A 45,829-nucleotide genomic window follows, 5' to 3' on the forward strand; every position below is an offset into this window, starting at 1 on the left:
TTGGTCCAGCCCACCGCATTACTGACATATTGCAGCTCATCCGAGAAATCGATGTAGAACAGCGTCACTTCGCCACCCCACACGCTGTCGTTGTAGCGCGTTCCCACCTCGTAGGTCTTGGCTTTTTCCGGGTTCAGGCCGCTGGCAGTCTGATCACCCGAACCGCCCTGCCCTAGCTGGAAATATTGCAGGCTGCCGAAGGACGTTTCGTAGTTGGCAAACAGTTTCCACGCGTCGGAGACGTGGTACATCACGCTCAAGGCCGGCAACGGTTCGTTGTTGTGCACCTCGCGGCGTTTTTCCAGGGTACGCGGGCCGGTCAGCGGGATCACCGGGCGATCGTGCCATTCGGTGCGGATGTCTTCGAAGCGAATGCCGGGGGTAATGGTCCACTTGCCGATGTCGATCTTGTTATCGACATAGAACGCATTGGCCTCGGTGCCGCCCGTGCGGTCCTGGTAGACGTGACCATCGCTGCGCCCGCCAGGAGTGGGCACGTTGTTGACCAGGTTGAGGCTGGTGGCCTGCTCGTGCATGCCTTCCTTGAGGTAGCGATAACCGACGCTGACTTCCTGGGTGCTCGGGCCCACGTCAAACACATGGCTCACCCGCGGCTCGATGCCAAAGGTGTAATAAGTACGCGGGTAAGAGCCCAGGGTGAGCAAGTCGCGGTTGGCGATATTGCTGCCACGGAAGCTGTCGGAATAGTACGTCAGCACTTCGGCCTGGGTGCGGTCGTCGATCTGCCGGATGTACTTGAAGGACACATCCTTGCGGCGCCCGGTGAAATTGTCCCAGTCGCGCACCGATTGGTAGGGGTTGGCGTCGAATTGCTTCTGGGTCAGGCCGCCGGGCATGTCGGCGGTGGCGTCGTAATAGTGGAAGTTGAGCGAGAAATCGTCTTGATCGGTCGGCGCCCAGTGGGTCTTGAGGATCACGTCATTGATGTCATTGGAATTGTTGCTGTTGCGATAACCGTCGCCCTTGACCCCGGAGTACAGCAGTGCGGCGCCGATGCCGTTGTCTGCGGTACCGCCGAGAAAGGCGTTGTCCAGATGTTTCCAGCCACCGTGGGCCGAGGTTTGCAGGGTGGTGCCGACTTCACCGGAGAACTTTTCCGGGATGGCGCGGGTCACGAAGTTGATCACGCCGCCGACGTTTTGCGGCCCATAACGTACGGAACCGGCACCGCGTACCACGTCGATGCTGTCCAGGTTGCCAGCGGAAATCGGTGCCATCGACAGCTGCGGCTGGCCATACGGAGCAAACGCCGCCGGTACGCCGTCGATCAATACCGTGGAACGTGGCGACAACCGCGAAGTAAGACCACGCACGCCGACGTTGAGGGAAATATCGCTACCACCGGTGCCGTTGGACTCCTGCACCTGCACGCCCGGCACCCGGCGCAACACGTCGCCGACGTTCATCGCGCCCTGCTCCACCATGGCCTCTCGGCGGATCACCGTACGCGCGCCGGGGTGGTTCTGCACCACTTCGGCATTGGCATCGCCGAGCCAGTCACCGACCACCTTGATGTCGGTGGTGCCCAGTTCCAACGGCGAGCCGGCTTCACCGGTGCCGCTGCTCAGCGGGCGCAACGTCACCGAGCCGGCATCGATCTGGTAGTCCAGGCCGCTGCCTTGCAGCAATTGGCGCAGGGCCTGTTCCGGCGAGAGGTTGCCGTCCACCGCCGGGGCTTGTTTGCCGGCGACCATGTCCGGGCTGAAGAACACTTGCAAGGAGGTTTGCTGGCCCAGCTGGCTCAGCGCCGCACCCAGGGGTTGGGCCTGGATATGGATGGCGTCGGCGGCGTACGCCGCGCTGCTGACGGCAAGTGCCAGGGCCAGCGGCGCCCAGCGGGAGATTTTATTGTTGTGGCGAGCAAGTTTTTTCACGTCGAATCGAGTCCTGTGATCGCAAGCAAGTGCGGCCGTTAATGAAAACCAGTTGCAGTTGCAGGAGAAGACGACGAGCGCAGAAAAAACCTGAATGTCAGCGTGAAATAATTTCCTGGCTGCCGTCCGGCAAGGCGCGTACGGCCACCGGCAGGATGTGTGGCAAGGCCTTGAGCAAGGCGTCGGTGTCATTGGACTTGAATACGCTGGTCAGGCGCAGGTCGCCCACCGCCGCCGAGCCAACCCGCAGCGGCTGCTCGCGGTAGCGTGAGACTTCCCGCGCCACCTCACCCAAGGTGGCGTTGTTGAATACCAGTTTGCCGGTGCGCCAGGCGGTCAGCTCTTCAGCGTTCACCGCGTAGGCTGGCACCACGTTGCCCTGGCCATCGATGTGCGTGCCGCCCCCCGCCGTGAGGGTGACGATGGCATCGCCTGCATGCCCTTGCACCTTGACGGTTCCGGCCTCGACCACCACGCGTGTCTGGTCATCGTCGCGGCGCACGTCAAAACGGGTGCCGGTCACGGTGACTTGCCCGGCCCCGGCGGCGACCACAAACGGTCGGTGGGTGTCATGTTCGACGCTGAACATCGCCTCGCCCCGCTTGAGCACCACGTCACGCCGGCCTTTCTCGAAATGCACCGCGACCACGCTGCGGCTGTTCAACTCCATCATCGAGCCGTCGGGCAAGGTCACTTGGCGATGTTCTCCCAACCGCGTGCTGAACTCGGCACTGTAGGGCTTTGGTTGAATGCTGAACACGCCCAGGCCAATGGCAACGGCCACCACACTGGCAGCCACCGCATAACGCAACACCGCACGGCGCTTGGGACGCTCGGCCGGCGCCTCGCACAGCGCCTGCAGGCGCGCCTTGGGCAGCAGGTCGGCGGCACTCCACATGCCGCGCAGCACATCGAATTCGTATTGGTGGGCGGGATGCTCTTGGCGCCACGCCTCGAACTGCTGGCGCTCGGCGGCGTTCAGTTCGGCGTCTTGCAGGCGCACAAACCATTGCGCGGCCTCGTCTCGGGCACGGTTATCCATCATGGAAGATCCTTGGTTCATGGGGCCAGCGCGTCCAGGCGGTCACGCAGATGCCGCAGGGTGCGGATCATATACTTTTCCACCATGTTCTTGGACAAGCCCAGGCGTTCGGCGATTTCCTGCTGGGTGAGGCCTTCGATTTTCTGCCAGATGAAAATCCTGCGGCAGTTGAGCGGCAGCTCCGCCAGGGCCCGCTCGATGGAATCCGCCAACTGGATCGCGTGCATGAAATGCTCCGGGTCGCCACTGTGGGGCGAACTCTGCTCAAAGGCGTCCAGCCCCAATGCCTCGCGCCGATCTTCGCGGCGATGGGCGTCCACCGCGATATTGCGCGCGGTCTGATGCAGATAGGCGCGCGGTTGCTCAACCTCAGTGGAACGGGCCTCCAGCACCCGCACAAAGGTGTCGTGCGCCAGGTCTTCGGCCTGCTGACGGTTTCTCAGGCGGCGCGTCCAGGTGCCGATCAACTCTTCGTAATACTCGAAAAAGCCTGTTCTGCGGGGCGGCTGGGGAATCATCGCGGAGGCACTGGGGAGGCGGGGCGTGAATAGTAATGCTTCCTATTAAGTCGGGCAATTGCTTCCGGTCGAGTCATTGAGTGTCGTCATTCAAAAAAGATGAGACTTTTTTCAAATAAATGATCCAAACGTGCTCCTAACTGATTGATTTTCTGTAAAGCGTGCGCAGAGGAATGAATCGCCCCGGGTTCTTTATACACCCCCAAGCAATCGATACCTCCCACTTGATCCCCCTATCCAGTGAAGAGATCCAACGTTTCGATCCCTCTGGCTACCCTGGCCCGAGCCGTCGAGTCCCTCATTACATAGATAATTAGCTATAAGTTGGATGAGTGAGACCTTGTAAAAGCGCCTGTTCCTTTTCCAAACCGATGCCTTCCTAGGCTCATCGCCCCTGAAAATCAACGCGAATTGAAGACCTCGGCGATAGCTACTGCACCGACAATATTCTTCGAAGGCAAAATACTTAACCATTCTTTCAGACAACTGTGAATGTCAGTGCCTCCACCGTTACTCCGAATATTCCAATATGTCATTGAATTCCAGGCAGAGGGATGTTCTTGAAAAATCGGCAGAAGCTCAATCGCTACAATAGCGTTTTTATCACGAAGATATGGATCTGCCTCAAGAAATGGGAGATTCTCTTCAAACCAATCAAAAAAACCAACATTCTCAGGGAGATTATTCCTGAAGTCTGAAATTAACTTTTCTGCATACGTAGAAAAGTTTCCGGCAAAATCTCTCCAATTCGGATACGGAGGTTTAACTCTCCAAGTCCGAGACACTTCTATAAGAGTATAGATCGAGGCCAGCTCACAGATAGCCTCTTCAAACCACTGCGTCCGATAGTTACTCATAGCGTGATTCGTGCGAACATGACAATATTCATGCGAAAACTGATATATGTACTGTGACCAAAATCGATCCGTGGCAGTTATATTTATTATATACGCACCACTGGGTGACTTAGCAAACATAGCTTTCGGCGTATCAGCCAAACCTTTGTAGATGTAAATATCGCCAGGAAAACTCCGACCAAAAAAAATATCCATCACCTTTTTTGCAGAATTCAAAACCTTTAGCACATCATTTTTTTGAGCAACACCCCACTCATCCGACTTTAATATAATACTAATTTTTCATTACTCCATTACCCAGCAAAAAAACCCAATTAAAAGCCTCTAAGAGCTAAATACATTGTAAGTAATCGACTTGCTATGCACACACTATCTCCCGCCTACTGCACTATACTTATATCGAACTTATCAGGCTTGAGTTGTATCACTTGCATCTTCGTCTCCAACGCACTCTGTATTCTTCACGCTGAATCAGATCTCGCGCTGGCTCGAGAGCGTTGTTCCACCACTGCATCATATATAAACTACACATCCTCGCTCACACGTTGCTTTAGCTGTTTGAGCGACACCAGAGCTTTACCTTGCGCCAATTCCACCTGATTAAGCGCGGAGATCAGAGAGGTATCAAGATGAAGGTGCCTTCAACGGTAAGTAGTCCTCGAACAATTCCAATGTTCATACTCTCCGCAGCGTCAGATGAAAGCTCCGACCAGACGGCTCAACTTCACCTTATATGCCTTTGCAGCCACAAAATGTCAAACTGACTGCACGCCGGGAACGGATCCGAGCAAAGCCAACTACCTGCATAGTTCGGGTGCAGCTTTCGAGCTATCCAATCGACTCCACCAGAAAGAGAGGATGATAGATCCAGCGCTCCTGCTTGAGGCAAGCCAACGTTTGGAAGAAGCCCCCCTTTCACAGGCTCAATTCATAGCGCTCCCCAACATGGTCAGCTCCGGCGTTGACGTTCAGCATTGCCCCCAGGCCTAAGCAAAAGCGGAGCTCGAAGCGTTACTCAAACACATCCCGGGCATCCAACCCAACCGGCACGCTGAACTTACCGGGTGAGGCAACATAATCGCTGAAATCCGCGCTGAACTTACACCCCACCCCACCAGTCAGCTGACTGAACCCTCCAGCAATGGTGCTTGGCCCATGCTTCTCTCGTTGCAGCAACAAGTCGCCCTGGTCACCGGCGCCAGCTCCGGCATCGGCGCAGGTGCCGCCAAGGCCCTGGCCGACGCCGGCGCGGCCGTGGTGCTCAATTACAACGCCCAGGCGGCCCCCGCCGAAGCCCTCGCCGCACAGATCAACGCCAACGGCGGCCGGGCGATTGCCATCGGTGGCGATGTGTCCAAGGAGGCGGACGTGGAACACCTGTTCGCCCAAACCCTCGACGCCTTTGGCCACCTCGACATTCTCGTCGCCAACTCCGGCCTGCAAAAAGACGCCAACCTGGTGGACATGAGCCTCGACGACTGGAACACCGTGATCGGCGTCAACCTCACTGGCCAGTTCCTCTGTGCCCGCGCGGCCGTGCGTATCTTCAACCGCCAGGGCGTGCGTGAAGGCGTGTCGCGGGCGGCGGGAAAAATCATCCATATGAGTTCGGTACACCAGTTGATCCCTTGGGCCGGGCATGTGAATTACGCCGCGTCCAAAGGCGGCGTCGAGATGTTGATGCGCACCCTTGCCCAGGAAGTCAGCGAGCAGCGCATCCGCATCAACGGCATTGCGCCGGGAGCGATTCGCACGCCGATCAATCGGGCCGCCACCGAGGGCGCAGCAGAAAAAGAACTGCTGAAGCTGATCCCCTACGGTCGCGTCGGCGACGTGGAAGACGTGGCCAACGCCGTGGTCTGGCTGGCCAGCGACGCCTCCGACTATGTAGTCGGCAGCACCCTGTTCATTGATGGCGGCATGAGCCTTTACCCGGAGTTTCGTGGCAATGGTTGAGTTGAACAACGAACCCCAAAGCACCATCGACGCCCACGGCATCATCGGCGACATGCGCAGTGCGGCCCTGGTCAACGACAAAGGCAGCATCGACTTCTTTTGCTGGCCGGAATTCGATAGCCCCTCAATCTTTTGCGCCCTGCTGGACAGCCCCGACGCCGGTATTTTCCAGCTCACGCCGGACCTGCCCGACGCCCGCCGTGAGCAGATCTACCTGCCCGACACCAACGTGCTGCAAACCCGCTGGCTTAGCGATGCAGCGGTGGTAGAAATCACCGACCTGCTGGTTATCAGCGATGAAATCGACGACCTGCCCTTGCTGGTTCGCCGTGTGCGGGTGGTCAGCGGCAAGGCCGATATCCACCTGCGCTGCGCCGTACGCCATGACTACGCGCGCGCGCCGACCCACGTCGCGCTCGATAACGGCACGGTGTGTTTCAACGCCGACGGCCAGCCCGGCCTGCGCTTGGCCGGCAGCCAGCCGCTGCTGATCGACGACGGCGCAGCGGTCGCCCGTTTCACCCTGAACCAGGATGAAGGCGCCGACTTTGTCCTCGGCGGTCTGGATGACGACCGGGTAGACAGCCGCTGCACCGACCTCGCCCTGGCCCACACCTTGAAATACTGGCGCGGCTGGATCGCGCAGTCGAATTACCGTGGGCGCTGGCGCGAAATGGTCAATCGTTCCGCCCTGGCGTTGAAGCTTCTGACCTCACGCAAACACGGCGCAATCATCGCCGCCGCCACCTTCGGTCTGCCGGAAGCACCCGGCGGCGAGCGCAACTGGGATTACCGCTACACCTGGATTCGCGACGCTTCGTTTACCGTCTACGCGTTCATGCGCCTGGGTTTTGTCGAGGAAGCCAACGCCTATATGCGCTGGCTCAAGGGCCGGGTCAGTGACTGCTGCGGCCAGCCGATGAAGATCAACATCCTCTATGGCATCGACGGTCGCCAGGAACTGCCGGAAACCGAACTGGCGCACCTCGCCGGCCATGGCGGTGCCAAGCCCGTGCGCATCGGCAATGGGGCCGTCGGGCAGATCCAGCTGGATATCTATGGCGAACTGATGGACGCGGTGTACCTGGTCAACAAGTATGGCGAAGCCATCTCCCATGACGGCTGGCAACACACGGTGGAAGTCGCCGATCAGGTCTGCGAAATCTGGAACACCCAAGACGTGGGCATCTGGGAGATGCGTGGCGAGCAGCATCACTTCCTGCACTCGCGGCTGATGTGTTGGGTCGCGCTGGACCGCGCGATCCGCCTCGCGTCCAAGCGTTCACTGCCGGCGCCGTTCGCGCGCTGGGACCAGGCACGCCAGGCGATCTACACCGACATCTGGAGCAACTTCTGGAACGAAGAACGCGGGCATTTTGTGCAGCATATCGGCGGCACCGCCCTCGACGGCTCGATGCTGTTGATGCCGCTCGTGCGCTTCGTCGCGGCCACCGATCCGCGCTGGCTGTCGACCCTTGAAGCCATCCAGAAAAGCCTGGTGCGCGACGGCATGGTCTACCGTTACCGCAACGACGACAGCCAGATCGACGGCTTGCAAGGCACCGAAGGCGCGTTTGCCGCGTGCTCATTCTGGTACGTCGAATGCCTCGCGCGCGCCGGGCAAGTGGAAAAAGCCCACCTGGAATTCGAACAACTGCTGCGCTACGCCAACCCGCTGGGCTTGTACGCCGAAGAGTTCGACGGCCAGGCCCGTCACCTGGGCAACACGCCCCAGGCGTTGAGCCATCTGGCGTTGATCAGCGCGGCGACGTTCCTCGACCGCAAGCTCAGCGGGGAGAAGACGACCTGGCAGCCCTGAGGCACAATGAGCAGCCCCTCGGCTACGGACAGGAACCCCATGCGCCAGGTACTGCTGATCATCGACGTGCAACTGTCCTTCAATCCACCGACGTGGCTGGTGGACGGCATCAACGCCCTGCTCGGCCGCCTGCCGTCGGTCGCCACCGTCGAGCGCCACGACGAAAGCGTTACCCCTTTTGCCCGCCAGCTCGGCTGGCAACCGGCACCGGATGACGACAGCCTGATCGCGGCAGATCGCATCTTCATCAAGCACGGCTATGCGCCCACGCCCGAGACGATTGCCTACCTCAAAAGCCTGGCGCCGGCGCGTGTGTTGGTGTGTGGCATACAAACCGACACCTGCGTGCTGGCGGCGGGGTTTGCCCTGTTTGATGCGGGGTTGCAGCCGACGTTGATCAAGGATTTGACGGTGGGCTCGTCGCTGGATCGGTCGGGGCAGTTGGGGGTGGAGTTGTGGCGGCATCACTTCAAGCATGTAGTAAGCAGAACCGACCTTGAATTGGACATGGCCGTCTAAGCACTAGCAGACAAAACAGCAACCTGTGGCGAGGGAGCTTGCTCCCGCTGGGTCGCGCAGCGGCCCCCGCTCTTCCTGTGGAAAAGCTGGGACTGCTGCGCAGTCCAACGGGAGCAAGCTCCCTCGCCACAAACACAACGTCGCTCAATCGGAGGTTTTGCTCAGTTGATCCCCATCATCTCAATCCTCATTCATGTCCCGGACTGGCGCGCAGCAACCGCGTGGTACGCCGCCGCCTTTCCGCAGGCGACACGCATTCGTCATGCCCCTGACGACTTCGGCCATTTGGATGTAGCAGGCGTCGCCCTCGAGATCGTCAACGCCGATGACAAGGTGGCGTCTGGAGCCGCTGGATCAGTGGTGTACTGGGGAGTAGACGACTTGCAGCAGGCATTGCGACGGTTTGAGGAACTGGGTGGGACGTTGTATCGGGGGCCGATGGAGATCGAGGGTGGTCACTGGATTTGCCAGGTCCGCGACCCTTGGGGAAATTGCATCGGGCTTCGACAACCAACCCCTGTGCCACACACGTGCCCTGCTCCCGCCGCGGCAATCGGCTAGAGTTTCTGCACCCTCGCCAGCAGGTAATCAACCACCATGACCCTCACCGCCCCGCTGCACTACGTGCGCACCACCCTGCTCGATGTGGCGTATGAAGCCCACGGCCCCCTCGACGGAGCGCCTGTAATCCTGCTGCATGGTTTCCCCTATGATCCACGCGGCTATGACGCCATTGCACCGGCGCTGGCCGAGTTGGGCTATCGGGTATTGGTGCCGTACCTGCGCGGGTACGGCCCGACGCGGTTTATCAACGAGCAGGTGATGCGCTCCGGGCAGCAGGCGGCGTTGGCCAAGGACTTGCTGGATTTCATGGATGCGCTGTCGATCCCCCAAGCCACCCTCGCTGGGTACGACTGGGGCGGGCGCGCCGCCTGTATCGTCGCGGCGCTGTGGCCCGAGCGCGTGCGCGGGTTGGTAACCGGGGATGGCTACAACATCCAGGACATTGCCAAGTCGCTTACCCCCCGGGCGCCGGAGACGGAGCATCGTTTGTGGTATCAGTACTACTTTCATACCCAACGGGGCGTGGACGGTTTGACCGCCAATCGCCGTGAGCTGTGCCAGTTGTTATGGACGCTGTGGTCACCGTCCTGGGACGAGGGGGCGGGCCTGTTTGAGCAGAGTGCGCCATCGTTCGACAACCCGGATTTCGTCGAGGTGGTGATTCACTCCTATCGCCACCGGTTTATGTACGCGCCGGGCGACCCGGCACTGGAAGCGATCGAACAGGCGTTGGCCCTGCAACCGCCGATTTCGGTGCCGAGCATCTCCCTGTGCGGTGCGGACGACGGGGTGGGGCCGCCGCCCGTGGAGGATGACGACGCGGAGCATTTCAGCGGTTGTTACCGGCGCAGGATCTTGCCCGGCGTCGGCCACAATATTCCTCAGGAAGCGCCTCAGGCCACGCTGGACGCACTGCTGGAATTGCTCGGCGAAAACCGCTCACGGTAGGCCTGCGGCGTTACCGACAAGGCCCTTAAAAAACTGCGGCGCAAGGTTTCCTCACTGCCAAAACCACATTGCACAGCAATGCGCTTGATCGACGCCGTGCTGTCCGCCAATTGCCTGCGCGCGGTTTCGACGCGGATCAGTTCCACCGCCCGCGCCGGGGTCTGGCCGGTTTCGTTGCGGTAGTGGCGCACGAAGCTGCGCTCGCTCATGCCGGCCTGGGCGGCCAGGGTCGGGATGTTCAGGTCGAGGGTGAGGTTTTCGGCCATCCAGGCATGGAGTTCGGTGAAGCGGCTGTCGGCCTTTTGCAGGGACAGGGTCACGCTGAATTGGGATTGCCCGCCCGGGCGCTTGAGGAACACCACCAGGTGCCGCGCCACTTCCAGGGCCACTTCGCTGCCCAGGTCGTCTTCCACCAGCGCCAGGCACAGGTCGATGCCGGCAGTGACGCCCGCGGAGGTCCACACCGCGCCTTGGCGGATGAAGATCGGGTTGGCCTCCACCGTCAGCGCGGGGAATTTGCGCGCCAGTTCTTCGCAGCGCGTCCAGTGGGTGGCCACGCGGCAGCCGTCCAATAAACCACTGGCCGCCAGCAGGAAGGCGCCGGTGCACACCGAGGTCATGCGCCGCGTGTGCCGGGCTTTTTCCCGCACCCAGTCGACCAGTGCCGGGTCTTCGGCGGCGCCGTACACGCCCCAACCGCCAGCGATTACCAGGGTGTCGCACGGCGCGTCGATGGCCGGCAGCGGCTCGGCCACCAGCGCCAGACCGGCGGAGGTCATCACCGGCTCCGCTTGCGCGGCGATCACCGTGACCGCGTAAGGCAACGGCAAGCCGCGCTGGCGCGCCAGGTCATTGGTGGAGGCGAACACCTGCAACGGCCCGGTCACATCGAGCACCTGGGCATTGGCAAAAGCGAGGACATGGATGATTCGCGGCATGATTGGCGTGATCTGTGGGCTGAATGGCGTATGCGCCAAAGCCTAGGCCCCTAAAGTGAAGCCGTCCACCCCTTTCTCGGAGCGCTGTCCATGACCTTGCAGATCGGCTTTGTGTTGTTCCCCGGCATCCAGCAACTGGACCTGACCGGCCCCTATGACGTCCTCGGTTCACTGCCAGACGTGAAGTTGCACCTGGTGTGGAAAGACCTGGCGCCCGTCACCTCCAGCACCGGGCTGGTGTTCACCCCGACCATGACGTACGCCGACTGCCCGCCGTTGGATGTGATCTGTGTACCAGGCGGTTCCGGCGTGGGCGCATTGATGGAAGACCCGCAGACCCTGGATTTCCTCACGGTACAGGCGCAGACCGCGCGGTACGTGACGTCGGTGTGCACCGGTTCGTTGGTGCTGGGCGCGGCGGGCCTGCTGCGCGGACGTAAGGCCACCACGCACTGGGCGTACCACGACATGCTCGCCCCGCTGGGCGCGATCCCCGTGCAGGAACGCGTGGTACGCGACGGCAACCTATTGACGGGGGGCGGTATCACCGCTGGCATCGACTTCGCGCTGACCTTGGCTGCGGAGCTGTACGACGAAGCGACGGCGCAACTGGTGCAGTTGCAGATTGAATATGCGCCGGCGCCGCCGTTTGACTCGGGTCGTCCGGATACGGCGCCCAAGGCTGTGCTGGAGGAAGCGCACAAGCGCACGGCGCAGTCGCGCAAGACCCGTGGCGAGATTGTCGCGCGAGCCGCCGCTTTGCTCGGCTGACAACACAATCCCCCTGTGGAGACTGGCCTATGTGGGAGCGGGCTTGCTCGCGAATACGGAATGTCAGGCACTGAATATGCTGACTGATCCAACGCCTTCGCGAGCAAGCCCGCTCCCACATTCAAGCAGCGTTGTCAGCTGCACGCGGTGAGCGACTTCCCGACGCCATCGTGCACGCGATCCGCGAGTAACTGCGCCAGTTCGATCAACTGCGCAACACCCAACAACTCCTCTCGCTTCGTTCCTTCCAGATTAAACGCAAGTTCACAGCTCAGCGCATTGGCCGAGGCGAGTGTTTCGCAGAGGTTGACCAGCAGGTCTTCGGTACTGATTCCATCCGCTACGGCAAATAGACGGACAGGGGGATTGGGGGTGGGTTTGATCATTGTGAAGCTCCTAAGGAAAGTGGAGCTGCCATTGATCGCCGCGACGCGATGGGGGTGGCAGCTGTACGCAGGTTCGCGGACCGGTCCTTAGGAAACCCGGCATACCCGAAGGTATCCCGCGCACAGCCGCCATAGCGCCGCACAGTAGACGATAAAAAAGCGCCAACTGAAAGCAGACGATGACGCTTAGCGTCCATAGGAAACCGGGCCGCGACGCCCGACCGCTGAGTGTGCAGCGGTGTACGGAGACTAGAGACCGAGTTTCCTAGGGGCAACCGCAAATAGGTGTCGGAAGTTTCTGTTTCTTCGCTTACCTAGCCGAACGGTCAGTTGTTTGGACTTCCTTCATTCAGCAGCATTCTTCTCGCGCCAGTTAGGCGCGATCTTCACCAGCAACGCGATAGCCCGCAAAGGCTGGCGCAGGTGGAGGCTTCTGCAGCCAGGCTTGCACGCGGAGAATGAGGCATGAGGCGTTACAACCTAACCAACGGCGCCAAGACAACGGCCGGTGGCACGGTCTACACCGGGTACACGGGCGGTACCATTAACGGGTTGGGAATGGTCAGACAGGGCGATCTCATCTTCTGCCCCGCCTGCTCCAGCCAAGGTGTCGTCGTATGTGTCGGGCCGCGACTGGGTGAAATATGGGACGGTGCAGAGGCCGCGTTGGACGGCGACGTGTGCCGCTGCAAATGTGACCCGCCACCTAAACTCATCGCCAACCAACTCATGGAGTTTCAGGACATAGACCCTGAAAAGTCGCCGTCTTTTTTGCCACCGCCGGGAACCGCTTCAGCTCGCAGCACGGCCGCCGAGGCTTTCGCGCCGAACGCACAACCTGATGCGCTGAATGTGTGTGTATTCGCAAAATCCTGTGTCTCAGTGCCCGCCGGCTCCACAGCAGCGGGACAAGCGCCCGAACGTGCAGACAATTTCGGCAAAACTGCTCTGATCGCTTCAACCGGCACCGCTGGTACTGTCGGGCGTGTCGCGGGGACGCTCGGCAGTGACCTCGGTACTTGGACAGTACGTGGAGTAGCGGGCGCAAGCGCCGCATTGAACGTAGTGTTGCTGGCCTTTTGGCCGAGAGATATTGGCGATTCGACGCTCTACACCCCAGCGCAATTGGCAAACCTGCAATCGGCAAGCACACGGGTGCGGTTCCAGTTCCGTCAGGATGACGCGGGGGAATTGAGAGCTTATGGCATCCACACCTCGCCGGGCAGTGGTTCGGATCGGGTACCTGTTGCACACGCCCGATGGAACGCCGACAAGAGCGCGATGGTGGCGGTTCTGGATGGCATCAGCATTACTTGGACGCCCAACAACGGGCCGGTGGTCAGTGCGCCAAGTCCTTACCCAGGCACACCGGAGCGGCTGGATAACCTGCTCGTTCATCCGATTGCGGTAGGGCCTGATTCAGCCATCACTCATTATCCAGGCAGGGATGCCGAGGATGTGACCTGGCAGGATACGATCATTACGTTTCCTGTTGATTCGGGTGTGGCGCCGTTGTATTTGGTGTTTGCCAAGCCCGCTGTCAGGCCTTTAGAAGTAGACACTTATGGCGCGTTCAATGGGCGGCTTCGAGAAGAAATGCATTTGGATCACATGCCCTCTCAGGCAGCCCTGGAGCATTACTTGCTTGGGCACTATCCGCATCTGGGAGAAGCTGATCGCAAACAAGCCATGAAAAATGCCGCAAGCATCGCCATACCCGCTCGAGTTCACCAGAAATTCAGCGAGACCTATGGGTGGAGAAATAAGAAAGCCAAGCAACATGCGGATGCTGCAGATTTACGAGATGCGGTAGAACGAAATTTTGATGCAATAAAGCCCTACATGCTCGAAGAGGGATTCAGCAACGCTGACCTTGAAGATGCGCGGGCCAGAATGCACAAAATCAATGAAAAACAGGGGTGGTATTGATGGACGCGCAAACGATTCGATTGTGGGTCACGAGTTTGGGGGCGAATTATGCAGAATTGATAGCCGCCCGGAAGATCCCAAATCAACCACTCACAAAGCCATTTGAGGGCAGTAATTGGCCAGCGATGCACCCAGCTGATGGACTTGAGTTGGTTTTCAATGACGAAACCAAGTGCCTGGAACAGGTCCTGATCACTCTGGTTCCGACGGTCGGTCAGCCGACTTACTCGGGAGATTTGCCGGCTCCATTTTCACTAAAGATGAATCAGCAAAGTGCGCGTAGCTTTCTGGGAGAACCCATGGCATCGAAAGGTCCTGAAAAAATTCCAGGAGGGCTGGGTGTACGAGGTGGGTGGGACGCATATCGGCTGTCAGGCGACATTCATCCGAATGGCAAAGTCATAATTTGTTATCTTGAGGATCTCTCTGTAAACAACATCTGCTTCTCTCTGGTGATTTCAAATAAACGCTGAACACAATACAGCCTACCCATTAATCATCGAGCCAAATGCAGTTCAAATGTGGGAGGGCGCAAGCCCGCTCCCACATTTGATCTCCGTCGATCATGAGGTCGCAGGTGAGTCAATTGGGACGCGACATCACCGCCAACCGCACCGCCAACACCGTCAGCACCGTCGCCAGCCCCCATTTCTGTAGCCAGGCGCTGCTCGGGCGCTTGGCAAAGAAGCGGCTCAGTACACCACCAAACGCGCCCAGCAGTCCGTGAAATACCGCTGCGATCACAGTCAAAACGCCGCCAAGCACCAGCAATTGCACGGCGATCGATCCCGTCTCTGGCCGCACAAACTGCGGCAAAAACACCACAAAAAACAACAATGCCTTGGGGTTGAGCAAACTGTTGAGCATCGCTTGCACACACACCCGCCCCAGGGGTACGCGGTGAGCGTGAGCGGTGTCCAGACGCGGACTTTTCTGCAAGGTCTTGAACACCAGCCACAGCAGGTAGACCACCCCCGCATAACGGATCAGGTCAAACGACGGCGGCCAACTCGCCACCAGCGCCGTCACTCCGCTGGCGGTCAGCGCGGTCAGCAGCAGGTCAGCCACGCCAATGCCCAGGGCGCAGGCGATGCCGCCGCGCCAGCCGTGGCTCACGCCGTGGCTGATGACAAAGGCCATGTTCGGCCCCGGCGATAACAGCAACAACAGCACCGCACCGCAAAAAATCGCCAGGGTCGCCAGGTCGATCATGCTCAAGCCATCCATCGGGAAAACCTGGAGCGTAAACCGCACGCCGTGGGCCAACAATAAATTGTGCTGGATACATTGCGTGCCAGTGATTGCTCATTGCCATAACCAACGACTAGAATGCGAAACATTATCAATTATGACTGCTGTGCCAGGATGCCCATGTCGAGCGATCACCCACTGGACCCTGCCGCCATCGGCCAACTGTACCTGGCCCATCACTCCTGGCTGCACGGCTGGTTGAACCGGCGCACCGGCTGCCGCGAGCATGCCGCCGACCTGGCGCAGGAGACGTTTGTGCGCTTGCTCAACGCGCGCAAGCAGCAGACCTTGCAGCAACCGCGCGCGTACCTGAGCAGCATCGCCCGCAGCCTGATGATCGACCAGTACCGACGCCGCGAGCTGGAACGCGCCTACCTCGAAAGCCTCGCGCATTTCCCACAGGCTGAAGTGCCGTCGGAAGAAACCCGGCGGCTGATCCTCGACAGCCTGGAGCGCATCGACCGTCTGCTCGACCAACTCAAGCCCCGCGTGCGCGAAGCCTTCCTGCTCGCCCAATTGGACGGCCTGACCTGCTCGCAAATTGCCCAACGCCTCGGCGTGTCCAAGGCCACCGTGGAGCGCGACCTGTCCAAGGCGCTGCACGCCTGTTATCGGTTGCGCTATGAGGAATGCTGACCCGCGCCTGGTGGACCAGGCCATCCAGTGGATGATCAAGCTGCGCTTCAATGTCGCCGACGACGCCAGCACCGCGGCGTTTGAACGCTGGCTGCACAGCAGCGCCGAACACCAGCAGGTGTGGCAGCGCGTGGCGACCATGAATGACGATTTCAACCAACTGCCGGCACAGCTCGGGCGCCGCACCCTCAGCGGCGCGCGGCAACGCATCAGTCGCCGTGAAAGCCTCAAGCTGTTGGGCCTGGTGGCCGGTGCGGCCGGGTTGACCTGGTTTGGCCGCGACTACACGCCGCTGCCCGCCCTGGTGGCCGACTACCGCACCGCCACCGGCGAACAGCGACGGGTGACGCTGGACGACGGCAGCCAGGTCCAGCTCAATAGTGCCACCGCGTTCGATAGCACCTTCAATGCAGAACGCCGCAAGGTGCAGTTGCGCCAAGGCGAAATCGTGGTGCAGCCCAGCGGCGACAGTCGCCCGTTCTGGGTCCTGACCCGCAACGCTGACCTGCGTGCCCAAGGCGCACGCTTGCTAGTCCGTGAAGAAGCCCAAGGCACGTTGATCGCGGTGCAGCAGGGCAGCGTGGCGGTGTTTGCCGACCGCCACGACGCCAACGCCCGCCAAGTGATCCCGCCCGGCGCGTCGGTGCTGATCGACCGCCACAGCATCCGCGCACCTATCGCCAACGGCCTCGACCCCTGGGCCTGGAGCGACGGCGTAATCAGCGCCCACAACATGCGCCTGGATGATTTCCTCAGTGAATTGGCGCGCTACCGCAACGGGCTGGTGCGTTGCAGTGAAGCGGTGGCCGGGTTGCGGGTGTCGGGTACCTATCAGTTGAGCGATACCGATCAGGTGCTGACGCTGGTCGCGCAATCGCTCAATGTCGATGTCACCTACCGCAGCCGTTATTGGGTGACCGTCACCCCTCGGGTTTAAACCGTCGAAAAATAAATGAGGTGAATTCGCATTGCCGCTCGACCTGTAAGGAAAGGCCGATCAACAGCCTAATGCCAGTCAGTTAAGCGCTAGTAAGAGCAAAAAATAACCTGTGGCGAGGGAGCTTGCTCCCGCTGGAGTGCGAAGCGCTCCCAAGATTTTTGGGGCCGCTACGCAGCCCAGCGGGAGCAAGCTCCCTCGCCACAGGTGCAGTGCTCACCTTGACTGACTGGCATTGGTTCAACAGGCCAGTCTTTTCCACGTCCTTCAGGAGCAGCCCACGGTCATGCAAGCGTTCCCCTCCCCCCGTTCCCCCCTCAAGCGCGCGGTCCAGGCCGCCCTGCTGGGCGCCTGCCTGAGCGGCGGCGCCCTGCCCCTGGCCGTGCTGGCCGAAACACCGGCCAGTGACAGCCAGGCCCGCGACTGGAACATCGCCGCCGGTTCCCTGGCCAGTGCCCTGGACCAGTTCGCCCGCCAAGCCGGCATCAGCCTGTCGTATGACGCCAACAGCGTCGCCGGCAAGACCAGCGCCGGCCTGAATGGCCGCTTCGACCCCGCGCAGGCCCTCGACCAGCTGTTGCGCGGCCAAGGCCTGCAAGCCCAGCGCCAGGGCAACAGCACCTGGTTGCTGCTGCCGCAGGTGGCGGACAGCGGCGCGCTGAACCTGGGCGCCACCACCATCACCGGCGACCGCCTGGGCGCCACCACCGAGGGTACCGGTTCCTACACCACTGGCGCGGTGACCATCGGCAAAGGCCAACACAGCCTGCGGGAAACGCCGCAATCGGTCAGCGTGATGACCCGCCAATTGATGGACGACCAGAACGTCACCACCATCGACGACGTGATGGAGCGCACACCCGGCATCACCAGCTACGAGTCGCCCATGGGTGGCAAGTATTTCTACTCCCGTGGCTTCAAGATGCTCGGCCAGTACCAGTACGATGGCGTACCGCTGGACATGGGCAAGGACTACGCCCAGGCCGACAGTTTCAGCGCCAACATGGCGATTTATGACCGCGTGGAAGTGCTCAAGGGTGCCGCTGGCATGCTCAAGGGCGCCGGCACCGCCAGCGGCGCGGTGAACTTCGTGCGCAAGCGGCCCCAGGCCAAGCCCACCACCAGCCTGTCGCTGTCCGCCGGCACGTGGGACAACTACCGCGCCGACCTCGACACCGGTGGCCCGCTGAACGACAGCGGCACCGTGCGGGGCCGTGTGGCGATCAGCCAACAGGATCGCGCCTCGTACATGGACATCGCCAAGCGCAAGGACCAGGCGTTCTATGGCGCGCTCGACATCGACCTCAGCCCCGACACCACCCTGGGCATTGGCGCCAGCTACGAAGACGTCGATGCCACTCCGTGCTGGGGCGGCCTGCCGCGTTATGCCGACGGCAAGAGCGCCAACCTCAGCCGCTCGACGTGCCTGGGCCAGTCCTGGAACGACTGGCAAAGCCGCCGCGCCACGTACTTCGTCGACCTCACTCAGCAACTCAACGACGACTGGAAACTCAAGGTCGCGGCCGTGCACAGCCGCAACCTGCAAGACACCAAGTACGCCGCCAGCGAAGGCACTATCCAATACGGCGACCCGGCGCCCACTGCGCTGTCCTACGCCGCGCTGATGGACTACGACCACCGCGACTACGGCCTCGACGCCTACCTGGACGGCAAGTTCGAAGCCTTCGGCCTGGAACACGAACTGATCCTCGGCGCCAACGGCAGCCGTGGCACCCAGGACGATGTGTACGCGATCCAGAACCTGCCCACGCGCCAGGGCATCTACACGCCCAACCACCACTTGCCGGAGCCGGCCGACAACACCTTCTGGCCGAACATGTACCGTGGCAGCACGATCAAGGAAACCGCCACCCAGTACGGCGCCTACGCCACCTTGCGCCTGCGCCTGGCAGAACCGTTGATGTTCATCGTGGGCAGCCGCGTGAGTTGGTACGACAACCGTCGCCAGTCCTACAGCCTGGGCTGGGGCGAGTGGTCGCTGCAGGATGCGCACTCCAAGGAAACCGGCGAAGTCACGCCGTTCGCCGCGCTGATCTATGACCTCAACGAGCACCTGTCGGTGTACGCCAGCTACGCGGATATCTTCCAACCGCAAAGCGCCTACGCCACCGCCGATGGCGCCGCGCTCAAGCCGAAGATCGGCGACAACTACGAGCTGGGCATCAAGGGCGAATGGTTCGACGGCCGCCTCAACAGCTCCCTGGCGCTGTTCCGCGCCATCGAGAAAAACGGCGCCGAAACCGACTACGCCAGCTTCTGTGCAACCTCCGCCGATGGCTACTGCTACACCGACACCGCCCGGGTGCGCGCCCAGGGCGTGGAGGCCGAAGTCAGCGGTGAATTGCTCGAACGCTTGCAGGTTTCTGGCGGCTACACCTACACCCAGACCAAATCCCTGAAGAACATCGACAGCGCCCTCGAAGGCGGCTCATCCAACACCTACGTGCCCAAACATATGCTGCGGATGTGGGGCGACTACCAGCTCGACGGCGCGCTGTCGAAGTGGAGCGTGGGCACTGGCGTCAACGCCCAGAGCAGCAACTACCGCATGCAGACCATCAAGCTGGAACAGGCCGGTTATGCGGTGTGGAACGCACGCGTAGCGTACCGCCTCGACGACACTTGGACCGTGGCCCTCAACGGCAACAATCTGTTCGACAAAAGCTACTACAACACTGTCGGTACAGCGTCGTGGGGCAACTTTTATGGTGAACCGCGCAATTTAACGGTGAGTTTGAAAGGCAACTTCTGATCCCGCGAACGTCCCGGTGGCCGGGCACTTAACGTGCCTTGCCACCCCCTCTTTGTCCCCCTTTCCTACTTCCATTTGAAAAAGCTTTCCCCGTTCGGCAGGAAAATTCTCACATTTGTTCCTACACTCAAAATCACACCCCCAGACCGAGTGTCAAGACAAGGAATGTCAAAAAAATGCCGAAAAACCTGCAAATCAAACGCTCTAAACGGCGCATCCGCATCACGGTCAATTTATTGACAAGGCAGATCAAGGAAACACTCCCTTAAGTCACCACCCCGCAAATCCCGTCAAATGACGCGCCGCATTTGAAGTGGATAGTTGCGTATTACCCAGAGTAGCCGTAGTTCGACTGGCCTCTAAGCAGCCTGCTGCCTTATTGATCAAACAGCCGAACAGAACGTCTGGAGTGCAATGAGGGATGCTGTATGCGAAAGAAGTCGTCCGTTGACAGTTTGTTTTTAACACGTGCCGGTTTTGTTGAATTTTTTGTTGTTTTCGTCAAATTCATTCATGGCTTGAGTGCCATCCTGCCCCCGCTCGTCCTGGTGTATTTCATCGACCCGGTGGCCCCCGAACAGCGTCCTCATTTTCTTGGGCTGCTGCTGTTTTTCGCGGTGCTCACCATCATTCTGTTCCAGGCCCTGGGCATCTATTCCGAAGAATTGTTCAGCAACCGCCTGCGCCTGAAAACCAAGGTCAAGGCCTGGTCTGCGGCGTTTTGCATCCTGCTGTTCATGTACCAGATCCTGCAATCCTTCCCACAGCTGACCCCGCGCAATCTGGTCGCCTGGTACTTCGCCAGCCTGGCGCTGTTCTGCCTGGAACGGCTGCTGATGCTGCGCCTGTATCGCAACCTGATGCGCAAGGGCAAATACCTGCAACGCACGGTGATCCTGGGCTTTACCGACACCGCCGTGCACGTCGCCGACCACCTGCAACGCAACGGCGATATCCGCTCGGGCCTGGTCGGTTTTATCGACGACCGCACCGAGCGCATCCCCAAGGAATTGAGCAACCTGCCCTTGCTGGGCAACTCCCGCGACCTGGAAAAACTGATCCGCTCCGAGGAGGTCAACCAAGTGATGATCTGCCTGCCCTGGGCCGCCGAGCAGCGGATCCACGGGCTGGTCAACCGCCTGCGGCAGATGTCGGTCAACGTGATGCTGGTGCCCGACATGGCCGCCCTGCGCTACGGCCACAGCAAGATCACCGACGTCGGCGGCATCCTCATGTTCAACACCTCGCAGTTGCCGCTGCGGGGTTGGTCGCCGGTGATCAAGCGCCTGGAAGACTTGCTGCTGGCCAGCCTGGCGCTGGTGTGCCTGTCGCCGGTGATGGTGGCGACGGCGATTGCGATCAAGCTCGACTCCAAGGGCCCGGTGCTGTTTCGGCAGAACCGCTACGGCTACAACGACAACGAAATCCGCGTGTTCAAGTTCCGCTCGATGTACACCGACCAGAGCGACTTCACCGCCGAACGCCAGACCACCCGCCAGGACCCGCGCATCACCCGCGTCGGGCGGATCATCCGCAAGACCAGCATCGACGAGCTGCCACAGCTGTTCAACGTGCTGCTGGGCAATATGTCGATGGTCGGCCCACGCCCCCACGCCACCGCGACCAAGGCCGCCGGCGTGCCCTTTGAAGTTGCAGTGAGCGAGTACAGCTCGCGCCACCGGGTCAAGCCAGGGATCACCGGCTGGGCGCAGATCAATGGTTACCGGGGCGAGACCGACACCCTCTACAAGATCCAGAAACGCGTGGAATACGACCTTGAGTACATCTCCAAATGGTCGGTGTGGTTTGACCTGTACATCGTCTTCATGACGGTCCCCGCCGTCCTGTCCACCAAGGAGGTCTATTGATGAACACCCTCAACGGATTGATCCCCTGCATCGTCTCCGGGGGGTCGGGCACGCGGCTGTGGCCAGTGTCGCGACAGAACATGCCCAAGCCCTTCATGCGCATGCGCGACGGCCAGAGCCTGCTGCAAAAAACCTTCCAGCGCGCGGCCAAACTGCCCGGCGTGGAAAGCGTGCTGACGGTGACCAACCGTGACCTGCTGTTTCGCACCCTGGATGACTACCGCAGCGTCAACAAGGCCCACTTGCCCCTCGACCTGCTGCTGGAACCGTTCGGGCGCAACACGGCGGCGGCCATTGCGGTGGCGGCGCTGCATGTGCAGGAGCATTTTGGCGATACCGCGCAGTTGCTGGTAATGCCCGCCGACCACTTGATACTCAACGAAGTGGCGTTCGCCGAAGCCGTCACCCGCGCCCGCAACCTCGCCGAAGCCGGCTACCTGGTGACCTTTGGCATCCAGCCCGATCACCCCGAAACCGGCTTCGGCTACATCGAGCAAGGCGAAGCGCTGGGCAGCGGCTACCGGGTCAAGCGCTTCGTCGAAAAACCCGACCTGGCCACCGCCCAGGGCTACCTCGACGGCGGCAAGCACCTGTGGAACGCGGGCATGTTCTGCTTCAAGGCCGGCACCCTGGTGGACGAGCTCGCCGCCCATGCGCCGGACGTGCTCACCGCCGCCAGAACCGCGCTGGAACACAGCCAGAGCCTGCAAAACAAAACCTCGCGCCAGCGTGAGCTGGACGCGGATGGCTTCGCCAGCGCGCCGGATATTTCCATCGACGTGGCACTGATGGAGAAGTCCCGCCAAGTCGCCGTGGTGCCGTGTGACATCGGCTGGAGCGACATCGGTTCGTGGGAAGCGCTGCGCCAGCTCACCCCCAGCGACGCCCACGGCAACCAGGTCAATGGCGAAGCGATCCTGCATGACGTGCACAACTGCTACATCGACTCGCCCAAGCGCGTCACCGGCGCGGTCGGCGTGCGCGACCTGATCATTGTCGATACTCCCGACGCGCTGCTGATCGCCGACGCCCATCGCAGCCAGGATGTGCGCTACATCGTCGCCGAGCTCAAGCGCCAGAACCATCCGGCGTACAGCCTGCACCGCACCGTCACCCGGCCGTGGGGCACCTACACGGTGCTGGAGGAAAGCAGCCGCTTCAAGATCAAGCGCATCGTGGTCAAGCCCCAGGCGTCGCTGTCGTTGCAGATGCATCACCACCGCAGCGAACACTGGGTAGTGGTCAGCGGCGCGGCGCAGATCACCAATGGCGAGCGCGAGTTCCTGATCAACGCCAACGAGTCCACCTACATCCCGGCCGGGCACAAACACCGGCTGACCAACCCCGGCATCATCGACCTGGTGATGATCGAGGTGCAGAGCGGCGAGTACCTGGGCGAAGACGACATCGTGCGCTTCGACGACATCTACGGGCGCGCCCCGGCCGACGTGAAAAAATGACATGCGCACTTCATTGATCATCCCGACCCGTAACGCTTCCAGCCACCTGGCCCGCCTGCTGCCGGCGCTGGCCATGCAAACCCTGCAACCGGACGAAACGCTGGTGGTCGACAGTGCCTCCAGCGACGACACCGTGGCGCGCTTTCGCGCCTTCGGCGCCAGGGTCGAGGTGATCGATGCCCGCGATTTCAACCACGGCGGCACCCGGCGCTGGGCCAGCGAGCAAGTGGGCGGCGACGCCTTGATCGTGATGACCCAGGACGCCATCCCCGCCAGCCCCGAGACCTTTGCCAACCTGCTCGCCGAGCTGCAGCAAGACCCGCTCAACGGCGTCGCCTACGGCCGCCAATTGCCGCACCCCGGCGCCGGGGTGCTGGGCGCACAGTCGCGGCACTTCAACTACCCGGCGCAGAGCCGCAGCAAAAGCCTGGCCGATGCGCCGGAGCTGGGGATCAAGACCTGTTTCAGCTCCGACTCGTTTTCCGTGTACCGGCGCAGCGCCCTGCACGCGGTGGGCGGTTTTCCCGCCGACGTGATCGGCAGCGAAGACGCCTACGTCGCCGCGCGCCTGCTGCTCGACGGCTACAAGGTGCGCTATGCCGCCAGCGCGCAGGTGTATCACTCCCACGATTACACGCTCATGGATGAGTTTCACCGCTACTTCGACATTGGCGTGTTCTACGGCCGCGAACCGTGGATCCGTGAAGCGTTCGGCGATGCCGGTGGTGAAGGTAAACGCTACGTACTGGCTGAGCTGGCGGCACTGCGCGCAGCCGGTGCGTTGCACCGCGTCCCCGAAGTCCTGGTGCGCAGCGCGTTCAAGTTGTTCGGCTATCGGCTGGGCCATCAGGAACGCCGCCTCCCCCTCGCCCTCAAGCGGCGCATCAGCATGTTTCCCGGTTATTGGAGGTGAGCAGCATGACCCACAGGAAGTCCCCCTTGATGAAACGAACCGTGCTCGTCCTGGCCATGCTGGCCCTGGCCGCCTGCAATACACCCGCGCGCATCGTCGCGCCAGATGGCAAGGCTGTGGAGGACGGCAAGCGCGCCCTCGAACAGTTGGCGCAATTGCCGCCTGCCGTGGAACGCATCCGCGTCGGCGACCAGTTGCGCATCGTCCGTGATGCCGGCGAGATGCCGACGCTGTCGGCGTTCAACGTCAGCACCATCTATGAGCTGACGCTGTACACGGTGCAGACCGACGGCAAGATCAACTACCCGTTCCTCGGGCCGGTCCAGGTCGCTGGGCGCCAGCCTTCGGAACTCGCCGCCGAGCTGACCAACAAGCTCGCGCCGACCTACCGCGAGCCACGGGTGACGGTGAACATCAACCAGGCGCCGGGCAACTCGGTGATCGTCGGCGGCGCGGTGAACAACCCGACGGCGGTGCAGATCGCCACGGCCAACACCCTGGAACAGGCGATTCTCGGCGCGGGCGGGGTGAGCCCGGCAGGCAATGCGAGCATGGTCGCCCTGCTGCGCGAAGACGCCCAGGGCGCCTACCGCGCGTACTTCCTCGACTTCAGCCAGTTGCTCAAGACCGGCCCCAACGGGCGCAAACCGGTGCACCTGCAACGCGGTGACGTGGTGTTCGTGCCCAAATCCAACGTGGGCGAGCGCATCCAGGGGGTGGATACCTACATGAACCAACTGATCCCGTTCACCAAGTCCATTGGGGTTGGCTACAACTACACCCGAACCAGCGGCGGCAATAACTAAAGGAGCGACATCCCATGATCGAGATCCGTTCTTTTCGTGATCTTCTGCGCCTGTTCTTCATCTTCCGCCGTGAGTTCAAACTGGCGGCGGTTGCCGCGCTGGTGATCATCCTGCTCGGTGCGTTCCTGCTGCCGGCCAAGTACGAATCCACCGCGCGCCTGCTGGTCAAGCCGGGGCGCGACTCGACCTTGCCGATCGAGATCAGCAACCGCCAGGCCCTGGTCATGCCCAGCACCCAGCGCGACCCGATTGTCGATGAAGAACGCCTGCTCACCGGGCGCCCCATCGTGCGGGCGGTGGCCGAGCACTACCTGGAAGTCATCGAAAACGCGCCGCCGCCCGAAGGGTTCTGGAAGCGCACCAAGCACTACGTCAAGGAAGGCATCGGCGCCATTTTTGGCGGCGTGCGCGTAGTGCTGGAAACCGTGGGCATCGTCGAAAAAACCACCCCGGTGGAACGCCTCGCCGCCAGCCTGGAAAAGAGCTTTGAAGTAAGCCACGCCGCCGGCTCCACGGTGATGGACATCAGCTTCACCTGGGGCGACCCGGAAATTGCCCAGGCGGTGGTCAAGGATTGGGTCGAGACCTATATCAACGAACGCACCCAAGCCCTGGGGCGCAAGAGCCTCTATGTGTTTTACGAAGGCCAGGTGGCTACCAGCGCCACCGAGATCCAGAGCTACAAGCAGCAGATCCTCAAGCACCTCAACGAGATCGGCGCGGCGAGCATCACCGACCGCCTGGAAGACTTGTCCGAGCGCATCAACGTGCTGCGCGGCGAAACCTTCAACACCACACGCTTGATCGCCTCTTCGGACAGCGCCATCGCCAGCACGCGCACCCAGCTCAAGGGCCAGCCCAAGGAAGTCACCACGGTGCGCCAGATCGCACTGAACCCGCAGCAACAGGACTTGCGTCGCCTGCTTAACCAGAAGCTGCTGGAAAAGGCCGACATGATGCGCACCTACACCGACAACGCACCGCCGGTGAAAGCCCTCGACGCGTCGATCCGTGCGATGCGCGCCGAGGTCGCCAGCGAAAGCAACACCGTGCAAGCCTCGGAAAACCGTGCGCCAAACACCCTGGAAATCCACTTGCAGCGCGTGCTGCTGGATGAGACCAGCAACAACCAGGCGCTGCGCACGCAGCTGGTGCAACAGCAAAAACAACTGCTCAACCTCGAAGACCAGCGCAAGCAAGCGCTGGAGATCGAACCGGAACTGGCGCGCCTGGCCCGCGAGTTGAACACCACCGAGCGCAACTACGCGCTGTACGTGGACAACCTGGAAAAATCGCGCATCGACCGCGAGCTGGACAACAGCCAGATCAGCAACATTGCAGTGATCGAAGAAGCCACCCTGAACCCCGGCCGTATCTTCCCGAAAACCCTGGTGATGCTGGTCCTGGCGATCCCGTTTGCCATCGTCGTCGGCTTGCTGGTGATCTACCTGTGCTACCTGCTGGACCAGCGCATTCACGACGGCGGCCTGGTGGAGCGCAAGTTCGGCCTGCGCCTGTGGACCACCCTGCCGGAGCTGGACACCAGCACCGTGCAAAGCACCAACGCGTTCCACGCCAGCATCTACCGGCTGTACAGCCAGCTCAAACCCGACCGCATTGCGCAGAACGGCCTGACGCTGGGGCTGACCTCGGCGCGACACGGGGAAGGCGTGACCTTTGTCGTCGAACAGCTGCGCCAACTGCTGCAGGAAAACGGCGTCAACGTGCGGGTCGGCGGCCTCGCCCCGGCGGAGCCTGGCGAAGTGGTACTGCTGGATGCCTCGGGCCTGCTGGACAACCGCGACGCGTTTGTCACCCTGCGCCGCGCCGACCTGATTGCGCTGGTGGTGGAAGCGCATAAAAGCACGGTGCCGGTGGTGGAACATGCGCTGTCGATCCTCAATACCGCATTCGGCAAGGTCGACGGCATCATCATCAACCGGCGCAAATTCGAAGTGCCGGCCAAGGTGTTGCGCACCATCGCCAAATACCGGGGGGCCTTCTGATGCGCATCGCCCTGCTCGCGCCTTTGCCGCCAGAAAAGAACGGCATCGCCGACTACGCGAACCATTTCAAGACGGCATTGGAGCAACTGGGCGTGACGGTGGCGACACCGTTGACCGGCGTGGATGGCAACAGCGCAGCGATCCAACAGGCCATCGCCCGGTTCGACTGGCAGCGTATGGACCTGGTCCACGCCGAGCTGGGCGGCGGGCGCCTCGGCGAGTTCCTCGCCCTGGGTGAATTGCGCCGGGCCCACCCCTGCCTGCCGCTGACCGCCACCGTGCATGACCCGGAGCGTATGGTCTGGCGCCGTGAGCACCTGCCCTTCCCGCTGAACCTGTTGGCGCGTTTGCCCAGCCCGTTGCCGCAGGCGGCGGTGGTGCTGGCCGACCCGTTGACCCTGCGCGAAGAACGCCACGTCGCCCAAGGCCTGACGCGGCTGATCACCCTCACCCGCCTCGGCGCCGACTGCCTGAGCCAGCGTATGCAACTGCCGGCCGGCAAAGTGGCTGTGATCAACCACGCCAACCTGGCCATCCCCCCCGCGCCACTGCCGGCGCTGGACACCCTGCACCTGCTGTACTTCGGTTTTATCTACCGCGGCAAAGGCATTGAAGACCTGCTGCAAGCCTTGGCCGATGTGTTCAAGCAAGCCCCCGAATTGCGTGACCGTGTGCGCCTGACCCTGGCCGGTGGCACCGCCGCCGAAATGGCATTTGGCGCGGGCGGCAATTACCTGGAGCAGTTGAACAGCCAGATCGCCGCACTCGGCCTGAGCGGTTCCATCGACTGGCGGCTGAACCTGCCCGCCAGCGAGATTGCCCAGACCATCCAGGCCCACCATGTGATGGTGCTGCCCTATCGCGAATCGAAAAAACTCGGCCTGCTGGGGCGCCAGCGCGGCACCAGTGGCGCGCTGTCCTGGGCCGCCGCGTGCGGGCGCGGGGCGATCACTTCGGATGCGCGGGCGTTTGCCGAAGAAGTCGCCAGCGGCAACGGCGCGATCTATCCCCAGGGCGATGTGGCGGCGCTCGCAGCACAACTGTTGCGCCTGGCGCGCACGCCGTCGCTGGCCCGGGATTGGGCCGAACGCGCTGGGGAAATCGGCCGCGAACGCCTGTGGCCGTTGACCGCGCAAAAATTCAAGCAGCTCTTTGAACAGGCGATTGCCGGAGCCCCTTATGGCGCGTAAACGCACGTACCTCGCGACCCTGGCCGTGGTCGCAGCCTTGGGCCTCACGGCCTTTATGTGGGGGCGCCAGGCCGACGCCGAGAACCATGTGCTCAAGAGCAACAAGGTCGTGGTGTGGAAGGATTTCCTGGGGGTGAACGCGCAGTTCCTGTGGTTCGCCCCTGCGCGCTATCAACTGCAGATCGACCGCCTCAAGGCCCTGGGCCTGCAATGGGTGCGCCTGGATTTGCACTGGGACCAGCTGGAGCCGGTGGAGAACCAATACCAGATCGCGACCCTTGATCAGTTGGTCGGCAAGCTGCAGGACAACCAGCTCAAATCGGTGTTCTACCTGGTGGGTTCGGCACCCTTCGCCACCACCGCACCGGTCGGTGCGCCGTATCAGGACCAGTACCCGCCCAAAGACCCGAACGTGTTCGCCACGCGCATGGCGCTGCTGTCCCAGCGTTACCCCAGCGTGGATGCCTGGCAGGTGTGGAACGAGCCCAATCTGCTCGGCTTCTGGCGCCCGGTGGCCGACCCCGCAGGTTTTGCCGCGCTGTTGACCGCCACGGCTGGGGCCTTGCGCGGGGTCAATCCGAGCAAGCCGGTGGTTGCCGCCGGCATGGCGTTCTTCAGCGAAATGCCCAACGGCCAGACCATGTTCGATGCCCTTGGCGCCCTCGGCGTGGCCAGCCTCAACACGGTGATTTCCTACCACCCGTACACCCAGCTGCCCGAAGGCAACGACCCGGCCAACCTGGATTTCATCGCCAAGACCAGCGCACTCAACACTGCCCTGCGCAACGGCGGTGTGCAGACCCTGTGGAGCACCGAATGGGGCTGGTCCACCTACCCCGGGCCCAAGGATGCGCAAGACCTCATCACCCAACAAGGCCAGGCCGACTACGTGCTGCGCCGCCTGGCGCTGATGAGCGCGATGGATTTCGACAAGATCTTCCTGTTCACCCTCAGCGATCTCGACCAGCGCGCCAGCGTGCGGGACCAGTTCTACGGTTTGCTCGATATCGACGCCAACCCCAAGCCGGTGTACACCGCGCTGAAAAACTTTCTCGACTTCAGCGGGCCCAGCCTGAGCCCCGGCGACCCACCGCTTGCCGACTCACTGCCCGATGGCCTGTTCAGCATCGGCTGGACCCGCGCCGACGGCCACAAGCTGTGGTTCTTCTGGTCGGCCGCGGGCGGCAACGCGCACTTGCCAGGCCTGGCCAACGCCACGCTGTACGACCCGCTGCTCGGTACGCAAACCCCGCTGACCGGCACCAGCGGCCTGACCGTGACGGTCAAGCCGACCCTGCAAATTCTGTTATGGGATTGACGCGGCCATGCGCATTTTATGGATCCTGCCCTACTCACCCTGGCCCGCCACCAGCGGCGGCAAGACGCGCCAGTTTCACCTGCTGCGCAGCCTCGCGGCGCGCGGGCACCAGATCACCTTGCTGCTGCATGACAAACACCCGGTAACGCCGGCCGACCGCCAGGTGCTGGAGGACTTTCTCGAGCAATTGATCGTGCTACCGCGCCGCCCGCTGCGCAGCGTCAAAACGTTGCTGGCCGGGCTGTTCGCGCCCTACCCGCTGCTGGCCAGCGTGAATGGCCTGTCATGGGAGTTGCAGGACACGTTCGAGTGGCTGTTGGGTGAACAATGGGACGTGGTGCAGATCGAACACAGCTACACCTTCCAGCCTTATGAAGACGCCCTGGCGCGTAACGCCCAGCCGTTTGTGCTGACCGAACACAACGTCGAGTCGGCCCTCGGCGCCGCCACCTATGACCGCTTGCCGCGCTGGGCGCTGCCGTTCATTCGCTACGATCAATGGCGCTATGCACGCTGGGAACGCCGCGTGATGCGCCAGGCCACCCAGGTGGTGGCAGTGACCGAAAGCGACGCAGAGGTGCTGGAAAAGATCGTCGGCAAACGGGTGCCGGTGGTGGTCAACGGGGTGGATTGCGATCACTTCGCCAAGGCCCGCCCCGACCCCACCAGCCGCCGCGTGCTGTTCCTCGGCAACTACGAATACGCGCCGAATGTGGACGCCATCGAGTGGGCCCTGGATGAAATCCTGCCCAAGGTCTGGGCGCGCTGCCCCGATGCGCGCATGAGCGTGTGCGGCTTTGGCATGCCCACCAGTTGGCGCACGCGCTGGCCAGACCCGCGCATCGAATGGCAGGGCTTTGTACCGGACCTGCTGGCGCTGCAATCGAGCAGTGCGGTGTTCCTCGCCCCGCTGCGCCATGGCGGCGGCTCCAAGCTCAAGGTCCTCGAAGCCCTGGCCGCCGGCCTGCCGCTGGCAAGCACCGCGCAAGGGGTGTCGGGCCTGGACCTGGTGGAAGGCCTGGACTACCTCGGCGGGCAAACCGCGACCGCCCTGGCCGATGCCGTGGTGCGCCTGCTGCAATTTCCCGAAGCCGCCGCGCCCATGGGCGAAGCCGGCCGTGCTTATGTGCGTCGCGCCCATGACTGGAGCGTCGCCGCCAGCCAATTGGAGCAGGTGTACGCCAGCCTCGCGCCGCTCAAGCACAAGGAGCCCGCATGCGTGTAGGCCTGGATTACCGCACCGTCGGCACCTCGCCGCAATCGGGGATCAGCCGCCAAGTGTATGCCCTGGAAAACGCCCTGCGCACGCTGCCAGACCTTGAGCTGGAGCGCTTCACTGTGGCCCCCCTGGGCGATGAAACCCGTTTGCAGGCGCATTGCCCGCATTGGGGCTGCGCAAAAACCGCGATGCACCAACCGCAGAATCGCCTGCGCTTCGAGGCCGGTTTTCTGCCGCGTGCACTGCGCGAGCAACATATCGACTTGTACATCAGCACCTTCAACATGGGCCTGCCGCTGCCGCCCAAACCCAAGGGTTTGCGCACGGTGGTGCTGTTGCATGACCTGTTCCAGATCACCTTGGACAACTACCACGCCAACCGCCTGAAGGCCCTGGTCTACAAGACCAGCGATCGCCTGTCGATCGCCTATGCCGTGCACAGCGCCGACCGCGTGTGGACGCCGTCGCAGTACAGCGCCGATGAAACCGCGCGGCTGTTTCCAAAGGCGGCGGGCAAGATCCGCGTGCTGCCCAATCAGGTCGATGGCTTCGCCGGGCTGCCCGCCGACCTCAGTGCACGTCAACTGCCCGAGGGTTACTGGCTGCTGGTGGGCACCCGGGAGTTGCGCAAGAACGTGCCGTTCCTGGTGGACGCCTGGCAGCAGGCGCGGCGCCAATCCAGCGAGGTGCCGGAGCTGGTGCTGGTGGGCAGCCTCGAGCATCTGCCCGAGGCCCAGCGCACGCTGCCGGGGATTCGTGCCTTGAGCGGTGTGTCGGATGCCGAACTGCACGCGCTGTACCGCCAGGCCTCGCGCCTGTGGCAACCCTCTTACGCCGAAGGTTTCGGCTTGCCGGTGATCGAAGCCTTGAGTGTCGGCACCCCGGTGGCGGTGGCCAGCGGCACCTCGCTGGATGAAATCACCCCGCCGACGGCGCCGCGTTTTTCGCCCACCGATGGCCCGGCGCTGGTGCAATTGATGCTAGAGCTGGCGCAGCGCCGCGCAGAAGATTCGCCGGAGCAACGCCGCCTGTGGGCTGAGCGTTACAACCCTGGCGCCTATCGCCGCCGCCTGGCCGACCTGATCGAGGAGCTCAAGTGAGAATAAACCTGGCAAGCCTCGTCCCCATCCTCTTCGGCGTGCTGTTCGGCGCGCTGGCCTTGTTGCTGTCACCGGCCAAGGCATTTGTCGCCGTAATCGGCCTGGCGGGCGCGCTGACCATCCTGCGCTTTCCGCTGTGGGGCCTGCTGCTGTTTGCCCTGGTGGCGACGTTCATGCCGTACTCCACGGTGAACCTGGGCATCCGTACCACCGTCAGCGAAGCGATCCTCGCCCTGACCTGGGGCGCGGTGGTGTGGCAGCGATTTTTGTCGCGCATGCCCGAATCACCGCGCTTCACGCAACGCCCCACCGACCAGATGTTGCTGTGGCTGATGCTGTTCAGCGTGTTCCCGTTCATCGTCGGCCAGGTCATCACCCACGCCGACAGCAGCGGCCTGGCCAACTGGCTGCGCTGGTTGCTGAACCTGTCGGGGGTGTTCCTCGCGGCCAAATTGCTGGTGGAACGCAAGCACCGCGAAGCCCTGGTGATCGCCTTGCTGTTGGGCAGCCTGGCGATGCTGGTGCTGTCGATCGCGGTGTTTGTGCGCACGCGCTCGGGGGCCGGGATTGCGCCGATCCTGGGGCTGTTCAACTACGCCAACTTCGACACACTCAAGTTCGGCCTGGAAGCCATGTCCTCGCGCATGGGCTCGCCGTGGACCCACCCGAATGCCATCGGCGGGATCATGGCGCTGCTGCTGCCGTTGGCGTTCTGCTACGGCATGACCGAGCAAGGCTGGAAGCGCGGCCTCGGCCTGAGCGTGGCGTGCCTGGGTGCGGCGGCGCTGCTGTTGGCCAGTAGCCGTGGCGCGATGGTCAGCCTGGCGCTGGTGCTGCTGTGGATGGCCACGCGCCGCGTGCCGTACACCGGGCGCCTGCTGATGATCGGCGCGGCGCTGACCGTGGCGCTGGTGATGGCGTATCCGCCGTTGCAGGACCGCCTGGCGACGATTTTCTCGGCGAGCAACGCCAGTACCGAAGTGCGTTTCGACGAATACCGCATGTTCCCGCAGGCGATGGCGGCGTATCCGCTGGGCATTGGCTTCAAGGTCGATCCACCGGTGCCGGGCACGCAGTTGCTAGGGATTTCCAACCTGTGGCTGAACTACATCTACAAGATCGGCATTGTCGGCATGCTGCTGTTTGTCGCGGTGACGGTGCGCTGGTGGCGGGAAGCGCGCCCGGACAAAGGCCCGATCCGCCTGACCAAGGACAACGCCCTGTGGCTGGGCACCACGGCGGGCATTCTGGCGGCGTTGGTCAGTGGCTTGTTTGACCACTACTTCAGCTTTGCCGTGGTGATGGTGGCGCTGTTCTGGCTGATGGTGGGGATCAATGTGCTGGAGGCACGCCGGTTGTTTCCGGCACGCCTGCCGCAGGTCAAACAGGTTGCGGCGCCTGAGCCGCTGCTTGATGGCGTACACCCCTGATGCTCGGCTCTGCCGCCTGGCTCACCGTGGCGACCTTGCTCGGCTTGTGCCTGGGCTTTGCGCGCGAATGGTTGCTGGTGGCGGCCTGGGGCGCGGGCGAGCGCAGTGATGCGTTCCTGATTGCGCTGTTTTTGCCCGAAGCCTTGCGCATGTCGCTGGCCGGTGGCGTGCTCAGCGCCGCCGCGCTGCCGCTGTACCTGCAACGCCAGGAGGGTGAGCGCCTGAATTGGCTGGCGGTGTTGTTTCCCGCACTGCTGCTGATCGCGCTGGTGACCAGCCTGTTGCTGACGCTGTTGGCGCCGTGGCTGGTGCAACTGCTCGGCCCGGGATTGGCGGCGAGTGCCACGGCGTTGGCGGGCAGCAATCTGCAGATCGTCGCGTGGTGCGTGCCGGGGTTGATGCTGCATGCGCTGTTCAGTATTCCGTTGCAGGCCAGTGAGCGGTTTGTGCTGGCCGGGTTGGGCTCGTTGCTGTTCAACCTGCCGCCGGTGACCTACCTCGCCCTCGCCGGCACCGCCACCCAACCCCACACACTGGCCCTGGCCTGCCTCGCCGGCAGCCTGTTGATGCCGCTGGCGCTGCTGCCGTCGATCTGGCGCCAGGGCTGGCGGCCGTGGCGCTGGCAGCTGTCGCTGGCACCGCTGCGCGAGCTGGGCCAGCGCATCGGCCCGCTGCTGTTGAGCAACGGCGCCAGCCAGGGCTTGGCGCTGATCGAACGGCTGGTGGCGTCGCTGCTGGGGGAAGGCGCGGTGACCTGGGTCAACCTCGCGCGCAAGCTGATGAACCTGCCGCTGATTGCGCTGATGAGCCTCAACCAAGTGCTGCTGGGCATGATGAGCCGCCGCCAGGGCGACGAACGCCTGGCCCTGCTCAAGCGCGGCTTGCAAACCGCCAGCGTGCTGACCCTGCCCGCCGGTGTCGGCCTGGTGGCGGCGGCCCCGAGCCTGGTGGCGCTGCTGCTGCCCAAGCAGTCGGCGGATTCGCCGCTGCCGCTGCTGCTGGCGTGGTTTGCCGTGCCGCTGGTGTTCGGCGCCTGGAACGCGTTGCTCGCACGCTACGCCTACGCCGCTGGCGACACACGCCAGCCGTTGCGTTGCGAACTGCTCGGCAGCCTGGTCAACGTACTGTTGCTTGGCGCGTTGCCGTTTGTGTTTGGCCTGGCGGGCATTCCGCTGGCGGCGCTGGCCGGCGTGCTGTGCACCGCGCTGCTGTTGATGCAGCGCCAGTCCTTGCTCGCCGCCCTGCCCTGGGCGCGGCAATGGCTGCTGAGCACGCTGTTGCTGGGCCTGGCGGCGTTGCTGCTGTTTCGGATTGAAGGCGTATGGCTGCAACTGGGGCTGAGCACCCTGGCCGGCGCCGTGGTGTTGCTGGGCATGGGGCTGTGGCTCAAGCCATGGCGCAAGGCATAAAGGATTGTTGGGAGGTGGTCAGGTGAAACATCGCTGGATTCAAATGGATATCGCCAAAGGCATCGGCATCCTGGTGATCGTGTATGCCCACAGCTGGTTTGTGGCCACGTCCCTGGACCTGCTGTACCCGATCCTGGCGTCGTTCATTCTGCCGCTGTTCTTCTTTTTGTCTGGTGTGCTGTTCAAGCCGGAACAGCCGTTTGGCGAGATGGCCGTGCGCAAGGCCGACGGCCTGCTCAAGCCGTTTTTCTTCACCATGCTGGTCTACGTAATTGTGCGCGATGTGCTGCGCGGGCAACCGCTGCTGCCGGATATCGGCGGCGTGCTGTATGCCTCGGTGGACACCATCCCGTGGCAGGCGCTGTGGTTTCTGCCGCATTTCTGGGTGGCGATCCTGTTCAGCTGGTGCGTGCTGCGCTTGATCCAACGCCTGCCGCTGGCGCTGAGTTGTGTGCTGACCGGACTGATTCTGGTGGTCGGGACCTGGATACTGCCGTGGTTCTGGCAACTGCCGGTGACCGTCGGCGAACACACCTGGGTGCTGCCCGGATTGCCGTTCAGCCTGGACGTCACGCTGATCAGCAGCGCGTTTTTCATCCTCGGCTACCTGCTGCGCGACTGGCTGCGCCGGCATGAGGGCTCACTGCTGACGCTGGTGATATCGGCGGTGCTGTTTGCGGCGGTGTTTCTCTGGCGGGGTGACACCATGGACCTGGCGCAACGGCGCTATGACCACTGGTTGTGGACCAGCCTGCTGGCGGTGATTGGCGTGTACCTATGCTGGGCGTTGGCGCGAGTGCTGATGGTCTCGGCGCTGCTGACGCGGGCGATGACCTACATTGGCCAGTCCACGCTGATCCTGTTGATCTTCCATGGCGAGATCCAGCACAAGACCTTCGACCTGATGGCGCGTGTGGGGCTGCCTCCGTTTGCAGCCGCGTGCGTTGGCCTGGTGGTGGCGGTAGTGGCGCCGTTGCTGATTGGGGAAGTGATCAAGCGGGTGGCGTTCTTGCGGTTTTTCTACTTTCCGTTTCCGGTGCGCAAGAAAACTGAAACGCAAGCGCCAGCACGCAACTGAACCCAAATGTGGGAGCGGGCTTGTGTGGGAGCGGGCTTGCTCGCGAATGCGGTGGTTCAGTTAGAACATCTTTGACTGACACACCGCTTTCGCGAGCAAGCCCGCCCCCACAGGAGGGCGGCGGAGTGGCCAGATTCCCAGCCTGGCGCAAATCCAGATGTGGGAGCTGGCTTGCCTGCGAAGCAACCGGCTCCTGGCGTGGATCAATCGTCCAGTTGTTGCGGCGCAGGCTTGCTGCCGGCCTTGGCCGGTTTGGCACCTTTGGCGGGTGCGGGGGCAGCCGGCTCGGGTTCTGCGGCGGCGGCGGTTTCTTTTTCAGCCATGGGCATCTGGTCGATGGTGCTGAAGAATTCCTTCAGGTCGAGGGTATCCGGTGGCACGGTCTTCTCGAGTTTCTTCTCGCCATCCTTGCCCACCAGGATGACCTTGGTGCCGCTGCCAGCACCCAGTTTGAGGGCGCGGATCAGTGCGTTGGTTTCTGGCGGCGTGAGTTTTTTGTTGTCCTTGGCGTCCTTGGCGAACTTCTCCCCTTCGGCGCCGATGCTGCCGAACTTCACGGTGTAGAACACCATGTTGCGTTCTTCGAACGCTTGCTTGTTGGCAGGCTCGTCGAGTTGCTTCTTGAGCGTGGTCAAAGTGGCGTTACCGGAATCAAGCTCCACCACTACCAGCGGACGGGCTTTGCCCACGTCCTGCTTGAGTGGGTTGGTATCATCAGCGGCCAACAGCGGCCCCGTAAAAACCATCAAGGTAGCCAGGGTCAGCGACCGGATGAGCATGCGCACCTCCTTCTAATTCCATGCAGGGTTCTTGAGTTTCATGTCTGCGACAGTCAAATTCAAGGATGATTCCTACACCACTTTAAGAAAGCGTAGGTCAGGACGCCCGCTACGCAAGGGGTTGAGGCGCTTGCGCGGTGATTGTTTCCACTGATTGCGGAAACATCAGGTGACGTTCCACTGCGGCCAATGCCGGGCAAATACGGGCGCCACCACGGGATCGGCGTCCACCTGCGCCAGGCTCTGAGCAAAGCCCGGGGCCAGGCCGTTCAATGCCTCCCGCGACTCATCCCAGCGCGACACCGCCGCCGCCATCAGGCCCAGTGCATTCGGCGTGTCATTGGGGCCGAACAACTGCCCGGCAAACTGATCGGCAAACACCACCCAGGCCTGATGCAAGTAGCGCCGCGTGCCGGTGACCAGTCGCGCCTGCACGGTTTCATTGACGTTGCCGAGCCAGCGTTGCGGGTAGTCGATGATGCCGATGGCCGAGTAGCAATTGGCGGCGATGTACACCAGGCCGCGGATGATCTGCGCGCGGTTGCCGGCGAGCAATTCAGACGCGGGAAACTCCAGGCCGAGGTGGATCAGGATCGCTGCGCTTTCTGTCAGTACCTGGCCATCGGGCGTCAGCAACGTGGGCACTTGCTTGAGCGGGTTGATGCGCGCCAGTTCGTCACTGCCGGCGCCCTCGGCCCATGACGCGGCGTCGACCCGGCGCCATGGCACCGCGCAACGTTGCAGGGCGATTTCGATCATGCACGAGCCGGATTCGTCGATGCCGTAGAGCGTGTACATGGGCCTGGTCTCCTAGCGTTGCAGTTTGGCCTGCAAGTGCGCCTTCACCTGCGGCCATTCCGAGTCGATGATGCTGAAGCGCACCGAATTGCGCTTGCGCCCGTCGGGCATGATGCGTTCGTGGCGCACAATGCCTTCTTGCACGGCGCCCAGGCGCAGGATCGCGGCGCGGGATTTTTCGTTGAGTTCGTCGGTGGTGAATTGCACGCGCACGCAGTCGAGGACTTCAAAAGCGTAGGTCAGCAGGAGCAGTTTGGCTTCGGTGTTGATCGCGCTTTTTTGCGTGGATTGCGCCAGCCAGGTGTGGCCGATTTCCAGCTTGCGGTTGACCCGATCGACCTTCCAGAACCGCGTGCTGCCGACCACCTGGCCGCTGTCGCGGCGCACGATGGTGAACGGGATCACCGTGCCCGCGTCACGTCCGGCCAGCGCCGTGTCGATGTATTTTTCGACGGTATCGGGGCCGGGCACATTGGTGACCTTGAGGTTCCACAACTCGCCATCGGCGGCGGCGTCGAGCAAGGCGCTGGCATGTTGCGGTTGCAGGGGCTGGAGTTCGACCGTGGTGCCGGTCAGGGTGAGCTGGGTCATGGTGGCTGCGCCGTCGGGTGGTCTTCAGCGGCCAGAGTGCAGGTTCGCAGCGCGTCGAATCAAGCGTTTTAAAACAGGCCCATCTGCCCGCCGACCAGGGTGCCGAAATCGTCATTCACAAACGGCAGGATCGCATCGGCCACCGGCTGCAATTGCCGGGTGACGTAGTGGTCGTAGTCGATGGGCGCCTGGCGGGTTTCCAGGGGTTCCGGGCCGTTGACCGTGATCACGTAGCTGATCCAGCCACCGCGCTGGTACTGGCGCGGGCGCCCGAGGCGGTCGTTGTAGTCGTCCGCCAGGCGCGCGGCGCGCACATGGGGCGGCACGTTGCGTTCGTAGTCGTCCAACTGGCGGCGCAGGCGCTTGCGGTAGATCAGCAACTCGTCGAATTCACCACTCAAGGTGCGCTGCACGTAGTCACGGATGTAATCCTGGTGCGGCTGGCGATGGAAGATGCGCTGGTAGAGTTCCTGCTGGAACTGGCGGGCCAGGGGCGACCAGTCGCTGCGCACGGTTTCCAGGCCTTTGTAGACCATTTCTTCGCGACCATCGCTGTGCGTGACCAGGCCGGCGTAGCGTTTTTTGCTGCCCTCCTCCGCGCCGCGAATGGTCGGCATGAGGAAGCGGCTGAAGTGGGTTTCGTATTGCAGTTCCAGCGCGCTTTGCAGGCCGAACTCGCTGCGCAGGTGCTCGCGCCACCAGTCGTTGACGTGCTGCACCAAGGCGCGGCCGATGCGCCCCGCGTCTTCCTGGGAATGCTTGCTGCCGAGCCAGACGAAGGTGGAGTCGGTGTCGCCGTAGATCACCTCATAACCCTGGGCTTCGACCAGGGCGCGGGTCTGGCGCATGATCTGGTGACCGCGCATGGTGATGGACGACGCCAGCCGCGTGTCGAAGAAGCGGCAACCGCTGGAGCCGAGCACGCCGTAGAAGGCGTTCATGATGATTTTCAGCGCCTGGGACAACGGCGCGTTGTGTTCGCGCTTGGCTTCTTCGCGGCCCTCGGACACCCGCGCGACGATGGCTGGCAAGCAATGCCGGGTGCGCGAGAAACGCGCACCGCGAAAGCCTTCGACCGACTGGCTGTCGTCGGGGTACTTGAGGCCTTCGATCAGGCCCACTGGGTCGATCAGGAAGCTGCGGATGATCGACGGGTAGAGGCTTTTGTAGTCGAGCACCAGCACCGATTCGTAGAGGCCGGGGCGCGAGTCCATGACAAATCCGCCGGGGCTGGCCTGGGGCGGTTTGTCCCCCAGGTTCGGCGCGACAAAGCCCTGGCGGTGCATCAGCGGCATGTACAGATGGGTGAACGCGGCGACTGAGCCGCCATTGCGGTCCGCCGGCAAGCCGGTGACGCTGGCGCGTTCCAGCAGGAAGGTGAGCAGTTCGGTCTTGGCGAAAATCCGCGTGACCAGTTCACAGTCCTTGAGGTTGTAGCGCGCCAGGGCGGGTTTGTCCTCGGCGAACATGCGGTTGATTTCGTCCATGCGCTGGTATGGCGTGGAGATGTCCTTGCCTTCGCCGAGCAGGGTTTGCGCGACGTTTTCCAGGCTGAAGGATTCAAAGCTCCATGTCGCCGAACGCAGGCCCTCGATACCGTCGATGATCAAGCGCCCCGCCGCTGCGGCGAAGTAGTGGTTGCGGCTGCCGTGTTCGCGCCAGGTCATGGCTTCGCCGCCACGCCCGAGCAGCAGCGGCACGTTGAGGCGCTGGGCGTGTTCGTGGAGCACGCGCAGGTCGAACTGCACCACGTTCCAGCCGATGATCGCATCGGGATCAAAGGTGGCCAGCCAGTGGTTGAGGCGTTCGAGCAGTTGGGCGCGGGTGTCGCAGTAGTCGAGCTTGAAGTCCACCGCCGTGGTTTGGTTCGGCGGGCCGAGCATGTACACCTGGCGCTCGCCGCAGCCTTCGAGGGCGATGGAATAGAGCTCGCCCTTGGCGGTGGTCTCGATGTCCAGGGACACCAGTTTGAGCGCTGGGCGGTAGTCGGGCGCGGGTTTCATCTGCGCATCCATCAACACACCGTTGGCATCGGGCGTACCGCCAAACCACACGGGCGCGGTGATGAAGCGTTCCATCATGTAGCGCTCGGGCGGGCGCACGTCGCCTTCGTAGACGTCGACACCGGCGGCGCGCAGGCGTTTTTCCACGTCCATCGCCTGGCGGTGCTGGCGGGTGTAGAGGCCCAGGACCTTGCGGTGATGGAAGTCCAACAGTTCCAGCGGGCGCAGTTCGATCTCGCGCTCGCCCTTGAGCAGCCAGTCGAGCGGCTTGCGATGGGCTTCGGGGATGAACATCACCGAGGTCTGCACGGGGAGGCGCACAAGCCTGGGGCCTTGGTCGGTGGCCAGCCAGAAGCTGACCTCCGTGCCCGCCGGGGTGTCGCGCCAATGCCGGGTCAGGACAAAACCCTGCTGTAAATCCACCGTACCGCACCTCAGGAATCGCTATCAGGGCGTGATTCTACTCGGCTACGTGCGCACGCAGACCGCGAAAGTAAATATTTGTTGCGCGACGTTAATAACAATCACTATCATTCGCACCGGAGTCGTATCCGCGCAGCGAGGACGCGCAACATTTGTTGCCCTTTTCCTCACTGGATCGCCCATGCCCTTCCCTATTCCGTTTCGTCCGACCCTGCTCGCCCTGTGCTGCTCCCTGAGCATCACTGCTCATGCCGCCACCCCAGCCACCCCGCAGGATGCGAACAACCGTCAGGACGGCAATACCCTGGAATTGGGCGCCACCAACATCAGCGCCGACGCACCCGCGCCAAGCGCCCTGCCCCCGGTGTACGCCGGCGGCCAGGTGGCACGCGGTGGCCAGTTGGGGGTGCTGGGCAACCAGGACATCATGGACGTGCCGTTCAGCATGTCCTCCTATACCGAGAAACTGATTCGCGACCAGCAGGCCGAAACCGTCGGCGATGTGCTGCTCAATGACTCATCCGTGCGCCAGGCGTCGGGGTATGCCAATCAGGCGCAGACCTTCATGATTCGCGGCTTGCCCCTGAACGGCGACGATATGTCCTACAACGGTCTGTACGGCATCCTGCCGCGCCAGATCATCTCCACCGACGCCCTTGAACGGGTTGAAGTGTTCAAGGGCCCGAATGCCTTTATCAACGGCGTGAGCCCCACCGGTTCGGGGATTGGCGGCGGCGTGAACCTGCAACCCAAGCGCGCCGATGATCTGCCGTTGCGCCGTTTCAGCACCGACATCAGCAGCGATGGTCGGGTGGGCGAGCACTTGGACATTGGCCAGCGTTTTGGTGAAGACCATCAGTTTGGCGCACGGGTGAACCTGTCCCAGCGCGAAGGCGATACCGGCATCGATGATGAAAACCAGCGTTCGAAGCTGTTTGCGGTTGGCCTGGACTACCGTGGCGATGCGCTGCGTTTGTCCGGCGACTTTGTGTACCAGAAGGAGCATATCAACGGCGGGCGCAACTCGGTGTTCACCGGCACCGCCACCCACATCCCGGATGCGCCTTCGGCCGACACCAACTACGCGCCGAGCTGGAGCAGTACCAACCTGGAAGACACCCTGGGCATGCTGCGTGCCGAGTACGACCTGAGCGACAACTGGACGGCGTACGCGGCAGGCGGGGTCAAGCACACCCGCGAGATGGGGCGTTACTCGTCGGTGACCCTGACCGACAACCTCGGCAACGCCACCGCCAGCGGCTCGACCATTGCCCACGAAGAAGACAACAGCAGCCTGATGACGGGCCTCAATGGCAAGTTCCAGACCGGCGCGGTGAGCCATCGTCTCAACTTCGGCCTGGCCGGGACCTGGACCCAGGCGCGCAACGCCTATGTGTTTGCCAGCGGCAAGACCACCACCAATATCTACAACCCGGTGACCGGCGCGCCACCGGCCTTGAACAACCCACGCAACACCCCGGGCACCGACTTCAGCGACCCGGAAATCACCGCCAAGACCTTTGTGCGCAGCGCGGCCGTTTCGGACACCTTTGGCTTCTTCGATGACCGCCTGTTACTGACCGTTGGCGCACGTCGCCAGCAGATGGTGGTGCAGGGTTACAACTACGCGAGCGGCACCCGCACGGCGAACTATGACGAGTCGATCACCACGCCGGTCTACGGCCTGGTGTTCAAGCCGTGGGAGCATGTGTCGGTGTACGCCAACCGCATCGAAGGCTTGGCGCAGGGGCCGACGTCGCCGCTGAAATTGGGTGAACGGACGATCATCGGCGGCGGCCAAGCCTATGCGCCGGCACGCTCCAAGCAGATTGAAGCGGGCGTCAAGGTCGATATGGGCACCTACGGTGCCACGCTGGGTGTTTACCGTATCGAACAGCCTGGGGCCGGTTACTCCGAAGTCGTCGATGCAACCACGGCGCGCTACGTGCGCGAAGGCCTGCAAATCAACAAGGGCGTGGAGCTCAACGTGTTCGGCGAACCGGTCAGCGGCCTGCGTTTGCTCGGCGGTGTGACAGTGATGAAGACCGAGCTCAAGGACACGCAAAATGGCGCCAATGACGGCAACCGTGCGATCGGCGTGCCTTCGTTCCAGCTCAACGCTGGGGTGGATTGGGATGTACCGGGCCTGCAAGGCGTAAGCCTCAACGGGCGCATGCTGCGCACCGGCGGGCAGTACGCTGATGCGGCCAACAACCTCAGCCTGCCGGCGTGGAACCGCTTCGATGTGGGTGCGCGCTACAACTTCAAGGTGGCGCAGCGTGATGTCACCGTCGGCGCCACGGTGGAAAACGTCGCCAATGCCAAGTACTGGGAATCGGCGCAAGGCGGCTTCCTGAGCCAGGGTGATCCGCGGGTGGCCAAGTTGTCTGCGTCGGTGGATTTCTAGAAAAGTAAAAAGCAACCTGTGGCGAGGGCGCTTGCTCCCTCGCCACAACAAGCCCCATGCCGCCCAGGCTGAAAACCCCAAGTGCGGGCATCAGGCGCGACGGGCTTGGCCGAGATAGTTTTCGATATTGCCCATTTGCTCGTCCCAGCCCCGGGAGTTCATCTTGAAGGCTTTTTGGCGGCGGGCTTCTGGAATGCCGTCAAAACCCGACTCAACCACCCGTAGCAAAATACCCGGTGCGCGATCCTCGATAGTGAATTCCACAAGGGTCGGTGTTTCCTTGTCGTAATCGACCCCCTCCTCCACCGCATACGGGTGCCACCAGAAAGAGAACAACGTTTGCGGCAGGATGCGTTCGATCCTCGCCTTCCAGATCACATGCTCGTAACCGGGATAAGTGATCGGCGCCTTGATGGTTTCACCCGCGACAAAGCTCTGGCCCTTGAGGGCAATGCCAAACCAGCAGCCGAATTGCTCGGCATCGACAAGGGCTTCCCACACCTGTTTACGTGAAGCATTGAGCAGGACTTTTCGTTCTATTCGATCCAGTACGTGCATAAGTCACCTCCTCCATTGAAGGTAGGCGACATCAACCAATGCGCAACCTTTTCGGTCACGCATTGGTGTTGCGACTTATCTCAGAACGTCCATTTGGTGTTGACCAGCGCATTAATTCGCATCACTTATGATGCGCAGCGCGGCGGCGAACGGTAGATTGCTCCCCTCCCCTTTGAGGTGAAGCACCATGACTCAACAACTCCATGGAAGTTGTGCCTGCAAGGCCGTGCAGTATCAGTTGGACAGCCTGGACATGCCCATCAGCCACTGTCATTGCCAAAGCTGTCGCAAGGTCCACGCGGCGGCGTTCGTTGCGACTGCCGGTGTGATGCGCGAGCACTTCCGCTGGACCCAGGGTGAGGCACTGTTATCGTCGTATGAATCTTCGCCGGGTAAGTTCAGGCATTTCTGCACGCGTTGCGGCTCACATCTGATGGCCGAGCGTGGGCATCAGCCCCATGTGATTGTGCGGGTAGCAACGTTGGATGATGACCCGGGCATGCGCCCTACTTCGCACATCTGGACCGCCCACGATGTGCCATGGCTGGCACATGAGGACGTGGAGCAGTGGCCCGAATGGAAGGCGTGACTCAGACGTGTGGGTCACCAGGCGCTTTGGCCGGCGTCGCGTATTGAGGTTTCAGGTGACCATCCTGGTCGAGTAGCCAGGCGTCCATGATCTGTCGCACCACAGGGCCGGCAACCCGGCCACCCGCCTCGCCGTTTTCGATCATCACCGAGATCACGATTTTCGGGTGCTCGGCAGGCGCGAAGCCGACGAACAAAGCGTTGTCGCGATGGCGTTCCAGGGTCTTGTTACGGTTGTAACGCTCGCCCTGCTTGATCGCCACCACTTGCGCCGTACCACTCTTGCCGGCAATCCGGTATTGCGCGCCTTGTGCGGCGGCGCGGGCGATACCGCGCGGGTCGTGCATCACCAGTTGCATGCCGTGGTTGACCTGCTCCCAGTCACGCGGGTCCTTGAGGACCACGTTGGGCATCGGGTTTTCGTCCACTGGCGCCACGCCGTTGATGGTCTTGGCCAGGTGCGGACGATTCCACACACCCTTGTTGGCAATCAACGCGGTGGCCTGGGCCAGTTGCAGTGGGGTGACCTGCATATAACCCTGGCCAATGCCGAGGATCACGGTTTCGCCAGGGAACCAGGGTTGGCGACGTGTGGCGCGTTTCCAGGATTGGGATGGCATCAGGCCGGCAGATTCCTCGAACATGTCGAGGGAGACTTTCTGGCCAAGACCGAATTCGGCCAGGTAATCGTGCAGGCGGTCGATACCGAGCTTGTGCGCCAGGTCGTAGAAGTAGGTGTCGTTGGAACGCATGATGGCAGCGTCCATGTCCACCCAACCGTCGCCGCTGTGGTTCCAGTTGCGGTACTTGTGGTCGAAGTCAGGCAGTTGGTAGTAGCCGGGGTCGAACACGCGGGTCTGGGCGGTGACAACACCGCTGTCGAGGCCGGCGATGGCCACCTCGGGCTTGATCGTCGAGCCGGGCGCATAGAGCCCGCGCAGTACGCGATTGAAGAGCGGCCGGTCGATGGAATCGTGCAGTGCGGCGTATTCCTTGAAGCTGATGCCGGTGACGAACATGTTCGGGTCAAAGCTCGGCTTGCTGACCATGGCCAGTACTTCGCCGGTCTGTGGGTCGAGGGCGACCACCGAACCACGACGATCACCCAAGGCTTCCTCAGCGGCTTCCTGGAGGTGGACATCGAGGCTGAGCACGATGTTTTTACCGGGGATTGGGTCGGTGTGCTTGAGCACGCGCAGAACACGGCCCTGGGCGTTGGTCTCGACTTCCTCGTAACCGACGTGGCCATGCAGTTCGGATTCGTAGAAACGCTCGATACCGGTCTTGCCAATGGACTGTGTGCCGCGGTACTCCACCGAGTCGAGAGACTTGGATTCTTTTTCGTTGATCCGGCCAACGTAGCCGATGGAGTGGGCGAAGTGTGCGCCTAATGGATAGTGGCGAACGAATTGCGGCTCGACGTCCACGCCGGGCAAACGGAATTCGTTCACGGCCAACACGGCAATCTGCTCTTCGGTCAACTCGTAGAACAACGTGACGGGTACGAACGGGTGGCGTGCCTGCTTCAGCGCTTTGTCGAACACGGCGCGGTCTTCGGCCGGCAAATGCAGCAGGTTGACGATTGCGTCCAGCTCACCCTTGAGATCAGTGGTGCGCTCGCGGGTGATGGTCAGGTTGTAGCTGGGGCGGTTGTCGGCCAGCACCACGCCGTTGCGGTCATAGATCAAGCCGCGCGTCGGCGTGATGGGGAGGACGTGCACGCGGTTGTTTTCAGAAATAGTGGAGTGATAGTCGAACTGTACGACCTGCAGGAAATACATGCGGCCTACCAAGGCGCACGTGATGCCAATCACCAACAGCGCGCAGGCGAGCAGGCGCTTGTTGACCAGGCGGTTTTCTTTTTCGTGATCTTTGATCGGTATGGCTTCAGGCATTTCTACAGCATCTCGTTGAAGAAGGGCGACGCCGCGTCCTGCGGGTGAAAGATCAGTCCTTGTGAAAATGTGCTGCACCATACCAAAAATGCAGAAACACTTTGTATTGATTTCCCCAACGGTAGGCTCAAGGAGCCTGTCGATGCTTGGCTGGCTTTTCTCGCGCCCAAAACAAAACCCCATCTGCTTTCGCAAATGGGGTTTCGGAATTTAATCTTGACGATGACCTACTCTCACATGGGGAAACCCCA

38 protein-coding genes (1 of these 38 cut by a window edge) are annotated in these 45,829 nt (G+C 62.2%); 25 read left to right on the forward strand and 13 right to left on the reverse strand.

All coding sequences use genetic code 11. The features are described from left to right. The 4 genes from ACZRMO_RS21335 to ACZRMO_RS21350 form a co-directional block, all read right to left on the reverse strand. A protein-coding gene (locus ACZRMO_RS21335; RefSeq protein ID WP_463974119.1) for a TonB-dependent siderophore receptor crosses the window boundary here: on the reverse strand, window positions 1–1,895 show its 5' portion. Its footprint begins 502 nt before the window's first position; only the first 1,895 of its 2,397 coding nucleotides appear in the window; it begins with the start codon at window positions 1,893–1,895; the stop codon falls past the left edge of the window. A 97-nt stretch (window positions 1,896–1,992) separates the two neighbouring features. Beyond that, complete coding sequence (locus ACZRMO_RS21340) at window positions 1,993–2,940, reverse strand: FecR family protein (protein ID WP_463974120.1); 948 nt, start codon at window positions 2,938–2,940, stop codon at window positions 1,993–1,995. A gap of 14 nt (window positions 2,941–2,954) precedes the next feature. Next, window positions 2,955–3,455, reverse strand: coding sequence for a sigma-70 family RNA polymerase sigma factor (locus ACZRMO_RS21345; protein ID WP_124525216.1), 501 nt, complete (start codon window positions 3,453–3,455; stop codon window positions 2,955–2,957). A gap of 401 nt (window positions 3,456–3,856) precedes the next feature. Then, complete coding sequence (locus ACZRMO_RS21350) at window positions 3,857–4,528, reverse strand: hypothetical protein (RefSeq protein ID WP_463974121.1); 672 nt, start codon at window positions 4,526–4,528, stop codon at window positions 3,857–3,859. 939 nt (window positions 4,529–5,467) lie between these two features. On the opposite strand from ACZRMO_RS21350, the gene ACZRMO_RS21355 reads away from it, so the two are divergent. The 4 genes from ACZRMO_RS21355 (at window position 5,468) to ACZRMO_RS21370 (ending at window position 10,118) form a co-directional block, all read left to right on the forward strand. After that, on the forward strand, window positions 5,468–6,268 hold the full coding sequence (locus tag ACZRMO_RS21355) for a glucose 1-dehydrogenase (protein WP_463974122.1): 801 nt from the start codon (window positions 5,468–5,470) through the stop codon (window positions 6,266–6,268). Then, window positions 6,261–8,087: a glycoside hydrolase family 15 protein gene (locus tag ACZRMO_RS21360; protein WP_463974123.1), complete on the forward strand. Its 1,827-nt coding sequence runs from the start codon at window positions 6,261–6,263 to the stop codon at window positions 8,085–8,087. Before ACZRMO_RS21355 ends, ACZRMO_RS21360 begins: the two co-directional genes overlap by 8 nt. A 39-nt stretch (window positions 8,088–8,126) precedes the next feature. Continuing rightward, the gene (locus ACZRMO_RS21365; protein ID WP_463974124.1) at window positions 8,127–8,606 is read left to right on the forward strand and encodes an isochorismatase family protein; all 480 of its coding nucleotides are present in this window, start codon (window positions 8,127–8,129) and stop codon (window positions 8,604–8,606) included. A 597-nt stretch (window positions 8,607–9,203) separates the two neighbouring features. After that, the gene (locus ACZRMO_RS21370; protein WP_463974125.1) at window positions 9,204–10,118 is read left to right on the forward strand and encodes an alpha/beta fold hydrolase; all 915 of its coding nucleotides are present in this window, start codon (window positions 9,204–9,206) and stop codon (window positions 10,116–10,118) included. Here ACZRMO_RS21370 and ACZRMO_RS21375 read toward each other — a convergent pair. Beyond that, the gene (locus ACZRMO_RS21375) at window positions 10,064–11,056 is read right to left on the reverse strand and encodes a GlxA family transcriptional regulator (protein ID WP_463974126.1); all 993 of its coding nucleotides are present in this window, start codon (window positions 11,054–11,056) and stop codon (window positions 10,064–10,066) included. The genes ACZRMO_RS21370 and ACZRMO_RS21375 overlap by 55 nt on opposite strands. 90 nt (window positions 11,057–11,146) lie before the next feature. On the opposite strand from ACZRMO_RS21375, the gene inhA reads away from it, so the two are divergent. Further along, window positions 11,147–11,827 (forward strand): isonitrile hydratase, encoded by a 681-nt coding sequence (inhA, locus tag ACZRMO_RS21380; protein WP_463974127.1) that lies wholly within the window; start codon window positions 11,147–11,149, stop codon window positions 11,825–11,827. Between the two features lie 134 nt (window positions 11,828–11,961). Here inhA and ACZRMO_RS21385 read toward each other — a convergent pair whose 3' ends face one another. Then, a complete protein-coding gene (locus ACZRMO_RS21385) occupies window positions 11,962–12,213 on the reverse strand; it encodes a DUF6124 family protein (RefSeq protein WP_463974128.1) in 252 nt (83 codons plus the stop codon). A 465-nt stretch (window positions 12,214–12,678) separates the two neighbouring features. Here ACZRMO_RS21385 and ACZRMO_RS21390 point away from each other — a divergent pair, with 465 nt between their 5' ends. Then, window positions 12,679–14,142 (forward strand): S-type pyocin domain-containing protein, encoded by a 1,464-nt coding sequence (locus ACZRMO_RS21390; RefSeq protein ID WP_463974129.1) that lies wholly within the window; start codon window positions 12,679–12,681, stop codon window positions 14,140–14,142. Beyond that, complete coding sequence (locus ACZRMO_RS21395; RefSeq protein WP_177414132.1) at window positions 14,142–14,615, forward strand: DUF6392 family protein; 474 nt, start codon at window positions 14,142–14,144, stop codon at window positions 14,613–14,615. The genes ACZRMO_RS21390 and ACZRMO_RS21395 overlap by 1 nt, the downstream gene beginning before the upstream one ends. A 109-nt stretch (window positions 14,616–14,724) precedes the next feature. On the opposite strand, the gene ACZRMO_RS21400 is transcribed toward ACZRMO_RS21395, so the two are convergent. Beyond that, window positions 14,725–15,354 carry a LysE family translocator gene (locus tag ACZRMO_RS21400; RefSeq protein WP_463974156.1) on the reverse strand — a complete coding sequence of 210 codons (630 nt, stop codon included), beginning with the start codon at window positions 15,352–15,354 and terminating at the stop codon, window positions 14,725–14,727. A 159-nt stretch (window positions 15,355–15,513) separates the two neighbouring features. Between ACZRMO_RS21400 and ACZRMO_RS21405 the strand changes: the two genes are divergently transcribed. The 15 genes from ACZRMO_RS21405 (at window position 15,514) to ACZRMO_RS21475 (ending at window position 35,536) form a co-directional block, all read left to right on the forward strand. Next, window positions 15,514–16,029 carry a sigma-70 family RNA polymerase sigma factor gene (locus ACZRMO_RS21405; protein ID WP_463974130.1) on the forward strand — a complete coding sequence of 172 codons (516 nt, stop codon included), beginning with the start codon at window positions 15,514–15,516 and terminating at the stop codon, window positions 16,027–16,029. Then, window positions 16,016–16,966, forward strand: coding sequence for a FecR domain-containing protein (locus ACZRMO_RS21410; RefSeq protein ID WP_463974131.1), 951 nt, complete (start codon window positions 16,016–16,018; stop codon window positions 16,964–16,966). Before ACZRMO_RS21405 ends, ACZRMO_RS21410 begins: the two co-directional genes overlap by 14 nt. Window positions 16,967–17,252: 286 nt before the next feature. Continuing rightward, window positions 17,253–19,739 carry a TonB-dependent siderophore receptor gene (locus ACZRMO_RS21415; protein ID WP_463974132.1) on the forward strand — a complete coding sequence of 829 codons (2,487 nt, stop codon included), beginning with the start codon at window positions 17,253–17,255 and terminating at the stop codon, window positions 19,737–19,739. Between the two features lie 428 nt (window positions 19,740–20,167). Beyond that, window positions 20,168–21,607 (forward strand): undecaprenyl-phosphate glucose phosphotransferase, encoded by a 1,440-nt coding sequence (locus ACZRMO_RS21420; protein ID WP_463974133.1) that lies wholly within the window; start codon window positions 20,168–20,170, stop codon window positions 21,605–21,607. Beyond that, window positions 21,607–23,067, forward strand: a complete 1,461-nt coding sequence (locus ACZRMO_RS21425; protein WP_463974134.1) for a mannose-1-phosphate guanylyltransferase/mannose-6-phosphate isomerase — start codon at window positions 21,607–21,609, stop codon at window positions 23,065–23,067. Before ACZRMO_RS21420 ends, ACZRMO_RS21425 begins: the two co-directional genes overlap by 1 nt. A 1-nt stretch (window position 23,068) precedes the next feature. Then, window positions 23,069–23,980, forward strand: coding sequence for a glycosyltransferase family 2 protein (locus tag ACZRMO_RS21430; RefSeq protein ID WP_463974135.1), 912 nt, complete (start codon window positions 23,069–23,071; stop codon window positions 23,978–23,980). Window positions 23,981–24,009: 29 nt separating this feature from the next. Continuing rightward, window positions 24,010–24,786: a polysaccharide biosynthesis/export family protein gene (locus tag ACZRMO_RS21435; protein WP_124529210.1), complete on the forward strand. Its 777-nt coding sequence runs from the start codon at window positions 24,010–24,012 to the stop codon at window positions 24,784–24,786. A gap of 14 nt (window positions 24,787–24,800) precedes the next feature. Next, a complete protein-coding gene (locus ACZRMO_RS21440; protein ID WP_463974136.1) occupies window positions 24,801–26,792 on the forward strand; it encodes a GumC family protein in 1,992 nt (663 codons plus the stop codon). Further along, a complete protein-coding gene (locus ACZRMO_RS21445; RefSeq protein WP_463974137.1) occupies window positions 26,792–27,982 on the forward strand; it encodes a glycosyltransferase in 1,191 nt (396 codons plus the stop codon). The genes ACZRMO_RS21440 and ACZRMO_RS21445 overlap by 1 nt, the downstream gene beginning before the upstream one ends. After that, window positions 27,972–29,300, forward strand: a complete 1,329-nt coding sequence (locus ACZRMO_RS21450) for a glycoside hydrolase family protein (RefSeq protein ID WP_463974138.1) — start codon at window positions 27,972–27,974, stop codon at window positions 29,298–29,300. The genes ACZRMO_RS21445 and ACZRMO_RS21450 overlap by 11 nt, the downstream gene beginning before the upstream one ends. Before the next feature lie 7 nt (window positions 29,301–29,307). Continuing rightward, window positions 29,308–30,525 (forward strand): glycosyltransferase family 4 protein, encoded by a 1,218-nt coding sequence (locus ACZRMO_RS21455; RefSeq protein ID WP_463974139.1) that lies wholly within the window; start codon window positions 29,308–29,310, stop codon window positions 30,523–30,525. Further along, window positions 30,516–31,619, forward strand: a complete 1,104-nt coding sequence (locus ACZRMO_RS21460; protein WP_463974140.1) for a glycosyltransferase family 4 protein — start codon at window positions 30,516–30,518, stop codon at window positions 31,617–31,619. Before ACZRMO_RS21455 ends, ACZRMO_RS21460 begins: the two co-directional genes overlap by 10 nt. A 2-nt stretch (window positions 31,620–31,621) precedes the next feature. Continuing rightward, a complete protein-coding gene (locus ACZRMO_RS21465) occupies window positions 31,622–33,049 on the forward strand; it encodes an O-antigen ligase family protein (RefSeq protein WP_463974157.1) in 1,428 nt (475 codons plus the stop codon). Further along, complete coding sequence (locus ACZRMO_RS21470; protein WP_463974141.1) at window positions 33,049–34,458, forward strand: lipid II flippase MurJ; 1,410 nt, start codon at window positions 33,049–33,051, stop codon at window positions 34,456–34,458. Before ACZRMO_RS21465 ends, ACZRMO_RS21470 begins: the two co-directional genes overlap by 1 nt. A gap of 43 nt (window positions 34,459–34,501) precedes the next feature. Then, a complete protein-coding gene (locus ACZRMO_RS21475; RefSeq protein WP_463974142.1) occupies window positions 34,502–35,536 on the forward strand; it encodes an acyltransferase family protein in 1,035 nt (344 codons plus the stop codon). 203 nt (window positions 35,537–35,739) lie between these two features. Here ACZRMO_RS21475 and ACZRMO_RS21480 read toward each other — a convergent pair whose 3' ends face one another. The 4 genes from ACZRMO_RS21480 to ACZRMO_RS21495 form a co-directional block, all read right to left on the reverse strand. Next, window positions 35,740–36,315: a DUF4174 domain-containing protein gene (locus ACZRMO_RS21480; RefSeq protein WP_124529230.1), complete on the reverse strand. Its 576-nt coding sequence runs from the start codon at window positions 36,313–36,315 to the stop codon at window positions 35,740–35,742. A gap of 165 nt (window positions 36,316–36,480) precedes the next feature. Beyond that, window positions 36,481–37,113, reverse strand: a complete 633-nt coding sequence (locus ACZRMO_RS21485) for a glutathione S-transferase N-terminal domain-containing protein (RefSeq protein ID WP_463974143.1) — start codon at window positions 37,111–37,113, stop codon at window positions 36,481–36,483. A 12-nt stretch (window positions 37,114–37,125) separates the two neighbouring features. Continuing rightward, a complete protein-coding gene (locus ACZRMO_RS21490; protein WP_463974144.1) occupies window positions 37,126–37,704 on the reverse strand; it encodes a GNAT family N-acetyltransferase in 579 nt (192 codons plus the stop codon). Between the two features lie 68 nt (window positions 37,705–37,772). Continuing rightward, window positions 37,773–40,130 (reverse strand): DNA polymerase II, encoded by a 2,358-nt coding sequence (locus ACZRMO_RS21495; RefSeq protein WP_463974145.1) that lies wholly within the window; start codon window positions 40,128–40,130, stop codon window positions 37,773–37,775. A 181-nt stretch (window positions 40,131–40,311) separates the two neighbouring features. On the opposite strand from ACZRMO_RS21495, the gene ACZRMO_RS21500 reads away from it, so the two are divergent. Beyond that, window positions 40,312–42,537 carry a TonB-dependent receptor gene (locus ACZRMO_RS21500; protein WP_463974146.1) on the forward strand — a complete coding sequence of 742 codons (2,226 nt, stop codon included), beginning with the start codon at window positions 40,312–40,314 and terminating at the stop codon, window positions 42,535–42,537. A gap of 90 nt (window positions 42,538–42,627) precedes the next feature. Here ACZRMO_RS21500 and ACZRMO_RS21505 read toward each other — a convergent pair whose 3' ends face one another. Next, complete coding sequence (locus tag ACZRMO_RS21505; RefSeq protein ID WP_463974147.1) at window positions 42,628–43,095, reverse strand: SRPBCC family protein; 468 nt, start codon at window positions 43,093–43,095, stop codon at window positions 42,628–42,630. A 187-nt stretch (window positions 43,096–43,282) separates the two neighbouring features. On the opposite strand from ACZRMO_RS21505, the gene ACZRMO_RS21510 reads away from it, so the two are divergent. Beyond that, window positions 43,283–43,684, forward strand: a complete 402-nt coding sequence (locus ACZRMO_RS21510) for a GFA family protein (RefSeq protein ID WP_463974148.1) — start codon at window positions 43,283–43,285, stop codon at window positions 43,682–43,684. Between the two features lies 1 nt (window position 43,685). On the opposite strand, the gene mrdA is transcribed toward ACZRMO_RS21510, so the two are convergent. After that, window positions 43,686–45,578: a penicillin-binding protein 2 gene (gene mrdA, locus ACZRMO_RS21515; RefSeq protein ID WP_463974149.1), complete on the reverse strand. Its 1,893-nt coding sequence runs from the start codon at window positions 45,576–45,578 to the stop codon at window positions 43,686–43,688. Between the two features lie 69 nt (window positions 45,579–45,647). On the opposite strand from mrdA, the gene ACZRMO_RS21520 reads away from it, so the two are divergent. Continuing rightward, window positions 45,648–45,829, forward strand: a 182-nt coding sequence (locus ACZRMO_RS21520) for a hypothetical protein (RefSeq protein WP_463974150.1), incomplete at its 3' end; no start/stop codon positions are given.

It is taken from the genome of Pseudomonas sp. B611 (assembly GCF_055407965.1).

Excerpts from the sequence above, each read along its gene's own strand:
- ACZRMO_RS21500 (WP_463974146.1), top strand. The coding sequence starts at position 40,312 with ATGCCCTTCCCTATTCCGTTTCGTCCGACCCTGCTCGCCCTGTGCTGC.
- ACZRMO_RS21455 (WP_463974139.1), top strand. The coding sequence starts at position 29,308 with ATGCGCATTTTATGGATCCTGCCCTACTCACCCTGGCCCGCCACCAGC.
- inhA (WP_463974127.1), top strand. The coding sequence starts at position 11,147 with ATGACCTTGCAGATCGGCTTTGTGTTGTTCCCCGGCATCCAGCAACTG.
- ACZRMO_RS21425 (WP_463974134.1), top strand. The coding sequence starts at position 21,607 with ATGAACACCCTCAACGGATTGATCCCCTGCATCGTCTCCGGGGGGTCG.
- mrdA (WP_463974149.1), bottom strand. The coding sequence starts at position 45,578 with ATGCCTGAAGCCATACCGATCAAAGATCACGAAAAAGAAAACCGCCTG.
- ACZRMO_RS21365 (WP_463974124.1), top strand. The coding sequence starts at position 8,127 with ATGCGCCAGGTACTGCTGATCATCGACGTGCAACTGTCCTTCAATCCA.
- ACZRMO_RS21480 (WP_124529230.1), bottom strand. The coding sequence starts at position 36,315 with ATGCTCATCCGGTCGCTGACCCTGGCTACCTTGATGGTTTTTACGGGG.
- ACZRMO_RS21340 (WP_463974120.1), bottom strand. The coding sequence starts at position 2,940 with ATGATGGATAACCGTGCCCGAGACGAGGCCGCGCAATGGTTTGTGCGC.
- ACZRMO_RS21410 (WP_463974131.1), top strand. The coding sequence starts at position 16,016 with ATGAGGAATGCTGACCCGCGCCTGGTGGACCAGGCCATCCAGTGGATG.
- ACZRMO_RS21490 (WP_463974144.1), bottom strand. The coding sequence starts at position 37,704 with ATGACCCAGCTCACCCTGACCGGCACCACGGTCGAACTCCAGCCCCTG.
- ACZRMO_RS21345 (WP_124525216.1), bottom strand. The coding sequence starts at position 3,455 with ATGATTCCCCAGCCGCCCCGCAGAACAGGCTTTTTCGAGTATTACGAA.
- ACZRMO_RS21360 (WP_463974123.1), top strand. The coding sequence starts at position 6,261 with ATGGTTGAGTTGAACAACGAACCCCAAAGCACCATCGACGCCCACGGC.
- ACZRMO_RS21510 (WP_463974148.1), top strand. The coding sequence starts at position 43,283 with ATGACTCAACAACTCCATGGAAGTTGTGCCTGCAAGGCCGTGCAGTAT.
- ACZRMO_RS21440 (WP_463974136.1), top strand. The coding sequence starts at position 24,801 with ATGATCGAGATCCGTTCTTTTCGTGATCTTCTGCGCCTGTTCTTCATC.
- ACZRMO_RS21445 (WP_463974137.1), top strand. The coding sequence starts at position 26,792 with ATGCGCATCGCCCTGCTCGCGCCTTTGCCGCCAGAAAAGAACGGCATC.
- ACZRMO_RS21415 (WP_463974132.1), top strand. The coding sequence starts at position 17,253 with ATGCAAGCGTTCCCCTCCCCCCGTTCCCCCCTCAAGCGCGCGGTCCAG.
- ACZRMO_RS21400 (WP_463974156.1), bottom strand. The coding sequence starts at position 15,354 with ATGATCGACCTGGCGACCCTGGCGATTTTTTGCGGTGCGGTGCTGTTG.
- ACZRMO_RS21355 (WP_463974122.1), top strand. The coding sequence starts at position 5,468 with ATGCTTCTCTCGTTGCAGCAACAAGTCGCCCTGGTCACCGGCGCCAGC.
- ACZRMO_RS21505 (WP_463974147.1), bottom strand. The coding sequence starts at position 43,095 with ATGCACGTACTGGATCGAATAGAACGAAAAGTCCTGCTCAATGCTTCA.
- ACZRMO_RS21395 (WP_177414132.1), top strand. The coding sequence starts at position 14,142 with ATGGACGCGCAAACGATTCGATTGTGGGTCACGAGTTTGGGGGCGAAT.
- ACZRMO_RS21460 (WP_463974140.1), top strand. The coding sequence starts at position 30,516 with ATGCGTGTAGGCCTGGATTACCGCACCGTCGGCACCTCGCCGCAATCG.
- ACZRMO_RS21435 (WP_124529210.1), top strand. The coding sequence starts at position 24,010 with ATGAAACGAACCGTGCTCGTCCTGGCCATGCTGGCCCTGGCCGCCTGC.
- ACZRMO_RS21375 (WP_463974126.1), bottom strand. The coding sequence starts at position 11,056 with ATGCCGCGAATCATCCATGTCCTCGCTTTTGCCAATGCCCAGGTGCTC.
- ACZRMO_RS21385 (WP_463974128.1), bottom strand. The coding sequence starts at position 12,213 with ATGATCAAACCCACCCCCAATCCCCCTGTCCGTCTATTTGCCGTAGCG.
- ACZRMO_RS21430 (WP_463974135.1), top strand. The coding sequence starts at position 23,069 with ATGCGCACTTCATTGATCATCCCGACCCGTAACGCTTCCAGCCACCTG.
- ACZRMO_RS21485 (WP_463974143.1), bottom strand. The coding sequence starts at position 37,113 with ATGTACACGCTCTACGGCATCGACGAATCCGGCTCGTGCATGATCGAA.
- ACZRMO_RS21450 (WP_463974138.1), top strand. The coding sequence starts at position 27,972 with ATGGCGCGTAAACGCACGTACCTCGCGACCCTGGCCGTGGTCGCAGCC.
- ACZRMO_RS21405 (WP_463974130.1), top strand. The coding sequence starts at position 15,514 with ATGTCGAGCGATCACCCACTGGACCCTGCCGCCATCGGCCAACTGTAC.
- ACZRMO_RS21475 (WP_463974142.1), top strand. The coding sequence starts at position 34,502 with ATGGATATCGCCAAAGGCATCGGCATCCTGGTGATCGTGTATGCCCAC.
- ACZRMO_RS21470 (WP_463974141.1), top strand. The coding sequence starts at position 33,049 with ATGCTCGGCTCTGCCGCCTGGCTCACCGTGGCGACCTTGCTCGGCTTG.
- ACZRMO_RS21370 (WP_463974125.1), top strand. The coding sequence starts at position 9,204 with ATGACCCTCACCGCCCCGCTGCACTACGTGCGCACCACCCTGCTCGAT.
- ACZRMO_RS21390 (WP_463974129.1), top strand. The coding sequence starts at position 12,679 with ATGAGGCGTTACAACCTAACCAACGGCGCCAAGACAACGGCCGGTGGC.
- ACZRMO_RS21420 (WP_463974133.1), top strand. The coding sequence starts at position 20,168 with ATGCGAAAGAAGTCGTCCGTTGACAGTTTGTTTTTAACACGTGCCGGT.